Here is a 57671-nt window from a genome sequence, read left to right on the forward strand (position 1 = left end):
GAGCCGTAGCCCTCTACCTTCCAGCCCGCGTCGCCGTCTTGCTGGCGCCGCACCCCGTCGGTGGAGGCGGGTTATAGGGCCCCTCGCCGGACCTGTAAACACCTTTTTTGAAGTTTTTCGGAGATTTTTGCAGATTGTTTTTTTCACCCCCGAAACGGTCCGCACAAACACTGGTCTTTCCGGGGTTTTGCATTGAAATCCCTTAATCGAAGAACATCACACACCCCTTGTGAAACGGCCGTGAAACATCGGAAAACCGATGAAAACAATCGGATCGCCGCGGGAATCCGATATGGAGTCCAATGACTTCGGTGCGAATATGAAAAGAGTTACGTTCAAATCGACACAAGATTTTCGCTTTTTTACAGAAAGCATCAGGCGTATGAGAATCGCAACGCCGATTTGATGTGTCGGCCCGGGCAGAACGGTTTCGCGTGAAACACGATCCTCCGGGTCCCATGCGCATTTGCCACCCGATATATAAAGGTCCGAACCGTGATCGAGATTCCCCATATTGTCGCCCATCGCGGCGCATCCATCGAAGCCCCTGAAAACACCATTGCCGCCTTTCGGGTGGCTGGCGCGCGCAAGGCCAAGTGGATTGAATGCGACGTGACGCTGAGTGCCGATAACCAGTGCGTACTTATTCATGACGACACGCTTGAACGCACGACCAACGGCACAGGCCCGATCCACATGCAGCCGTTAAGCGTGCTGCGCGAGCTTGATGCCGGTTCATGGTTTTCAGACATATATAAAGGCGAGCGCATCCCGACACTGAGCGATACGCTTGAAACCCTGTTCTTTATGGATATGGGGGCCAATCTGGAAATCAAGCCATCGGGCTGTGATCCTGTCCGGCTGTGTCAGGAAGTTGCCAAGGAACTCGGCCGGGCAAAGAAGCTTCCGATCCTGCTTTCAAGTTTTGACGACATTGCCGTTGCCGAAATCAGACGGCTTCTGCCCGATATGCCGTGCGGCTGGCTTCTGGAAACGCTGCCCGACAATTGGAATGACGGATATACCCGGCTTGGTGCGAGTGCGCTTCATATCGATCACAAGGCACTTGATCCGGAAAAGGCCGCGGAAATCGTTGCGGCCAATGTTCCGCTGGTCTGCTATACCGTCAATGATCCGGCCCGTGCCAAAGAACTGTTTGGCTGGGGGGTGACATCGGTCATCACCGATGATCCCGCAAAGATGATTGCCGCAATCCCGCGTCATCCCAACCCGCAGGGCCGGAACAAATAAGCCGACAGGCACGATAATAATCACGCGGCGTGCGCCACCCGCCATTGCATTGCCACCGCAATGACTGCCGCGCATAAATGATAACGAGGAAACGAAAACAATGACGATCACACCACCCGGCGCCCCACCGGGTATGCCCCCCAATCATCCGGAAGGGTTGCCGCCAAATGTTCCGCCGGTTCCCCTGTACCCGCATAATCGTGTTCGGCGTCATTTAAGCGAACTGTTCCGGTTGGCGCTACCGGTTGTGATTGCGCGGCTTGGCATGCTGATCATGTCGGTTGTCGATACGATCATTGTTGGCAATTACGACAGTGCCAGTCTGGCCTATCTGAACATTGCCCACGCACCCTTTACATCATTGATGGTTACCGGCATCGGACTTCTGACCGGGGTAATGATCCTGACATCGCATTCGGTCGGGCGAAACAATCTGCGCGAGGCCGGGCAGATATGGCGGGCTTGCATGCCCTATGCCGTTCTGATCGGCATTGCTTTCATGATCCTTACCTGGAAATCCGACTGGTTGTTTATGGTCACCGGCCAACCAGACGAGATCACCGAGCATGCCAGTACGCTGGCAATGATCCTGTCTATCGGAATGCCCGGTGCGTTGATCTACATTACTTGCAGCTTTTTCCTTGAAGGATTGCAACGGCCATTGCCGGGCATGATCATGATGATTGGTGCCAATGTCGTCAATCTGGTGCTTGATTACGGGCTGGTTTATGGCGCGTTCGGCCTTCCCGAAATGGGGGCCGAGGGTGCGGCGTGGACATCGACCGTCATCCGCTGGATCATGGCAATCAGCCTGCTGGGATATATCCTTTTGATGCGCAGCCATTCCGATTATGGCATTCGTGACGGCTTTTCGAGCTGGTGGCGTCATTCACGCGATGCCCGTCATATGGGATATGCCGCCGGAGCGAGCCAGGGCATGGAAACCAGCGCCTTTGCTGCCATGCAGCTTTTTGCCGGTCGGCTCGGGGTTGTTGCTGCGGCAAGTTACGGTATCACCATGACGATGCTGGCTTTGATGTTCATGGTGGCCCTTGGCCTGGCATCAGCAACGTCGGTTCGTGTCGGCATTGCCTATGGCAGACGTGACCGCCCCGATATGGCATTGGCCGGATGGATCGGACTTTTGACGACCATGACCGTGATGCTGCTTCTGAGCACGCCGCTATACTTCTTTCCGGGGCTGGTGGCACATCTGTTCAGTCAGGATGCCACTGTTATTGCCACGACTGCAGGTGTTCTGATCCTGATGCCGATCATTTTCCCGACCGATGGCGGGCAGAATGCCGCCATCAGCGCCCTGCGTGGCGCCGGGGATAAATGGGTCCCGACGATCCTGCATCTGGTGTCATATATATGTGTGATGATCCCGGCTGGTTATTATCTGACCTTTGTTGCCGGACTTGGCGTTGCCGGGTTGTTCTGGGGCATTGTGATTGCAAGTCTTGTCGCGGTTAGCGGCCTTGCGATCCGGTTTGCGATTGTATCGGGCCGTCCGATACGGGCCTATCAGCAATAAACAGGCACATCATTACCAAAACAAAAGGTCCGCGCGGTTATCCGGCGGACCTTTTGTTTTGGTCTTCTGGATGAATACAGCGCTACGAACGCACGGCATCGAGTTTAAGCTGCGGCATCAGCAGATCGCAAAATGGCACGACAAGTGTATCGAGTGCGGAAGCCGCGCGTGCTGCGTCGATACGGATGATATGCTGTTCGATATCGCGCTGGGTCGCAAGATCGCCCAAGGGCGAGAGTTCCGGCAGGGCTTCGACAAGGGTTGCGTAAAATGCGATGTGATCCTCGCGCGCGGTTCCCGCCGCAAGATTGCCGAGATGGTTATAAAGCGCCATCGCAAGGAACCAGCGGCAATAGGGCATCAAGCCTTGCAGGATTTCATCACGTTGCTGCGGCTGAACATATTGCTGCAAATCGGGATCAAGCCAGACCGCATTTTGCACCCCGGCAATAAACGCATTGCGAAGAGCTGGATTGGCATCATTGAAAAAAACCGCCGTCAGCCAACCAGAAAGATCATCAAGCGCAGCGCGCCGCGTGTCCGGAGTTGCCTTGCGATCAAAATCAAGGGCCGGCATCGGAGGCAGACCCGGCATCGCAAGAGTGGCCACCGCCGGATCGATCAGCGCATTGGCAAGCCAAGCCTGATGCCAGATTTGCATCGGTCTGAAATAGGGTTCCTTTTCCGATCCACCGGCTTCGATCCAGCTTTCGAGCAAATGAGCCCGTCCAAGCGATATGCCAATACGAAGCGCGTCTTCAAAGCCCATCCCGCCACGCAGAAATGGATCACCCAGCATATCTTCAAGCAAGGGCAAGGCGGCAAGCACATGATCGGAACGAAGTCCTGCGCCCACCGGCTGATAAAAACCGGATGTATCCCGATGACCGATCAGGCTACGCGCATGCCTGCCAAATGCCCCCCAGAAAGTCAGCCGAACCGGTTCGGCACGCTTGCGCCAGAGCGGGCGGGTCATGTGCCAGCTTTCGGTTTCGATCAGGGACATCGTCATCGAAGCAGCCAGCCGGGCAAGAGGTTTTGCAATGGCGTCATCAAGTTTATCCACAGAACCGACATGGGCAACAGACAGCCGCCAGCCGGGCTGTTCATGTGGATGACGATCAAGCCATAAATGGGCGAACCCGTTTGAACCACCCCGCTCAGCCGCAGGTGCAATCAGATCAAAGAACAGGGCAAGCGATGCCGGTATTTCAGGCATATCGTGATTGCCAAGCGGATCACCAACCTGCCAGGTCCGGATCATCACGTCTTCCGCATCCGGGCGATCCCGGAAGAATGGCGGCAGGAAGCCTGCATACTGATCGTTTGCGGATGTATCGGTCATGGATCGCCTCGCAGTGTCACGGCGTGCCTGGCATCACCGCATTTTCATCAGGGTATATATGCCCGTGCTGATACCTAACGAATTGCGACCGGTCAATTGGCACGGCTTTTCAATCACGCCCATCAGGCCCGCGTCAGGCCCGCATGACCAAGACTTGCTTCACGATAAACAGAAGGCGGCATTCCTACCAAACGACGGAAATCACGACTGAAATGGGCATTGTCGGTGAAGCCGCACCAAAAGCCGATCTCGCCCACGGTCAGGCTTGTACCATTCAGCAGTCGGCAAGCCTCCCGGACCCGGACGAGACGAAGCAGATCGGAAAACCGGCTGTTGGCCTGTTGCAATCGACGTTGCAAGGTTCGGCCTGATGTATCCAGCACAGTGGCGACATCATCAATCGTCCAACTGCGCCCGATATCATGTTCCAGCACCGCGCACAGCTTTTGCACGACAGGTCGACTGTTCCCGACAGTTGGGGCCGTTCCGGGCATATTGGCCATGAACGGATAGCCTGATGAGATGGCAACATAGCTTTGCCAACTGATGCGGAAGCGTAAAGCGCGTCCGGCAAAATCGAGTTTCTTGACCAGCTTCCCGTTCCGGATCACCGGAATTGCCGGGCCGTGGCTTGGCAGGATCGCACTGCTGACATTTTCCACACCAACCGCTTCGAGCAAACCAACCATGAACCCGTGCAGCAGAAGGTTTTCAACCCTTGCCGGGGGCTGCCCGCGCACAGCGCCGCGATGCAATGTCAATGATTTGCCGGTCGCCTGATAGTCCGTCCGGCTACGGGCGTGGGAATATCCTTCGAGACGATGCCAGCGATCGGCGATCAGTTCGGGTGTCGTTCCCTGACGCAGCATGGTCAGAACCGGCTGCTGTTCTTTAAGGGCAAGATGACGCCCGAGACGAACCAGCACGGCAGGACCGTTGGTTTCTTCGAGCGAAAGCAGGATGCTGCGCAGGCGCGAACTGGTGATGACGGTGCCATCGGATACCAGATCATAGCCCTTCGGCAACCAGGCAAGTTGCCGGATTAGCGCAACATGCAAACCGAACGATACGAATTCCTGCATTACCCGTCACATTTGGAAATTACTATTTGGCGCGATCATACAAACATATGACATGGCTGTCAGCTTACCGCATAAAATGTCATGAAGCTGTTACATTGATCGCTTTTGAACCCTGAGGTCATAATCTCGAATGGTTCCATTGCATTCCGTTGCACAGATCGGGATGAGTGTGCCAGTCTGTCGGTATTCTCTTTGCAACTGAAAGCCATATCGTGATCAAGGTTCTGTTTGTCTGTACCGGAAATATCTGTCGTTCACCCACCGCCGACGGCGTTTTCAGGACCATGGTCAGCAAGGCGGGGCTTGGTTCACATATCGAAGTCGATAGCTGTGGCCTGTCGGGATATCATGTTGGCGAACAGGCGGATTCAAGATCACGGGAGATGGCCGCAAGCCGTGGATATGATTTATCCCCAATAAGATCCCGCAAAATCAGTCCGGCTGATTACAGCGATTTTGACTATATTCTGGCGATGGATGACGGGCATCTAGCCGATATGCAACGGCAATCACCAGTCCAGCATCACCAGAAATTTTCACTGTTTCTTGATCATCATCCGGATCGCAAAGGCCAAAGCGTTCCTGATCCCTACTATGGCGGAACAAACGGCTTTGTTTCGGTTTTTGATATGATCGAGGAAACATCAAAAGCCCTTTTGGCCCATATTCGGGAAAAGCACGGAATCTGATTAATGGCATTACATCCGGTAACGCAGAAGATTGCCGAACTTACCGGTAGCAAGGTTGTCGCATCCCGCCCGCTTCATGGGGGTTGTGTCGCCGATGTCAGTCAGATGGAACTGCAAGATGGCCGAAAAGTGGTGGTCAAGCAGGGGGGCGAGGCCAACCTTGCGATTGAAGGGGCCATGCTGGCCTATTTCGGTTCGCATTCCCCCATCCCCTGCCCCGCAGTTTTACATGCCGATCCCACGTTGCTGATCATGGATTTCATCGAAAATGATGGCCACGTGAACGGCCAGGTCCAGCGTGATCTGGCTAATCTGCTGGCCGAACAGCATAAGGTTACACAAAAACAATTCGGGTTGTCGTTCAACACCCTGATTGGCGGCCTTGATCAGCCCAATCATCCGACAAATAGCTGGGTCGAGTTTTTTCGCGATCACCGACTGCTTTATATGGCAGATCAGGCGACCAGGTACGGGCGGTTACCCGCCCCTCTTTTTTCCCGGATCGAAACGCTTGCGGCAAAACTTGGTGATCTTCTGCCGCCAGGTGATGCCCCGTCCTTGTTGCATGGCGATTTGTGGGGCGGGAATATTCTGTGTCACAAAGGCAAAATTGCAGGACTTGTTGATCCGGCGATTTATTATGGAGACCGCGAGATTGAACTTGCCTTCGGTACATTGTTTGGTGATCTGACACCTGCATTCTTTGACCGGTATGGGGAAATTTCCCCGATCGAGCCGGGATTCTTTGAAGAACGCCGCGATCTTTACAATCTTTATCCACTTTTGGTGCATGTTCGTCTTTTTGGTGGATCCTATGTCGGGTCTGTGGATCGCATTTTGACACGTTTTGGGGTATGAGGCCTCAAACCCGTATTCAAACACAAAAAGAAACGAAGCTTATGAGAACCGGAATACTAGTTGTCGCAACAGTTTTTGCCACCGCGATCAGCATTGCTGCTGTTGCACATGAAGGTGCAAAAGGTGTCGTAAAGGAACGGATGGATGGCATGGAAGTCATCGGCAAGCAGGTCAAGATGATGGTACCGATGTTAAAGGGGGAAGTCCCCTATGACCCGGCGAAGGTCGAACTGGCTGCCATGAAAATCAGCAGCCATGCAGGGTCGGCCTTTACCGAACTGTTCCCGACCGGTAGCACCACCGCGCCATCCGAGGCGTCGCCTGAAATCTGGGAGAAATGGGACGCGTTTTCCCGACTGTCAGATGAACTTGCCATAAATGCCGACATGCTGAAAACGATTGCCGCCAAAGATGCCGCATCGGGCAGCAGAGACACCGGCCAGTTTGACGATGCATTTCGTAACGTTCTGCAAACTTGCAAATCCTGCCATCAGCAGTTCCGTGCCGACTAGGCAGACGGGAAGCCTGAATATTAGGCCGCCCCGGAAGGCGGCCTAATATTCATTAAAATCGAAAAACTTAGCGGCCGATCATCGCAAAAAACTCGCGCCGTGTGATCGGATCATCGCGAAATGCACCAAGCATCCGGCTGGTCACCATCGACACACCGGTCTTGTGAATGCCGCGCGTGCTCATGCATTGATGGTTCGCATCAATCACAACCGCAACACCAAGCGGATCAAGTTCTTCCTGAATGGTGTTGGCGACCTGCGCCGTCATTTTTTCCTGAATCTGCAAACGCTTGGCATAAACCTCGACCACGCGGGCAAGCTTGGAAATACCCACAACACGGCGGCGCGGCAGGTACGCAACATGGGCCACACCGATAATTGGCACCATGTGATGTTCACAATAGGATTCGACCCGGATATCGCGCAACACGACCATTTCGTCGTAACCGTCGGTTTCCTCGAAAGTGCGGCGCAGAATGTCCGCCGGGTCCTGTTGATAGCCTGCAAAGAACTCGCCGTAAGATCGCACGACACGGTCTGGTGTTCCGCGCAGACCTTCGCGGTCGGGATCGTCACCTGCCCAACGAAGCAGTGTACGAACGGCTTCTTCTGCTTCTTCACGCGACGGGCGTTTAGCGACGCTGGTTTCGCTGCACATATGGTTTCCTCTTTATAACTCTGTCCTGTGGGTCATGTGCTCCCGACCCTGAATTCTGTCAGTTCATTTAATTAACGGTGCGTTGGCTATGCGGACTGTCGAGCGAAAATGCCGGAATTTCAATATCAAACCGGTTTCCATCCATATCAGTCATTTCATAGGTACCAACCATAAAACCGCTTGGCGTCGCCAGTGGCGCGCCGCTTGTGTAATTGAAACTTTCGCCGCTGGCCAGAACCGGCTGTTCGCCGACCACCCCCGATCCCCGTACTTCCTGTGTCGAACCACGGGAATCGGTAATGCGCCAGTAACGGTTTAAAAGCTGTACGGTTTTAGGGCCCTGATTTTCGATGACAACCCTATAGGCCCAGACATAGCGATGACTGTCCGGGTCCGATTGTTCATCAAGGAACACCGGTTGCACGGATACTTTAATGTCGCGGGTCACGGATGAGTACATGCAAAACTCCAGGCCAATCTTTATGCGGTCCTTCTGCCAAGGGCGTTGCGCTGTTAAGGCGTTGCTCGGCTTTTATTTAGACAGTCCGGGTTCCAAGTGCCAGATGTCTGTCATCAAATTAAAATCCCCATCACATTCGATCCGCAAAAGAAAAGGCGACCCGCGCAGAGTACGGACCGCCTGATTTAGGCATTCTGCCGAATCTGCTGTGTCTTATACGCGCAATGCCGCAGTCAGATCTTCCTTGAGATCGTCGATGTCCTCAAGCCCGACCGAAAGACGCAGCATGCCCTCGGTGATCCCCATCGTGATCTTGTCTTCAGCCGGAACACGCTGATGAGTCGTGGTCCACGGGTGGGTTGCAAGACTTTTGGCATCACCAAGATTGTTCGAAATATCAATAAGCTGCAGGTTATCAAGCAACGAAAAAGCAGCCGATTTGCCGCCAGCGAGCTCAATCGCGATCAATCCACCGCCACGTCCGGACATCTGTTTCATGGCCAACTCGTGCTGCGGATGGCTTTCGAGCCCTGGATAGATAACGCGCGATACCTGCGGCTGTTCCGAAAGGAACCCGGCAAGAGCTGTTGCGTTGCGGATATGCTGATCGACACGCAGACCAAGTGTCTCGAGCCCTTTCAGGAGAACCCATGCGTTGAACGGGCTCATGCTGGGGCCAGTGTGACGCAGGAAAGTCGTCAGGTGATTATCGTGCCATTCCTTGTCATTAAACAGGATCGCACCACCCAGACAGCGCCCCTGACCATCGATATGCTTGGTCGCGGAATAGACAACAATGTCCGCGCCCAGTTCCATCGGCTTTTGCAGGATCGGCGTCGCAAATACGTTGTCGACAACCACCTTCGCCCCGGCCTTATGCGCCAGATCAGCGACAAAGGCGATATCGATGACTTCAAGGGTCGGGTTCGACGGGGTTTCGATAAAAACCGCATCAGCCGGTTTGGACAGTGCCTTTTCCCATGCAGCATGATCGGTACCGTCAACCAGTTCGGTTTCAACACCAAAACGCGGCAATAGGGTTGTCAGGATAAATTCGCAGGATCCGAAAAGTGCGCGTGATCCGACGACACGACCACCAGCCTTGGTGCAGGCAATAAGCGCATTCCAGACGGCCGACATGCCCGATGCCGTCCCACGGCAATAAGACGCGCCTTCAAGCAGCGCCAGACGTTCTTCGAACATCGCCACGGTGGGGTTGGCAAAGCGGGAATAAACAAAACGTTCCGGGCCGGTGCCATCAAAGGATGCTTCGGCCTCGGCGGCTGTATCGTAGACATAGCCGGAATTCATAAAGATGGCTTCGGAGGTTTCATTAAAACCGCTGCGCGCCGTACCGCCCCGAACAGAACGGGTGGCGGCACGCCACTTATCAGAAGCCTTTTTATCGGTCGTCATCGTATCGCTCCTATATGCCCGGTCATATTGGCATTTGCCGGACACAAAAAAACCCTGACCGGCACGATGGGTCAGGGCCGAAGCCACGGTTACCCTCTTTAGCGATTTTTTACGTGGCCGCAAGCCGGTCGACAAATCCCACGATGGACGTGACGATACGATCTGCTTTACCCGGCGTCAAGCATCGCGCTTTCGCCTGCTTTGACCAGATACCCTTTGGCTCCTCCGTGCATATGCTCTCTGAACCTTCACGCAATGTTGAAAGCAGTTCATGAGCACTCCGCGTTTTTTCCCTCTAATGTTCGACCAAGACATGTAATCCTTTGGAAACGGCTTCTGATGCGAATGCCGTAAAGATAATAGAATCAATGGCCAAGACACAAACAATGACGGCAGACCAGCATTCCCACGATACCGCCGATAAAAGTCAGGCAAAAACGACCCGAACTTCGTCGTGGCGTAAACTGTTGCCGGTTTTGATCCTGATTGCCGGGCTGGTACTGGCGTGGGCAAGTGGTGTTATCGATTATCTATCGTTTGAAACCCTGCGTGAGAATCGCGAAACCCTTCAGGCTTTCGTCGCTGAGAATCCTGTTTTGAGTGTTGTCGTCTTTATGGCGTCCTATGCCATTGCCGTTGCCCTGTCACTTCCGGTCGGGTCGTTGCTGACCATTGTTGGCGGTTTCCTTTTTGGCGCGTGGTTCGGGACGACCTATGTCGTCATCGCCGCCACCATTGGCGCAACGGTGGTTTATCTGGCAGCACGTTACGCATTTTATGATTTGATGCATGCGAAGGCGGGCAACGCCATCCGCAAAATGGAAGCCGGTTTTGCCGAGAACGCCTTCAGCTACCTGATGGTTCTGCGTCTTGTGCCTCTGTTTCCCTTCTGGCTGGTCAATCTCGTTCCGGCTTTGCTAGGCGTGAAGTTTCGTTCCTTTGTTATGGGAACTGCGATTGGCATTATTCCGGGGACATTCGTTTATGTTTCCATCGGGGATGGCCTTGGGGCCCTGTTTGATCAGGGAAAGACACCTGATCTTGGTGTTATCTTTGAACCCAGGATTTTGACCCCGATCATCGGCCTTGCCATTCTGGCACTTGTTCCGGTGATCTATAAGAAATTCCGTAACCGCAATGGCGGGACCAACACCTGATGAATGAAGTGATCAAAACCGACATCTGTGTGATCGGCGCCGGTTCCGGCGGGCTTTCCGTTGCCGCAGGGGCGGTGCAAATGGGCGCAGGAGTTGTCCTGATTGAAAAGGGCAAAATGGGTGGTGACTGCCTGAATACCGGTTGTGTCCCGTCAAAGGCCCTGCTGGCCGCAAGCCATGCCGCAAGTAACGCACGGGCGGCATCGCAGTTTGGCATCACTACCGGCCCGGTTTTGGCCAACTTCGCGTATGTCATGGATCATGTGCATTCGGTCATCGCCGATATTGCACCCCATGATTCGGTTGAACGGTTTGAAAAGCTTGGCTGTACTGTCATTCAGGCAGCAGCCCGGTTCACCGGCCTCGGGGAAGTGATCGCCGATGGCAAACGCGTGCAGGCAAAACGGTTTGTCATTGCCACCGGCTCGCGGGCTGCGGTGCCACCGATTGACGGCATTGCCGATGTTCCGTTCTTTACCAACGAAACCATCTTTGAAAACCGTACCTGCCCGGATCACCTGATCATCATTGGCGGAGGCCCGATCGGCCTTGAAATGGCACAGGCATATCGCGAACTTGGTGCAAAGGTTACCGTGATCGAAATGTTCACGATCCTTCCGAAAGACGATCCCGATCTGGTTGCCGTCATCCGCGACGAGATCGAGACGGCGGGCATAAGCCTTTATGAAAAGGTCAAAACCAAGCGGATCGAACCCCATGATGACCAGATTCGCGTCATGATCGAACGCGATGGCACAGAAATCACGATTGAAGGCAGTCACCTTCTGGTTGCCACCGGACGCAAGCCAACGGTCGACAATCTTGGGCTGGATGAAGCTGACGTCACGTACAGCCCACGCGGGATCGAGGTAGACAACCGCCTGCGCACAAGCAACCGGAAGATATTTGCCATTGGCGATGTTACTGGCGGCCTGCAATTTACCCATATGGCCGGTTATGACGCCGGTATTGTTATCCGCAATGCATTGTTCCGGTTGCCTGCCAAAATTGATCACAGCGCGGTTCCCTGGGTGACATATACCAGCCCGGAACTGGCACAAGTCGGCCTGAACGAAACGGCTGCGCGCGAAAAGTTCGGCGATGCAATCCGGGTCGTGACCTGGGACTATGCCGAAAATGACCGCGCGAGGGCCGAAGCCCGAACCAAGGGCTTTATCAAGATCGTCACGACCCCAAAGGGAAAAATCCTTGGCGCGGGCATTGTCGGCCATCAGGCCGGGGAACTGATCGGACTGTGGTCACTGGCGATATCACAGAAAATGAAGATCGGTGCCATCGCCGGAATGATTGCCCCCTATCCAACACTTGGCGAAATATCCAAACGCGTTGCCGGGGCATGGTATACGCCCAGCCTGTTTAGCGACAGAACCCGAAAGATTGTCCGTTTCCTTCTGAAGCTTGGCTAAAAGCAGCGGCACCGGAGCAAGCTTCTGAAACGCTGTACATTTTTCCCGGTCTCTGGCTAACATTCGTTATGGAACGCCCGCATCTCAAACTGCCCCCATGGGCCAAATCGCTGTCGGCACGTTTGCTGGTGCTGACTGTCGGCTTTGTCATGCTGGCAGAGATTTTCGTCTTTGCACCCTCGGTCGCGCGCTATCGGGTTGACTGGCTCAAGGCCCATCTTGATTCCGGCTATCTTGCCGCCCTGGCGCTGGAAGCGACTCCTGATCAGATGATTCCTGACGATCTGGAGAAGGAATTGCTTTCCAATGCGGGGATAGAGGCCGTTATTTTACGCCGCGATGACCGCAAGCTATTGCTTCAACGCGACGATATGCCCGCCAAAGTGGATTACGACGTCGATCTGACGACCTTTTCCATCCCGATGGCTCTGTACGATGGTCTTTCAACCCTGACTCAACCACATGACCGGATGTTACGCGTCGTCGGCATGCCCTCCATGGCGCCGGATTTCGAAATAGAAATACTGGTTCATGAGGGGGGATTGGCCCATGACATGCGCAATTTCGGCTGGCGGGTGATGGGACTGTCACTGGTGATTTCGTTTTTCACCGCCGGTCTGGTTTACTTTGCACTGAACCGGCTTCTGGTCCGGCCAATGCGGACATTGACCAGTGACATGATCCGTTTTCGCGAAAATCCGCAAGATCAGGGATCGGTCATCGTGCCGGATGACCGCGACGATGAAATTGGTATTGCAAGACACGAACTTGCCAACATGCAACATGATCTGCAGGCGATGTTAAATCAGCGCCGCCGTCTCGCAGCCCTTGGAACTGCGGCAACAAAGATCAGTCATGATCTTCGAAATGCACTGGCAACATCAATGCTGATGACCGAAAAACTGGCCCAAAGCGAGGACCAGGAAGTCCGCGCAGTTGTTCCACGCCTGTTATCGTCGATGGAGCGTGCGGTTTATATCAGTGAACAAACCCTATCCTTTGCCCGCGAGGCCCCGCCAACACTTGATATCGCGCGCTTCACACTGATCGAACTGATTGAGGAAATTCGCGATCAGATATTGCTACAAAATGGCGGCGAAAATCTTCTAACGCCAGAGAACCCTGATACGATCAAGGAACCGTGCAAGGCCAAGATCCAGATTGACCTGCCGGCCGAATTGATGATTGAAGCCGATTACGATCAGCTTTTCCGCGCTTTCAGCAACCTTATCCGCAACCCGCTGGATGCCGGTGCAACCAAAGTTACTATCAAACAGGCATCAATCGCAGCTGCGGATAATACGGACGCATTCGTAGAAATCCAGATCATTGATAACGGCCCCGGTCTGCCTGAAAAGGCGATCAAAAATCTGTTTGTTCCCTTCGCCGCCACTGGCAGAAAAGGCGGCACCGGTCTTGGTCTGGCCATTGCGCGCGAACTTATCCTTGCCCACAAGGGGGACCTTCGCCTTAGCGCCACCGGACCGGACGGTGCGATATTTTGCGTGACCTTGCCAGTCATGGCCTGAAGGCGAATGCGCAATAAATAGATTTTATCTATCGAGTTTAAATTAACATTCGATTTTACCGAAGGACCGTGATTTGGCATTCTTGGCTTAAGGCGATGCTGGACCGATATCCCGATCCCCGATCCGCTCCTGACCCAAGGTCTGGCATCGCCACCTTCCCCAGAATCATGGTCTTTCAAATTCCCGGCGCGCCGCATCGATTACCGGTCGCATAAAGCACCCTTCTGCGTGATCGTTGATCAATCCCATCGCCTGCATGAAGGCATAAACGGTGGTTGGACCGACAAATTTCCAACCGCGCTTTTTCAAATCTTTGGAAATCGCCACCGACGTATCGGACATAGATGCCGTTTGTGGTCGACCAACAGGCTGTCCCAGCGGCTCGAACCGCCAGAAATAGGCCGTAAGCGATCCTTCTGCTACCACCATTTCGCAGGCACGGTTGGCGTTATTGATGACAGCTTCGATTTTGCCGCGATGGCGAATGATACCGCTATCCTGCAATAACCGTTCAACATCAGATGTTGTGAATTTCGCGACGCGATTAAAATCGAAATCATAAAATGCCGCCCGGAAATTTTCCCGCTTGGCCAGAATGGTGCGCCAGCTGAGCCCTGACTGAAAGCCTTCCAGACAGATTTTTTCAAACAACCGTCGATCATCACCAACCGGAAAGCCCCATTCCCTATCGTGGTAAGCATCAAATTCCGGTGCTGCATCACACCATTTGCAACGTGTTTTACCGTCTGCGCTGATCGTTGTGGTCCCCATCTTCGCCCCCTTTAGTCATTCGTGAAAATGTCACGCCATCAGGAATTCCAAGCGCGCATCCGTTCTGGCAGGAGTGATTTCAATGATTTCGGCCTTAACAACCTTTTCCGCAACAAACGGGTCTGCGTTTACACGCGCCGTCAGTTCCTCATACGTTGTGTTATGGGCAAGAATTCCACCACCGAGATTTGGTTGAAGGCTTCCGACAACCAGAAACACACCATCGTCAAATCCCTGGCTGATCCATTGTTTATGGTCCTCCATGAATTGCGGTGCCTTTGCCCGGTTGTCCGAAAACGTCAGTAAAATAGTGAACATTGAGATTCTCCGAATGGCTTGCATAATGTCTTCCCGTTTCAGGTGCGGTTCGAACCAATCTGGGCATCCAGCCAATCGCACATTTGATTGACTTCCTGCCGCACGAATTTCTCATCACCAAACGCATTGGCAAGAGCCGCAACACCCTGGCTTCGGGCGAGCAAATGCATCGCCAGATCATCAGACCTTTCCGCACAGCCAAGTCGCTCGAACTGGCGACACAACCAGATGCGGAAAAGGGTAAAAAGTCCCGCAGCATCGCTTTGTGCAGCATGGCCAAGTTTTGCCAGTTCGGCAGAAAGTGTGCCGACCGGGCATCCGTAACGCCGGATTTTTTCCCCGTTGACGATCAGAATATGGATGAAGCTTCGGATACGGGCGGCCGGGTCTTCTCCTTCTGCCTCCCAATGATCGAGCATCTGTTCGGTATTTCTCAGACGCCGATTGATCACGGCATCAAGGATCTCGTCCTTGGTTTTGAAGTGATAATAGAAATTGCCGCGCGATATGCCGACCTTCCCCGCGATATCGGCAAAGGAGGTCGGCTCGAACCCCTGTTGATAAAACAGCTGATCGGCAGCCTCGACAATCCGGTCCCGCGTACCTTGTTCCACAGCCATTCCTGTTCGTCCCTATTGTGAGTACCTGAAACCCGATTAGGACAATTGACCTATTTTTATTAGGTCAATTGTCCTAAATTGTCAATTCGACAAATCACAGTGCGTTCGGCATCCCGCCAGCAGACCAGAACAGGAGGAAAATCCCACGTAAAGGAGGACGTTATAAAAGACTGGAAAATGGAAAACTCAGTCGCGCCAGAAGGCTGGGAAAAGCAGCACCAGAACGGTGAAAACTTCCAGACGCCCGATCAGCATACCGATCGACATCAGCCACTTCGCCCCGTCCGGCAACGTCGCGAAATTCCCCGACGGCCCTACAATCGGACCAAGTCCGGGGCCGACATTCGCGATAGCCGTGCCGGCACTTGAGACTGCCGTGATGAAATCAAGCCCCATTGCACCAAGGGCCGCAGCCAGAACCACAAAGCAGAACACGAACAGGAAAAAGAAGCTCAGCACCGATTCCGTGACGTCTTCGGAAAGCGGTTTGCGGTTATAGTAGGCAATGAAAACACCATGCGGGCGGAGCATGTGTGAGAGCTGGATTTTAGCGATTTCATAAAGAACCTGAAGGCGGAAGATTTTAACCCCGCAGGTCGTCGATCCGGCACAGCCCCCCACGAACATCACAAAGAAAAACACTGTCACAGCAAACGGTCCCCAAAGCCCGTAATCCGTGGTGGCGTAACCGGTGCCGGTCATCACCGATACAATGTTAAAGGACGTGTATCGAAGCGCATCCAGAAACGCGACATTATTTGTTTCCGAATGCCAGATGCTAAGCCCCAGAATGATGGAACCGGCAATTACCGCGAACCAGCGGACCTGCCCATCCACAAACAACGCAGACGCCTTCCCCCGCAAGGTTTGCAGATAAAGAATGAAGGGCAACGCACCGGCAGCCATACCCAGCGTGATAATTACATCGATAGCGGGGTTATCAAAGTGCCCGACCGACGCATCCTTGGTAGAAAAACCGCCTGTGGCAATTGTCGTCATTGCGTGCGCAATTGCATCAAATCCCGGCATACCCGCCCACCACAACAAGATGGCCCAGATAACGGTGAAACCCAGATAAAGGCTTGCGATCCCCACAGCGATCTGGGTGGCACGCGGAAATGCCTTGTCCGACTTATCGGAGTTTTCCATACGGAAAAGCTGCATCCCGCCGACACGCAGCATCGGCATGACCGCAATCGCCATAACAATAATCCCGATCCCGCCAAGCCACTGCAGCAGTGCCCGCCACAACAAAATCCCGGGCGGGGCCGTATCAAGCCCGACAATCACGGTTGAGCCCGTGGTCGAAATCCCCGACATAGCTTCAAAAAAAGCGTCGGTATAGCTCATATCGAGGTCGGAAAACGCAAATGGCAGTGCCGAAACTGCGGTCAGAACAAGCCAGCTTGCGGTTGTCAGAATAAAAGCCTGACGCGATGTGATTTTAAGATTGTCGGTCCGGTTCATCATCACCAATGCACCGCCAATGAAAAGCGATACAGCCGATGCCGCCGAAAATACCAGCCAATCCCGCTGCCCGTAATAAAGATCCACAAGAGCCGGGATAAACATCCCGACCGACAGGGTGCATAGCAGAATGCCGATAATAAAAAGGATTGGACGAAAATCGATCAATGAACAGCCCCGCACCATGTTTTACCCCCGGTCTTTGTGAACCGGGCATCACATGTGTTCGCAATTATCTCTGACATTCTGCCTTGCATAACCGAAAAACCGGTCGCGTTACATCTTCTTCCGTCAAACGAAGCGGAATTCTTGGCACATGCCCCGCCAATGTCCAGCTTTTAAACATATGGTTCCTGCGCCGATTATGATTTCATGCCTGCAATCATGCAGCTATGCGAATTGCGCCTATCAGCCTTGGCATAGCTTGTTTGCTGCCAATTCCGGGTTGGCATGACTTGCCAAGGCCGCTATATCGCTTGCAGAACAGAATTCAAAACCGAAAGATTCAGCGGAAATGTCCGAACTCGCCAAAACCTTTATTCTGACGATTACCTGCCCGGATACATTTGGGATCGTCGCCAGTGTCACCAGCTTCCTTGCCGAGGAAGGCGCGTTCGTCAACAAGCTGGAGCAGTTCGGCGATCCGCAAAGCAACCGCTTTTTCATGCGCGTGAAATTCGATGCGGGCCGCGCCTTACGCACGAAGGTCGAGTTTGCCGATAAATTCGCCAGCATTGCCGATAAATTCACAATGCAATGGGAACTTCACGACTTTCACCGGAAGCCAAAAGTGTTGCTGATGGTGTCAAAGTTTGGCCACTGCCTGAACGATCTGCTGCACCGGGTTGCTTCGAACAATGTGCATATCGAAATCCCGGCTATTGTTTCCAACCACGAAGACATGCGCGGCATCGTCGAATGGTACGGTATTCCGTATTACCATCTGCCGTTAAACAAGGAAACCAAGGCAAGTCAGGAGGCAAAACTTCTGGACATTATTGACGAGCACGACGCCGATCTGGTCGGTCTGGCGCGCTATATGCAGGTTCTGTCAACGGATCTGTGCCGTTCGCTCGAAGGACGCTGCATCAATATACACCATTCGTTCCTGCCCAGCTTCAAGGGTGCAAAACCCTATCATCAGGCACATTCACGCGGCGTAAAACTGATCGGGGCAACTGCCCATTATGTCACCGCAGACCTGGATGAGGGGCCGATCATTCATCAAGCCATCGAACATGTCGATCACACGATGACGGCCGAGGATATGGTTGAAATCGGGCGAGATATCGAATCTGTCGTTTTCTCGCGCGCGATCCAGATGCATTGCGAACATCGCGTTTTCCGTAACGGGAATAAAACGGTTGTCTTCCGCCGATAAGAGGCTGGCAAAAAATATCTGACACCAACAAACCACCCGTCGTAATGACTGGTGGTTTATTTTTTGATATGCATTACCACCTAAGAAAGTAATGAACGCAATCGACAAAATGGCCGATAGAAAACATGCGAGTTTTCGAATAAGTTATACTCAGGGACAGTAAAATTCTCTGGATAACAATAACTTGCAACAAATGACGTTGCCCTAGAGCTACCTTGGGGGCTTTCCGTGCCTGGAAAGAAAATCTATTTCGCTATCGTTTTGTGCATTTTGCTGGTTGTCGGCTTTCTGACCACGAGTTTCGTAAGTTTTTACGTCGCTCGGCAATCACTGGAACAGCAAATTGCTGAGAGCACACTACCGCTGACAAGCGACAATATCTATTCCGAGATCCAGCGTGATCTGCTGCAACCGATCTTTATTTCATCATTGATGGCACAGGATACTTTTGTCCGGGACTGGACGCTCGCCGGGGAAAATGATCCGGAACAAATCATCCGCTATCTCGGTGAAATCCAGATGCGATATGATACTGTCACGTCCTATTTCATCTCGGACAAGACCCGGAACTATTATCACCCGACCGGTGTGATCAAGCAGGTATCCGAAGATGATCCAGCCGATTTCTGGTATTTTAAGGCACGCGACGATCAAAAGCCCTATGAAATCAATGTCGATCATGACACCGCGGATCGATCACGTCTGGCGGTTTTCGTGAATTATCAGGTCCGCGACTATGACGGCAATGTCATCGGCATCACCGGTGTTGGCTTATCCGTCAATTCCGTTACCCGCCTGATCGAGACCTATCAGAAACGTTATGGCCGAACGATTTACTTCGTTGATCTGGAAGGGCAGATCACCCTGCACGGCAGCGGCTTCGGGACATCTGAAACACTGCACGACCGGGACGGAATTCGCGCCCATGCTACCCAGATTCTGACTTCTCCGGGATACTCCATTACTTACGAAGACCATGGTGAAACCTATTTCGTAAACAGTCGCCTTGTTCCGGAATTCGGCTGGTTGCTGCTGGTGGAACAGAAAGAACATATCGGTGACCAGAAGATCGAAACCACCTTCCTGATCAATATCGCTGTCTCGCTTCTGATTACCGCGATTGTCGGTATTGCGGCTTATCTGACGATCCGGAACTATCAAATCCGCCTGGAAGAACTGGCATCACGTGACAAGCTGACCGGTGCATGCAACCGGCAGGTCTTTGATCTTGTGTTTGAAGGTGTGGCCAAATCCTGCAAACGGCGTGCGGAACCTTTAGGCGTTGTTTGTATCGATCTTGACGAGTTCAAGGAAGTTAATGACACCTTTGGCCATCCTGGCGGCGACGCAACGCTTAAGGAAGTTGCCACCACCATTCGCCGTCATTCACGTGAATCCGATACTTTGTGCCGCTGGGGCGGTGACGAATTCATCCTGCTTCTGCCCGGCCTTAGTCGCCAGGAAGCAATGACGAAAGCACGGGAAATTTCCGACGCGATCCGCGAACATCCGGTACGCTTCGGGCGGGATAACATTCTGGTCACGGTTAGTGCAGGTATCACCGAATATCGAGACGGTGAAGAGTTTGAAACACTTATAACTCGTGTTGATAACGCGCTTTATACTGCCAAAAATGCCGGCCGCGACCATATTTCAGTCGCCTGACTGGCCTCGTCACACAAACGAAAACGGCCCCGAAATCGGGGCCGTTTTCATTTAAATCCGTTATATCGTTTAATCCGCGATATAGGCTTCTGCGATCTGGACCGCGTTCAACGCCGCACCTTTAAGCAACTGGTCACCGGCAACAAACAGTTCCAGACCATGATCACCAAAAATCAGGTTGGAACGGATACGGCCAACTTCGACGTCATACTGTTTCGTCGCATTGATCGGCATCGGATAAACATTGTTCGCCGGATCGTCTACCAGCTTCACACCCTTGGCATTGGCCAGCGCTTCACGTGCAGCCGCCGGGGTAACAACCTTTTCGGTCTCCACGACAATCGCTTCGGAATGGGTCCGCTCAGTCGGGATACGCACGGCCGTGCAGGATACTGGCAGGTCCGGTTCGCCAAATATCTTGCGAGTTTCCCAGGTGACTTTCATCTCCTCGCGGGTGTAACCGTTTTCCTGGAAGCTATCGATATGCGGGATGACGTTGAACGCCAGCGGATGAGCAAAAACCTCGGCAGGAACAGGTTTGCCTTCAAGACCCGCCGCCAAGCCTTCACGCAGTTCGTTCATACCTGGCTGACCGGCACCCGATGCTGCCTGATAGGTCGAAACGATGACCTTTTTCAGGCCGAATGCCTTATGCAACGGCCACAGCGCCACAGCTGCAATCGCAGTGGTGCAATTCGGGTTGGCAATCAGCTTGGCGGTCTTGGCAAGGTCACCATTGATTTCCGGCACGATCAACGGCACATCGTCATTCAGACGGAATGCCGAAGAGTTGTCGATCACCAGCGCGCCCTCGGCAATCTGCGGAGCAAATTCCTTGGCGAAATCACCGGAAACTGCAAGGAAGACAATGTCGCACTGTTTGGCTTCTTCAACCGAAAACAGTGCGATGGTCTTAGTGCCGTACTTAGTCTCCACGGTCTTGCCTGCCGAACGCTCGGACGCGAACAGGGTGAGTTCACCCACAGGGAAGTTGCGATCAAACATAACATTGATCAGCTCGACGCCAACCGCACCGGTTGCGCCGATCACACCGACATGGAGATTTTCGGCACTCATAATAATTGTCTAACCTCGTATAAAAATTGTTGTCGTTTTCGACTTACGCGATTGCCCGCGGGCCGCGCATTATAAGGATTTCTTTTGCGTTGGCAAATGTAGCTTGCTGCATCGCACGCTTGCACGGCAATCTTGGAACTCAAACGCGCCCCGAAACGAGTTGTTCCATGCATTTCCCTCGGGATTTTGCGCGAATTTTTGCCCTTTGGCAGGTTTCCGGCAAGCCGCCGCCCAGTTTAGTTAGAATCTGGGCCTTGTCGATGATAACCGCCACCCCCCAGCCATTCTACTTTAATACTCAATCGCGCCAGAACGCTGGCAATAGAAGCACCAGAAGCGTTTCAAACTCCAGCCGGCCAAGCACCATCGCAACATCAAGAATCCATTTCGCGGCATCGGGCAGCGACTGGAAATTGCCCGCAGGACCAATAATCGGGCCAAGACCCGGGCCCACATTGGCAAGTGCCGTTGCCGCCGCACTCATTGAGGTCACCAGATCAAGACCGGTCAAAGCCAGTGCGACACTGATCGCGATATAGCTGATCGTCAACAGGAAGACATAGACCGTTACCGCGTTATAGATATCAGACGTGATCTCATGTTTGTCGATCCGGCTTACAATCACCGCCGACGGACTACGAAGCCGCATGAAATGTGCTTTAAGCCCGGTAAACACCACATAAAGCCGGAACATCTTGAATCCGCCCGCGGTCGAGCCGGAACACCCGCCTATAAAGGTCGCAAAGAAGAACAGCATGATCGCGGCCGGGCCCCATTGCAGATAGTCGCCCGACGCGTAACCCGTCGTGGTAATCACCGAAACAAGGTTGAACGCTGCCATGGTCAGCGATCTGAAAAACCCATCATCGGAAATATGCATCAGACGCAGGGTCAAAAGGCCGGTGAAAACCGCAATGATCAGCAGGAAAATCCGGATTTGCTGATTATTTGCTATCGCGCGAATATCGCGTTTGCGAACCAGCACAGCATAAGCCGTAAACGGCAAAGCACCTGCGAACATGAAAATGATACCAACCCAGTGCAGCGCCAGACTGGAATCGAATTTGGCAAATGACAGATCGGACGTTGAATATCCACCGGTCGCCAAGGTCGACATGCCATGATTTATCGCATCAAACCAGGTCATGCCAAAAATCCGGTACAGAACCATACAGATGACACTAAGACCGACATAAATCACCACGATCTGCAGGCACATATCGCGAATGCGGGGGCTCAGCTTTTCTGAACGATCCGAACTTTCCATCTGGAAAAGCTGCATCCCGCCGACCCTCATCATCGGCAGCAGCGCAAGTGCTGTCACAATGATCCCGATCCCGCCCAGCCACTGCAGGATAGACCGCCACAACAGAAGTCCCGGCGGCATGTCATCAAGCCCCGAAAGAACCGTCGAGCCGGTCGTGGTCAACCCCGAAACAGTTTCAAAAACCGCATCGCAAAAGCTGATATCAAGGGACGAGAACCAAAGAGGAAGGGCACCGGTAAGACTGACTGCAACCCAGGAAAACACCGTCAGAACATAGCCCTGACGTGCATTAACACGCGGACCAATTTCCGACCGGCAGGCAAGGCAGGCCATGCCCCCAAGACCGATACTGGTCATTGACGCCTGTGCGAAGATCTTCCAGTCGGGATTACCATAATAAAGGTCGACAGCAGCCGGGATCATCATCGAAACACCGATGATAATGACCATTATGCCTACGACGAAAAAGATGGGCTGCAGTCGAAACAAGAACGATGTCCATGCCTAACTCGGGAAATCCGCTTGTACAGCCAATTGACAACGATTGCATCCTGTTATCGCAGACGTGTCGGGGCGAACGGAGTCAAAGCCGCACATTTCCCGGGATTTCAGGACATTATTTTGCCGTTGTTTTCGACTGTTCTTGCGCAAGCCATTCATGTCATTCTGTATCTTGATTGCATCACCTGTGTCCAATCACCAAACCATCGAGGTTGCTTTGAGACGCTATTTTCGTTTTATCCTTCTGCTCGCCATTCCCGTCGCATTTGCACTTGCGATCTATATGCAGGACAAAGCGGTTCATGCTGCTGACGATACCCCGTCAAATGGCGAACAAAAGGCGTTAGAGGCACAGGGCCGGGATGTTCTGGTTATTGATGGCGATACGATCATGATTGATGGTGTCGTTGCCGACATCGCCGGCATTGACGCCCCCGAACTTGGTCAGCAATGCCTGCACAATGGCAATTTTTGGGACTGCGGTATGTCATCAGCCATGCAGCTTCGCAAGTATTTCGCCATGGCTCCCTTTACCGTGCGCTGCTGGCCCGGCGATCAGGAACATTCCGGCAAAGAGGATGATTTCCCGATTGTCGAGTGCGGTATTGGTGAACGCGATGTGGCTGCTGCCATGGTCAGTGACGGTGAAGCCCTTCCGATCGAAGGATATTCCCATCGTTATGACGGTCTCTCGGAAGAAGCCGAAAATGCCGGGATCGGTATTCATGGCGGCGATATGATCCCGCCATCCGAATGGCGGGCTGGCAAACGGCTCGATGGTGAAAGCGGTCGCTGCCTTTTCGCGCCCGTTGGGAATGAGCACTATATCGGCACTCTGGACCACCGCTATGAGAACCTTATTGCGGATAAGGCAAAACTTCTGTGCAGCGACGAGCAAGCCCGCAAACAGAACCTTTCTTACGCACCGATAGAAAAATAAGCCAAACTGATCGAACGGTTTCAATGAGAAATCCGTCCTGTACCTAAACAGCGATCTGGCATCAAATTATTCTGGGAAAGCTTGGAGCGGGTGAAGGGAATCGAACCCTCGTATGCAGCTTGGGAAGCTGCCGTTCTACCATTGAACTACACCCGCGAAGCGGCGGTTTTATAGCCCGGTTTCGAGGTCGGTGCAAGCCCGTCCCCGATACCGGGTTCATTTATTTTGGTGACCTAGCCGCCCGTCGGAACCAGTCGCCAGACCGCACTGGCATGGTCATCCGACACCAGTATCGATCCATCAATATAATGCTTTACGTCCACCGGACGACCAACAACCTCCCCGTTGCTACGCAGGAAACCATCCAGGAAAGGATTGGTTGCCACAGGTTCACCATTGCGAAACTCTACCCGGACAACCTTGTAACCATCCGGGATCGTCCGGTTCCATGATCCGTGTAACGCCACAAGCGCATCACCATCATCAAAGGTCAGTCCCAACGCGGCATTGTGCGCGTTAAAGGTAAAGGCCGGAAAGGTGACTTCAGCCGGGGGAGTTTCATCGGCAAACTGCGGAGATAGCGTATCGTTTCCTGCATACCACGGATAACCGTAAAACAGCCCCTCGGCGGGTGCATGGTTTAACTCTTCGCGCGGAACATCATCGCCAAGGTTATCTCCGCCATTATCGGTAAACCACAAATCACCGGTGTCGGGATGAAAGGTCAGCCCGACCGAATTACGGATACCGCTGGCATAGATTTTCGGTGCCCCGCCACTGATCGGCATGGAAATGATCGTCCCTTCAAGCCCGCTGACCCTGCAGATATTGCACGGCGCGCCAACAGCAATGAACAGACGGCTTTGATCCGGCGAAAGTGCGACGTAACGCCAACCATGATGGCGCTTGTCAGGCAGGTTGGTAAACAGGATGCGCGGGCGCCCCAAAACACTTCCATCAAAATTTGAAAGGTCGTAGGACACAACCCGGTGCTGATCGGCTACAAACAAGGTACCGGGCTTATAGGCAATGCCATTGGCCATCTTGAAGTCATCAGCAATCAGATTGACTTCCTCACCCTTGCCATCCCCATCTGCATCACGCACGAAATAAAGATTGGGACCACGCGTTCCGACGAAAATACCCTTCAGTTCCGGGGCAACCGCGATAGAACGCGCATTATTTACCGGGGCAAACAATTCAAGCCGATAACCGCTTTCAGGCCGCAAAAGTGACATGGCTTTTTGCGTTTGCGCAGGTAGCTCTTGTGCGATGACAGGGGCCGATATGCCCGTAATCGCAAGGGCGCAGAACCCAAGCCAAAAACAGAAATGCCCGGCCCATCGGACCGTTAATGACGGTTGACGATAGCGGGCCGGGCAATTTTGATTTTGCATCGTGTCCTCCTTTGCGGTCCAACGGGCCTTGAGAAAGATACGCGCAGATCTTCAAGACCGATTAGCGAACGCGCTCGGATATCGGCGCGTTAACCGAGAGTTCCATATCCCACGGGAAATAAATCCAGGTATCCTGGGAAACTTCCGTCACAAAGCTGTCGACAATCTCGCGGCCAAGCGGCTTGGCATAGACGGTCGCGAAATGTGCCTTTGGCAGCTTTTCGCGTACGGCCTTCGCGGTTTTGCCGGTATCGACCAGATCATCAATGATCAGCATGTCCGTGCCATCACCTTCGATCCCTTTAAGCCATTCAAGATCGCCGCGCGTCTTGTCAGAGTAACTGCGAATGCAAACCGTATCAATCAGACGGATATCAAGTTCACGTGCAATAATGGCAGCCGGAACCAGCCCCCCACGGGTAATCGCGATAATGCCCTTATATGGACCTTTTTCCAGCAGACGCCACGCCAATGCACGTGCGTCGCGATGCATCTGTTCCCAGGAAACCGGGAAACCTTTGTTATAAGCGGCTTCGCTCACAAGCTTTCTCCTGCGCAAAAAACGGATCGCCAAACCGGTCCGCGCCCCTTCGCAGAATACGAGGATCACCGAACAGTCATGAAGCGTAGATCGTAAATTTAAGGCGCTTTCCTACGCCGAGTCACTGCCAAACACAAGGATCGGTTACAATGGTTACAGAAATTAGGGATTCAGACCAACCACAAGGGCAGAACCTAGTTACCTGCTGAGATGCTTTCTTTCTGCATACCGTCACGAAACAAGGCAACAACGAAAACCGGATAGGTCAAAAATGCCAACCCAAGAATTCCGAGCCAGTTGGCTGGTGCCAGGGCAAAGTAATGATATTCGATCCAGAACGCGCTAAAGACGACGATGCCCGTAACCACAACCGCATCAAGCAAAAGCAGCAATAACACAAATAGTATCCGCCGCAATTTTTGTCTGCTTTCCATATCAGTCAGGCTTGACGGAATAGTCCTAATGGTATTGACCACAGAAGAAAGCATGCGACACAAAAATTCACATAAACCGACATACTTTACCGATCTCTCCTGTTTAGGATGAACGGGCCACCACCGGCGCATTCCCCACATGACAAGAAGCCGGAAGCCAAAAACTGCGATAAGTGTCAGAAATTCGACTTTATCAATATCAAGGGTAAAATTATCAGCCAGCATCGGGTCTTTGGCACTGGTCTGATCAGAAAGATACCCCCAACCTTTCGTCAGCAGATTTTCCAATGCCATCGCATGGAGGTAAACCCCTGCAACACCGGCATCTATTGTTGGCGGCTGGATAACATCCTGAAAACCCTGCAGATTAAAGCCGTACATCACAACACGACCGGAAAACTGGCTTCGCCAGCTTCGAACCGGTTCGGGCTGACTTGAGGTTGCTTCTTCATCATAAGTTCTTGGTTGTGGTGCCTCAAACAGAACATGAGCCGACGAAATGGTATCGAAAGGGGCGCACAGAACCTCTGACCGTTCCTCAATACCCAGCACATAGCCAATATTTCTGCCAAGTTGGCGCATCTTCGACACATCCGTTTTCCTGTCAGACGGGCAACGATATGGATGGTGCAGTATTTTCACGTCATCATTTGAATCTTTGTCGCCTGTGCCCTGCGTCCACCCCTCATAGGTTGGTTGCTTCTCCGGCCAAACCAGCCACATTGGTCGTTTACGACTGTATTCGTACCATTCATCCGTAATGCCTGCCTCTTGTAACGGTCCGACACGGCCCGTTACATTTTCGCAGTTCCAGTTTTCGATATTGCGAATAACTGATTGATCAAATGCCTCGAGGTTTCGTTTTACTGATGCCAGTAAAGACTCCCGACGCAGACACAAATTTTCATAAAGCGTCAGCGCTGCAGATTTTCGATGGCTTTGGTCCGCATTACGGCTATCATCCTGATTGGGTTTTTCCGGATAAAGGCTGTATGTAATTCCCCGAACATCGGACTGGCTTTTAGCATCCCCCCATCCGGCAACAGGTGTCACATAATCGGAAAGTTCTGCCAAAACCTCGTGCCGTTCCCAGCTTTTCAGCTCCGCCGCGGTAATGAAAACGGGAATCCCCTCATCCCGATATTTTCTCAATACCCGAACCAGCCTGCTCAGGCTTTGATCAAGGACATAATTTTTTGGATAAGAGTCGGCTTTTTGCGTGCCTGTAGCACTTGATGGCGGTCCGCGACGGTCACGCAGGGTGAAATCTAGAAAGACCGCAAGCGGCTGTTCATAGAATATGCCCTCCAATACCCTTGCATGCAGACCATACGGGACCGGCCAGCTTGACTCCATATCGCGAAGTGCATCGTCATCGGCAATCACAACACCAATGGTGTCGGAATTCTCGGCGTCGTAAACAACGCTTGAGAATATGCGGTTAAACAGTGCATACGAATATTCATCGACCGGCTTTGAAAATTCCTCCGGCTCCATAAACATGAAAAAAGCAGCCCCCACGACAATCGACAGTATCCAGACGATATGTCGTCGGCTTGGCAGAAGATGCGGTTCCGCCCTGCTTTCACCTTTCGTGTTCATGGTGGATCAGTTTTCGCTCATGCCGCTGCATAAGGCGCGCTGCTGCGGGTAGCGAAGCGTACATCCCATCACCAGTTCATTTGCCCGCACCGAATTACCACTTTGCTTCACATGAGGATAAAGAAACTCGTAAGCCTCGATCGGCCAGTCGTAGTAGTCGGCAACGGCTTCGATCCTTGCCACAGCCTGCTTTGTTTGTCCTAACGAATCCTGAAGAGTTGCGCGCTTGATCTCAAACGGCAGCGGCAAATAATTCTCGCTCTCGACAAGGTCGATATTCTGAATGGCCTTTTTGGGCTCTCCCTGCTTTTCGCGAAGATTGGCAAAAGCCCAACGGACATAAGGGTGGGTTGAAGTTTCGCCACTGACGGCCATCCGGGCTTTTTGTTCAAGAACCTTATAGTCGGGGGTGACTTCTTCGTTCTGAAGGGCAGCCATGATGCTGTTTGCCACATCATACTTACCAAGCGTTTCCCGGTTTTTGCTTACCATCGCCAAAAAGGCATCGGCCTGAACCGGTTGCCGCCGCGCGGCGGCATACTCGCGCATATTATAGGCGAATATGGCCTCGGCTCGTTCTTTGGCTTCGCCATGCCGATCTGCCAAAGTTTCCTGCATAGATGTTAGCGCATTGCCAAATTCCGCAAGGAACTGATTGAACAGTGCATTGTCACTGTTCTTCCGGGTCGCGTCGAATTCTGCCTCCAATTGCTTTTCAAGCTGGTTGCGGGTGTCCTGGAACAGGTTGTCATACTGCTGTTCGTATCTGTCCAGTACCTGGAAAAAACTGTCCGCCTCGGACGGATTGTATCCGGCACGCGCCATCAGATCGACACCAAGGTGATCGGCATCGCGTTCATCTGCACGATCCCACACCGGCAACAAGAGATCACGTGTAAGGATATCGCTGCCATAAAGCTGGAATGCCTTGCGAGCCTGATTGTCGCCACCTGCTCGCGAAACGACAACGTCCATTGCAGTAACCATATAGGGACGCAATGTCCGCAACAGGGAGTCCGGACTATGCTGCAAAAGAACATGGCTATATTCATGCGCCAGAACGAATGCCAGCTGATCCTCGGATTGAAGATAGTTAAAAACCGAATGATGCAGGAAGATCATCTTTTCCGGTAGCGCCATCGCCCCAGCACTAGCATTCGCCAAAAGGTACACCTTCGTCGATGTAGCTGGCTGTGGTGCATTGGCAATTATCTTGTCGAGCACCAACTGCGCGTAGCTTTGCAGCTCTTCCAACGGAGCTATGCCTTTGGAATTTGCAAGAACTTCAAGTTTTGCCTTGCGGATTTCTTCTGCGCTAAATGATTTTTCCGGTGGGACCGAAACAGAGTCGATATATTTTCCCTCATCCGGGATCGAACTTAAAAAAGGAAGATCAATTCCCGCCTGATTGGTAACACATCCAGTCAACAGAAAAGATGCCGCAAGCAGCGAAACATATGATTTTTTCATTGTATTTCCAAAAGTGATCAGTTGTTGCAAATGACTTCGGTCCCGGCACCACGACCGAGATTTCCTGTCGCAGTTGCCTGACTGGCGTCGCATGTAATCCTGACTTTGCTGCTTTCCGCTTCGATCAATACCTGATCGCCAGCAACCCAGTAATCTTTGGAGTCGCCTTCAAAACGGATGTGATGCATGCGCCCCGCAACCGTCGATGTTCCGAAATATTGGACAATTTCCGGAAACTGATCACCCTTACGTTCACCAAGCACCGGGTCCTGCGCCCCCGGCCCGGCATACAACTCGACCTTGTATTTTGGATATTTGACTTCTGCCTTGGACAAAACAAAATCCGCGGCAGAAACAGGATTCTCTCCTGCATGTAAAAGCAGAACCGTTCCTAATAAAGCCAGATGCAAGATTACCCGCTGCAAGCTTCTTTCCCCCTCCGAAATCCCCTTGAAGTTGAGCATTCTTGCATAAACAAAACAAGAAACGGAACTACCCATAAGGCTAGCCCCAAGCTACTCTTTAGAGCCAAGCACCTGAATATCCTGTATCTTCTGATGCTCCCTTAGCCGGCCCTGCAGCAACACATCAAAATCCTGTTTCAGGTGATCAACCGGCAACGTCCAATCCCCCGGCGCTTCCTGCCGATAAATACGCATTGTCGGATACCATGGACTGTCGGTCCGCCCCACCATCCACCGCCAATCTGTCGTATAAAGCTGTAACATCCAGACCGGCACACCAAGCGCCCCGGCAAGATGGGCAGGCGCACTATCGATTGTAATGACCAGATCCATCGCCTTCATCAATGCAGCACTGTCACCGAAATCATGAATATGTTCACCCATGTCGGTAATCAGGGCATTGGCGCCAAGTCTGGCTATGTCGCCCCGCCGCTCATCGACCTGAAAACTGTAAAAACTTGCCCCTTTCTGCGCCATAAGCGGCATCAGCATTTCAAGCGGGCAGGATCGGTCACGCGGATTAAGCTTGCCTGCCCATATCAGCCCAACCTTAAGCACCGTTCCCCATGGCGGGCTTAATCGTGCCTGCTTGCCTTTCGGCGCGCTCAGATAGGGTTCGGCAGACACCCGATGCAGTTCCGCTTCGCTGATTTTCATGACATGCGGCAGGCTAAGGAGTGGGACATGCAGATCAAAGGGGGGCAATTTCGCCCCCTTTTCAACAATCGTTCCGACACCGGCAATCGTGCGCATCACCGGGATCAATTCCGATCTGCATTCAAGAATGATATGCGCGGCCCTCTTCCCTACCAATGGGACAAAACGGGCAAACTGGATCATATCGCCAAAGCCCTGCTCGGCACGCAGCAGCAGTCTTTTGCCGCGTAAATCGGCCTTTCCATCCCATTCCGGAACAGATTCAAGCGGGCGGATCGGATTATCGGCAAGCTTGCGGCGCGTTTCATATCCGGCCCAACCCGCTTCGTACTGGCCTGTTGCCAAAAGTGCCAGTGCCTTGTCCCAGTTTGCATCGACATAATCGGGATCAATGGCCAAAGCCGCATCAAAATATTTGATAGCCTGCTCGAACCGATTGGTATCGCGATAAACCAAGCCAGCATTGAACGGATGCGATTTGATCGATGCATCAAGTTCCAGCGCCTTGTCATGAGCCGCCGCCGCCTCATCGAACCGCATCATTTCACGCAGGCAGTTACCCATATTTGACCAAAGCCCCGCATTGTCGGGGCGCAGTTCCGCCGCCCTGCGATAGGCGACAAGTGCGGCATCAAGCCGTTTACTGCGCCTAAGCGCGACACCAAGGTTATTCCAGACATCGGGCTGATCAGCGTTTTGCCTGAGAACCGCACCATAAAGCGAAATTGCTTCTTCAATCCTGCCAGACTGATGGGCATCAAGTGCACGGGTGAACATTTCCGATTTGCCCGAGCGTCCGGCGATTGCGGGTGCGCCGGGGGATTGATTAGCCACTTTTTTGACTGCGTCGTTTTTTGTCTGTGGCAATTCTGGAGTTTCAGGCTTGGGAACAGCAAAGCCCGGCATACTATCCGCCGAAGCTTGTTGCGCAAGACTTTTTGCAGAACCACTGGCTATCGCTTTTTTGGTTTTTTTGGCCGCACGCGGCTTGTTCATGGTTCTGGACTTCGCCATTCGGGTCCCCCGTCCCGTAAAACTGCAATCGCCGGATCATACAATGTCAAAAAGGCAGACGACCATTCCCATATGTACTCGCCCGTTGGCCGGTTGTCATCGCCAGACGATTCGCGCCGCAAAAATCACCGGACATGCGAATAGCATTATTTTCTAAAAACAAGAACAATACCGGATGATTTTATCGCATTTAGTGAGTTTCGGACAATTTCAAACAAGTCGATTTTAATTATTTCGGTTATGTCGCGCTTTGAAGTAGCTTTTTACGAGGGACTGAAGAAAGGCGTTAAAAGACTACCCAGTCCCTGTGGTGTTACACAGGGAACCAAAACAATAAATGACCGTCGGTTTGGCAAATTTCCGGGGCCGTAATTCGGAACGCCAAAAAGACGGCACCAACCTGTTCGAGCAAGCTGCGACGCTTTGAAATGATCGCGGTCATCGATCAGGTAACGAGGGAACAAACATCATCAGGCTTCAAAGGACGGGAGACCTTAAATGGCCGAAACCAAACGATCCGGCGGCTCTGTCGGACGCAAAGTCATTCTGGTTGTGGTTGCCTTGCTGATTGTCGGCTTTGGCGCAATGATGACGATCCAGACGGTTTCGCAACGCAACGCGATGATCGAAATCATGTATAATGAGTCGGTCGAAAAAACCGAAATGCTATCGACCGCCGTGCAACCGGGCTTTATTGCCATGGACGGCAACTCGGTCGAAAAAGAATTCCGCAAGATCACTGACAAGGAAGGCTCGCAGCTGGCAACCCTGATTGCTGCCAATCCGGATGGAGAACCGATTGCGACCTACCAATCGGAAAACCTTCCCGAACACGATCTGGCTGCACTTGCCGAGCCCTATCTGGAACGGCTTGAAAACAAGGAAGTCGTCAGCTTCATCTCCGGCGACGCCGTCATTGTTGCCGCGCCAATCACCAAATATTCCAAGCGGCGGGACGAAGATCAGTATCGTGGCATGCTGCTGACTGCATGGAGCCTTGAACGCGTCAATGCCGAGGTAAAACAGGCCGTCATCATCCAGCTGGCTCTTGCCGCTGCAATTCTTGTCGTCCTGCTGGGCAGCACCTGGTTTGTCCTGCGCAATCAGATTATTACCCCACTTGTTAAAATCAATGGCGCCATGGCGGCGCTTGCGGATGGCAATCGTGACATTCACATCCCGGGCGTTCATCGCACCGATGAAATCGGCCAGATGGCCGCCTCGGTCGAAGTTTTCAAGGAAAACGCAAACCGCGTTGCACAACTGGATCGCGAACGTGAACAGGAACGCGAACGTGCCGAGGCCAAACGCCGTGAAGCCATGAATGGCCTGGCCGGACGTTTTGAACAAACCGTGATGGGTGTTGTCGACGGTGTATCCGGGGCATCAAGCGAAATGCAACAGGTCGCACAGACCATGGTTGCCGCCGTCCATCAGAACGAAGCCGGTTCACAGGCTGTTGTGGCCGCTGTCGAACAGGCCAATCACAGCGTCGAAACGGTGGCCAGTGCCGCCGAACAGCTTTCCGTTTCGATCCGTGACATCAGCGCACGCGTGAATGACACATCGAACATCACCGCCAATGCCAGCACCGAGGCCAACCGGGTCAATGAAATGGTTCAGGGGCTTGATGTTTCGGCACAGAAAGTTGGTGAAGTCGTGCAGATCATTCAGGCCATCGCGGAACAGACCAACCTTCTGGCACTGAACGCCACGATCGAGGCCGCACGCGCCGGTGATGCGGGCAAAGGCTTCGCCGTGGTCGCCAACGAGGTCAAAAACCTTGCCAATCAGACCGCACGTGCAACGGAGGATATTTCGGCCCAGATTTCAGGCATTCAGGGATCGACACAGGAAGCTGTCGGTGCGATTGACGGGATCACCAGCATCATCGCAAATCTGAACGAAATCGCATCCGAAGTTGCGGCAGCCGTTCAGGAACAGGGGCAGGCAACTTCTGAAATCTCGAACTCCGTCCAGCAGGCGGTACAGAGCACGCAGGAAGTCACCAGCCACATTCATGAAATGCAGTCTGCAGCCCGCCAGACCGGTGATGCAGCGCGTCAGGTGCTTGATGCGTCCGAAAAACTTGGTGCCCAATCAGGAACGCTGCGCAGCGAAGTCGGCAACTTTCTTGATGAAGTCCGCACCAGCTGATTGCGAACTTGCCAAAATCAAGAACGCCGCCCGGTCTGACCGAGGCGGCGTTTTTTTAGAATGTCGGGTTTAATCGCACCTAGAGCAAAGGTTCCCGATCATCGGATTCGGCATCAAGCCGCATCATGATCGTTTCATTCAGGTCCTCATATCCATGCTGGCGATAAACCGGCTGCATGTCATGCGTCGCCAGCATCCAACGTTTGACCCGCGCAATATCGGGATGACCATGCAGGGCATCAAGCATCATGGATGCAATTCCGCGACGACGGTAATCGGGATCAACAAACACATCAGCGACATAAGCAATTGCGATGAAGTCGGTCACGACACGGGCAAAGCCAACCTGCCGTCCATCACAATAGGCGCCAACCGGCACCGACATTTCAACAGACCGATCAAACTCTCCACGCGACCTCCCTCGTGACCAATAGGAATTGGCAATGAAATCATAGCAGTATTCAAGATCAAGCCGGGCGCGGTCACAACTGATTTCAATGTCACTCATGGCCGATCTCTATTTCACGAACAGGGCAACAGCCAGTGCCGCAATCGCCACCCAAAGCAATACTGATTGTTTCGAGATACCGCCGGAACTGCGTTGCCCGTTAGACCGACCGCGCATCGCGGCAACGGTATCGGGATGCAGACGCAATCCCTGATCGGTAAAGACCGCTGATGCCTGTTCGGCGGCCTCAAGAACACGGGGCAACCGGCGCAACATTGTTCCGGCCTGACGGGTGGCTTCGGCGATCTTGGCTTCCGGGCCGAGGTTTTCGCGCATCCATTCCTCGATCAACGGACGCGACAATTCCCACATATTCTCGTTCGGGCTTAAAATGCGCGAAAGCCCTTCGGCAACGATCATGGTTTTCTGAAGCATCAGAAGCTGCGGCTGGGTTTCCATCCCGAAGGTTTCGGTAATCTGGAAAAGCTGCCCCAGCAAACGCCCGACCGAAATATCCGCGAGTTCCTTGCCAAGGATCGGCTCCCCGATAGAACGGCAAGCCTGCTGAAAGTTTTCAAGCGACTGGTTGCGAGGCACATATCCAGCTTCAAAATGAACCTCGGCGACACGTCGATAATCGCGCGTCAGGAAACCCAGAAGCATTTCTGCAAGGTAAAGCCGCGTCTGACGGTCAACACGTCCCATAATCCCGAAATCAACGATGCTGACCTTGCCGGTTTCGTCGACGAACAGGTTGCCCGGATGCATGTCGGCATGGAAGAAACCGTCACGGAAAACCTGTTGGAAAAATGCGCCGGCCGCCTTGGCCAAAAGGGCGGAGCGATCAACTCCCATCCGGTCCAGCGCCTCGACATTATCGATACGCACACCCTTGACCCGTTCCATGGTCATGACATGCTCGGCCGTGCGTTCCCAGTCGATCTGCGGCACGTAATAGGTTGGATCAGACTCGAAATTATCGCGGAATTCGGAGGCCGCCGAGGCTTCAAACCGCAAATCCATTTCAAGATGCACGCTGTCTTCCAGCGTCTTGATGGTTTCAACCGGCTTCAAACGGCGCAAGCGCGGTTGGGTCAGTTCGACAATTTCCGATACCCAGTAAAACAGATCCAGATCACGCGCAAATCGGGCCTTGATATCCGGACGCAGCACCTTGACCGCAACTTCGCGCCCATCGGAGGTGGTTGCAAAATGCACCTGCGCAATGGATGCGGCGGCAACTGGCGTATCGTCAAATTCGGAAAAAAGGGTTTCAAACGGCCCGTCAAGCTGTTCGGTAATGATCCGCTTGGCAATCTTGGCCGAGAATGGTGGCAGGCGATCCTGCAGGCTTGATAAATCGGCCGCGACATCATCCCCGATCAGATCGGCACGCGTCGCCAGTGTCTGACCAAGCTTGATGAAAGCAGGTCCCAATTCTTCAAGCGCGCGGGCCAGCCGCCGCCCCGGCCGCAAATCCGACCGTCTCGAAAACGGAGCGGTCAGGCGGGCAAAAAACGCCAGAACCTTGCCACCCGGAACAAGGGCAAGCGGGAATAGCGCATCGTAGCGCGCCAAAGTCCGCGCCATTCCAAGCAAGCGAAAGCTGTTGCGAACGAACCGTATCATTCAGTCGCCACCTTTACACCCGCCAACCGGAATGGATCGCGGCAATACCACCCGAAAGATTGCGATATTTCACCCGCTCGAACCCGGCATCACGGATCATGGATGCAAAAGTTTCCTGATCGGGAAACTGGCGAATACTTTCAGCAAGATACTGATAGGCTTCACGGTTTCCAGCGATAAAGCGGCCGATTTCCGGCAAAAGCTTGAACGAGTATGTGTCGTAAAGTTTATCAAACCCCGGCACCACCACCTTGGAAAATTCAAGACACTGGAACTTTCCACCCGGTCGCAGCACACGATAGGCTTCGGAAAGGGCCTCGGTAATCCGCGTCACGTTCCGAATGCCAAAGGCAATGGTATAGGCATCAACCGAATGATCGGGCAGCGGCAATTTCTGCGCATCGCCAACGGTCCAGTTGATGTTTTTCAGCAACCCGTGATCAACCGCGCGATCCCGGCCGACATGCAACATTTCATAATTGATGTCGCATACCGTGACAGAGCCACCGCCATTTTTCAGGAAACGAAACGCGATGTCCCCGGTACCACCGGCAACGTCAAGCAGCTTCATGCCCGGACGTGGCTTCAACTCGTTGATGAACGTATCTTTCCACAGGCGATGAATACCGCCGCTCATCAGATCGTTCATCAAGTCATATTTGGACGCGACAGTATCGAAAACCTCGCGCACCATGGATGCCTTCTGGCTTTCGGGAACGTCCCGGAAACCAAAATGGGTTGTCTTTTCGCCGTTTTCGCCCCCGGCTGGGCCTGTGTGCTTGCTCATGGCCGGGAAAATAGCGCAGCAACCGCCATCTCGCCAGTGGAAAGCCACGCAAATTCGTAAATATCCTGTTGGTCCACATCACTTTCTGCTAGGACCAAATGACTTGGACGGAAGTTTGAATTGGCTACAAGACAGGACACCCCGATGAGCTGCATGGTCAAAATCTGTGGAATCAACAGCGAAGACGCCGCAATGGCCGCGATGAGTGCCGGTGCAGATGCCTTGGGTTATGTCTTTTTCCCGCCAAGCCCGCGGCACATATCGCTTAACGGCGCCACCACGCTGACCGAGCGTGTACCTGACAGCATCCTTAAAGTCGGCCTGTTTGTTGAAGCCGGTGATGAAGCCCTTGAAAACGCGATCAAGGCCGGTCGCCTTGATATGATCCAGATGCATGGCAAGGAAAGTCCGGAACGGGTTGCGGAAGTAAAAGAAAAATTCGGTTTGCGCGTTATGAAAGCCGTTTCGGTAAGCACATCCGATGATATTGATGCTGCTGCGGCAAACTTCGATGGCGTCGCCGATTTCCTGCTTTTTGATGCCAAACCGCCCAAAGACAGCAATTTGCCCGGTGGCAATGCCGTTAGTTTTGACTGGAATCTTCTTACCGGGCGCAGCTTCAAAAGCAACTGGATGCTGGCCGGTGGACTTGATCCTGACAATGTCACCGACGCGGTCCGTATTTCCGGTGCCCCGTGGGTCGATGTATCGTCTGGTGTTGAAAAAACCAAAGGCGTGAAAGACGCGCGCAAAATTGCCGATTTCATCCGCGCGGCAAAGGGTTACTAACGCCCTCCGGCTCTATAACAGCATCTTCTTTAACCATTTCTGAAGCGATACCGGCAATCATCGAACGATTGTGGGCAGTCTTTCTGGCCCCGGTAGCGTATGGGGTCAAATGGAAAGAACGCTTCGATCAAAGGTTCAGAATTTGCTGCATGGGGTTGATCGCCAATCGCGGCTGTCATTGACCATACATCTGATCCTTGCTTCCCTGATCGTGATCAATGTTGTCTGTGTCATTCTCGACACCGTTCATGAACTGGCTGAACAGTTTTTCGTCCTGTTTCTGGTCATCGAACTGATCTGCACCACCATTTTCACCATCGAATACGGCTTGCGTGTCTGGTCCGCACCCGACAACCCGAAATTTTCCGGAAAATGGGGCCGGTTACGCTATATGCTGCGACCGATGGCAATAGTTGATCTGATCGCAATCCTGCCAGTCTTCTTGCTGTTTTTCACCTCGATTGATCTCCGGTTCATCCGCATTGTCCGCCTGCTTCGGCTTTTGAAATTCACCCGTTACTCCACCGGGCTTGAGCTGATGCTAATGGTGTTTCGTCAGCAGATGGGTATCTTTGGTGCCGCAAGCGCAGCGTTGGCCTGCATGCTGGTTTTCAGTGCAGGCGCCATCTATCTTGCGGAACACGAAGCCCAACCTGACGCATTTGGCAACCTGCCCAGCGCCCTTTACTGGAGCGTCATCACCCTTGCCACCGTCGGTTATGGGGATGTCGTGCCGATCACAGCATTGGGCAAAGTCATCGCAAGTCTGATCTCACTGACGGGTATCGGCATAGTCGCGGTGCCCGCCGGTATTCTGGCATCGGCCTTTTCCAGTGAACTGCGCCGCCGCGAAGATGCATATCGCCAACAAGCCGCTCATCAGCTTTCGGGAAAACGCCTGACCGAGGCCGTGCGAAGAAGGTTGCGATCCCATCAGGACGAACTTGGCATCAGTGATGAGCAAGCCCTGTCAATCATTTCCGATATCCGCGACATTCATCACGATCACGAAGACGATCTTTTGTCCTGCCCACATTGCCACAAACCGCTGCGTTTTGAGGTTTCCGAACCGGGCGAATGATCATCTGATCAAAATGCTTGACGCCCGCCTGATCGCTGATCATAGTTTGACGCATGAAAACACACGGCATGAACCCGATCCTTATTTCCAATCGTTGGTGGTGGTCCGCATAAGCGGGCGGCCAATTATCATGCCCTGAAACAACCGGCCGCCTGATCTTCGCAGGCGGCTTTGTGTTTTCAGACCTTCTCCCTACTTGCTGAAAAGTCACATTGCTCCTGCGGCAGCGCCCCGCAAACGGAGTATTTGACGTGACCAGCCCGACTTCTGAAATCAGTAGCGAATATCGATATACCACCGATGGCGGCATCGCCGTCATTCGCCGCCAGACAGAAATCACCTATGAAAATGCCACTGAAAGCCTGATTGATGCCCTTGATCGGACCAAGGGTGTTTTGCTGTCTTCAAGCTACGAGTTTCCGGGTCGTTATTCGCGCTGGGACATGGGCTTTGCCAAACCACCGCTGGAAATTACCGGACGCGAACGCGGCTTCGCAATCCGTGCACTCAATGATCGCGGTCGGGTGCTTTTGCCCATGATTGAACATGCCCTTACAGGTCATGCCCATATCGAAGGCCTGAACAAAGGCGATGACGGGCTTTACGGCTATGTCGGCAAAGCGGCTGCATGGTTCCCCGAAGAAGAACGCAGTCAACAGCCCAGCCTGTTTTCTGTTGTCCGGGCCATTCGCGACCTGTTTGCCCACAAGGGCGAGGAGCCTCTCGGCCTATACGGTGCCTTTGGCTACGACATCGCTCTTCATTTTGAACAGATATCACTAACTCAGGACCGCAGCAGCGATCATAAAGACGTCCATATTTACCTGCCCGACCAAATGATCACGGTCGACCACGCATCCAAGGTCGCCACCCTTTTTGAATATGAATTCATTGCGCCAGATGGCCACAGCACCGTCGGGCTCGACCGCATTGCCCAAGATCACCCGCCATCACATGGTGCAAACGGCATCGTCGAAAACGACATGAAAGACGGCGAATACGCCGTCGTCGTCGATGAAACCAAGCCACGATTCGCCCGCGGAGAGCTGTTTGAAGTCGTGCCAAGCCGTGTGTTCCGGACCGAATGCAAAACGGCCCCATCGGAAATCTTCCGCCGCCTTAAACGCCGCAATCCCGCACCCTATGGTTTCCTGATCAATCTGGGGGACGGTGAACACCTGATCGGCGCATCGCCGGAAATGTATGTCCGCGTTACCGGTCAGCGTATTGAAACCTGCCCGATTTCGGGGACCATCGCGCGCGGTCGCGACGCGATTGAGGATGCGGAAAATATCCGTACCCTTCTGAATTCGGCCAAGGAAGAATCCGAACTGACAATGTGCACCGATGTTGATCGCAACGACAAGGCACGCGTCTGCAAACCCGGCAGCATCCGTATTCTTGGCCGTCGCCAGATCGAAATGTATTCCCGCCTGATCCATACGGTCGATCACGTCGAAGGCCGCCTTCGCGAAGGCTTTGATGCACTTGATGCTTTCCTGACGCATTGCTGGGCGGTTACCGTAACCGGTGCCCCCAAACGGGCCGCCATGAAGCATATTGAAACCGTCGAACGCAGTCCGCGTGCATGGTATGGCGGGGCCATTGGCGCGGTTCTCTGCAATGGCGATCTGAATACCGGCCTTACATTGCGCACCGTGCGCCTCAAACAGGGTGTCGCCGAAGTTCGCGCGGGTGCAACATTGCTGTTTGATAGTGAATCTGCTGCCGAAGAAGCCGAAACCGTCTTGAAGGCATCGGCCATGATTGATGCCGTCACCCGAGATGCCAAGGACGAAGCCGCAATTGATCCGACCATTTCGGGCGTTGGTAAACGCGTACTCCTGATCGACCATGAAGACAGCTTTGTCCAAAACCTTGCCAGCTATATCCGCGCAACCGGTGCCGAAACCCTGACCCTGCGCCCCGGTTTCCCCGATGAGGCGTTTGACGATTTCAAACCCGATCTGGTGTTCCTGTCCCCGGGACCGGGACGGCCCGATGATTACGGGCTTCGCCAAAGCATTGAGCGTGCCCTTGCCGCTGGGCTTCCGGTCTTTGGTGTTTGCCTTGGTTTACAGGGAATTGTCGAATTTTTCGGGGGATCACTTGGTCAACTCGACACACCGATGCATGGCAAACCGTCTAAGGTGAAACTGGACCCGTCTGATCCGCTGTTTGAAGGCCTGCCCGATGAAATCGTCGTCGGTCGCTATCATTCGCTATTTGCCGATCTGGCAAGCCTGCCGACTGATCTTAAAGTCACCGCGCGCAGCAATGACGGTGTGGTGATGGGTATACGCCATCAAAGCCTGCCGATCAGCGCGGTACAGTTCCATCCCGAAAGCCTGCTGACCCTGCAGGGTGATGTCGGGATGCGAATGATTGCCAACCTGCTGCGCAATCCGCTCGGAATTTTCCCTGAAAAGGCCGAAATTTCCGACGCTAATAAAGGGGATGAGCGAGATGAAACGGCGATAATGGTTGCCTGAAACGACATAGTGAACCCGATTGCCTGACCCATGCCCCCTGCCATCGACCTCCCCCTGTCGATGAAACCGGGTCAGGAAACCGCAACGGCCGCGCTCCTCCCTCGCGGCCGTTGCTTCATTTTCATGCCTTAATCGTCGTCATCCAGCGTTCCGTCTATCACGCTGTAATCCGGCGGCGGGGCTTGACGGAACTTTTCAGGATCGGCTTTGCGTTTGTCACGCGTGCGCGAAATCCAGCCGCCATAAAAGGCTTCTGGTTTTGGCTCGGTAGGCGCACCGGCACGGACCGGGCGCGGGGCAAAACGGCCAAGGCTGATCAGCCGGTCATACATGACGATATTGGCGGCGATCGCGACATTCACGCAGAAGCTCATCGGAATTTTGATGATGAAATCGCACTGATCCTGCATTTCCTGTGACAGGTTGCCACGTTCCGGACCAAGGATATAAGCCGCGCGCGACGGATGCTTGAAGCTTGGTAGTTCAATTGCATCCGGTGTCAGCTCAACACCAACCATCCGGCACCCATCAGGCAGAAACAGATGATCGTGATCGGGGAAGTGATAGTAGGGCATCTGCTCGGATGCACGTGATGTGTCGGCCACATTGGCCCGTTCATCACGGAAATCCGCATCAACAGTAAAGGCAAAGCTGGCACCAAACGCATGAGCGGAACGAAACAGCGTGCCCACGTTAAAAGGCTTGCTGGCCCCCTCGATCCCGATCCCGAAATATCCGCGCATATTGTCCTCCGTGCTGCACGCCGATGGTGCGCTCACACACACTCCAATGAAAAAACTGGCTCGGCTATACCCCTCAAAGGCGAACATGGCAAGTCAGCGGGCCGCAACTCTGCTCCAGCAGAGGAAGCAATCCGGGTCTCGTGGAACAAAAAACACCCCGGACCGTTTTATGATCAAGCAACCGGAAAAGTCGCATGCCTTCGGCATGCAGATAAAATTTCCGGACCAAACGAGCAAACACCCCGAAAGAAACAGGAGAATACCTGATGAATTGGGACCAAATCGAAGGCCGCTGGAAACAGATGCGTGGTCACGTCAAACGCGAGTGGGGCCGTCTCACCGACGATGACCTTGATCAGATTGAAGGCCAGCAGGAAAAACTTGTTGGGCTGGTTCAGGAAGCCTACGGCGTTAAACGCGAAGAGGCCGACCGGCAGGTCCGCAACTGGTTTGACCGCCTCTAGAACGTTCGCGTCCCGAAATTACCACACATTACAATGCCCGCCGGATTATTACCCTCTTGATCCTGGCGGGCTTTGTGTTTTCTATGCACACAATCAATCTCGGTACCAGATTTGGAAAATCATGCCTGTCAAATCCCCCTGTATTGGCGTTTGCGTTCTTGACCCCGCCGCTGGCTACTGCACCGGATGCTTTCGTACGGGCGACGAAATTGGTGCATGGATGGGCATGAGCGACGGCAGTAAAAAACGCGTGCTGGAAACCATCCGCAAACGTCGTCTTTCCGTCACGACCGCACCGCTCATCAAGACCGGAAATGGCAACCTGTAATCCAGCCAGACCAAACATTGCGGACGGCGACAACCAACCCCAAATAAAAGCCCTGTTCATCAAGGGGACACACCGCATGTCGGACATTGCACAGCACAACGGAAATGCCGCGGCAGAACTCCGGCGTATGACACGACGTGCCGCACATGCAGTCATGGCCACAACCGCCTGCGATCACAAACAGGTTGGCGATGGATGGCCGGTAACATCAATGGTCGTTCCTGCCGCCCATATTGATGGCAGCCCCATCCTGCTGATTTCCGATCTGGCGGATCATACCCGTCATTTGCAAAGTGATCCGCGAATGTCCCTGCTGTTTACTGACGGTAATATCGATCCCGGACAAAGCGAGAGGATCAATTCGGATAACGCCAGACTGACGATCTTTGGCCGAACAGTTGCCGATCACACACTCGAAACCCGGCAGCGCTATCTGCAATACCATCCCGATGCCGCCCAATATGCCGATTTCGCCGATTTCGGCTTTTATCATGTCACGGTCGAAGCCGTTTACTGGGTCGGCGGTTTTGGCAAACAGCGACGACTGAAAGGCGACCAGTTCATTGTCGAGGGTTGTCAGTCGCTGATCACGGGCCATGACGACGTGATCGAACATATGAATACCGACCATGCCGATGCCATAGCCGACATTGTCGAACATTTCACCGGTCAGAACAGAAATGACTCGTGGAAAATGGTGGCGATTGACTGTGATGGAATGGATTTGGAATGCAATTCTGCCGATTCCCGCCCTTTGCGCGTCGATTTCACCAAAACAATTCGCAGCCCGGGCGATGCGCGCGATATTCTGGTCGAAATGTGTAAAAAAGCGCGCGGTCAAATGACCTGATTTGGGCAACGAAGATTTAATTGTCACTTTCGAAAGGTGACTTTTCGCAAACGCAAAAACGTCTACGTTTTCCTTGGTATTGAGCCAAAGGACAGGTTGCTTTTAAGACACCTTTGTAACAATATGTCGCGACGCAACCGGCTATCCCACATGCCGATTGTGTAGAATTGACTATTAACCCCCAGACTCAATTCCCACCAGGAGAGATCCGTGCTGCAATCAGGACCCGTTGTCAGCCGTGTAGGCCTTGAAACCCATGGCCTCAAAAATCTTGGCGCCGTTCACTGGAATTTGGACGCTGCCGGCCTCTACGAACATGCAATCCGTCGTCAGGAAGGCAAAATTGCCAAGGGTGGCGCATTTGTTGCGCTGACCGGTGAACATACCGGCCGTTCCCCGCAGGACCGTTTCATCGTCGAAGAGGAAGGCACCAAGAACGACATCGACTGGGGCGACGTTAACCGCCCGGTCAGCCCGGAAGTATTCGAGCGCCTGTACCAGAAAGTGCGCGCTTACTTCCAGGGTACCGAACTGTTTGTTCAGGACTGCTATGCCGGTTCAGATCCGCGTTTCCGCCTGCCGGTTCGCGTGATCAACGAAAATGCTTGGCACAACCTGTTCGCTCGCAACATGTTCATCCAGCCCGCAAAGGAAGAATTGCGCGATTTTTCTCCGGAATTCACCGTTCTGCATGCCCCGGGCCTGCAGGCTGATCCGGAAGTCGATGGTACCCGTTCCGAAGTATTCGTCGTTGTTTCCTTCGAGCGCAAAATGGTCATTATCGGCGGCACCTGGTATGCTGGCGAAATGAAGAAATCGATCTTCTCCGTTCTTAACCATATTCTACCGGCCAAGGGCGTTATGCCGATGCATTGTTCGGCCAATATGGGCAAGGACGGCGACACGGCGATCTTCTTTGGCCTGTCGGGCACCGGTAAAACCACCCTGTCGGCCGACGCATCCCGTACGCTCATTGGTGACGATGAACATGGCTGGGGCGAAGACGGCGTCTTCAACTTCGAAGGCGGCTGTTACGCCAAGGTAATCAAGCTTTCGAAAGAAGCCGAACCGGAAATCTATGCCACAACCGAAACCTTTGGAACGGTTCTGGAAAACGTTGTGATGAACAAGCAGTCGCGCGAGCTTGACCTCGACGATGCACGTCACACCGAAAACACACGTTCCAGCTATCCGATCGAATTCATCCCGAATGCATCGGAAAACGGTCGCGGTGGTCATCCGAAAAACATCATCATGCTCACCTGCGATGCGTTTGGCGTTCTGCCGCCGATCGCCAAACTGACCTCGGCACAGGCGATGTACCACTTCCTGTCGGGTTACACCGCAAAAGTTGCCGGTACCGAAAAAGGCGTCAAGGAACCGACCGCGGCGTTTTCCGCCTGCTTTGGTGCACCGTTCATGCCGCGTCATCCGTCGGTTTATGCCAAGCTGCTTGGCGAACTGATGGAAAAACATCAGGCCAATTGCTGGCTGGTCAATACCGGCTGGTCCGGTGGTGCCTATGGTGTCGGTTCGCGCATGAAAATCGCCTATACCCGCGGCCTTCTGAACGCGGCACTCAATGGCGAACTAGAAAATGCCGACTTCGCAACCGATCCGTATTTCGGTCTGGCCTATCCGACCGCTTGCGGCGATATCCCGGCAGAAGTTCTGAACCCTCGCGACAGTTGGTCGGACAAGGCTGCCTATGACAAGGCCGCCGCAAACCTGACCAGCCTGTTCGAAAAGAACTTCACCAAGTTCGAAGAACATGTCGACAGCGATGTTCGCGATGCTGCAATCCGTAGCAATACCGAAGTCAAAGCCGCTGAATAAGGCGACAGGCAACCATCATTTCAGAAAGGCCGGTGCATGCACCGGCCTTTTTTGTTTGACTGCAATACCAGCGCGGATTGACCATGTCAGCCATATCTGTTCCGTGTATAGTTATCGCGAAATCCGGTCACAGCGGAATGGCTCAGGCGTCGTGATTAAGAAAAATGCTCGGGAAAAGATCAAACCGTGACACCTGCACTGGTCTGGCGACTGTTCCATAGTCTGGCAGCTATTCTGGTTTTACATGCTGCTCTCATCACCGGCAGTTCGCCCGTCGTAGCGGACAATACGATCCTGCAAGCACAGGCTCCGCGTCAGAATGTCACGATGATGTGCAACCCGTTTCCACCGTCAAAAATCGCCGACCGACCGGTGATGCCGGGATATGATGTCGAAATTCTTCGTGCGGCCTTTGCCGTCAGTCATATCGCTGTGAATACCCCGTTTTATCCTTGGAAGCGCGCTTATCTGTTAGCAGAACGAGGGGATGCCGACGGTTTATGTTCCTGCAGCTATGTTCCTGAACGCGAAACCGCTTTTCTGTATTCTAATGAGCTTGGTCGAGAACATATCGGCCTGTTTGCGATAAACGAAGCAGCGTTGGACGGGGTAAAAGACCTTACAGATGCCAAGCAACTCACCATCGGTGTTATTTCGGGCTACGCGCTTGAAAGTCGTGCACGCGGACTTGGACTTGACATCATTTCCGCCAATAGCGAACGTGCACTGCTGGGGCTTCTGCTCTCTCGTCGACTTGACGCAATCTATAATTTCAAGGCCCCGATGGATGATGTCATTCGTACCTATAATCAGGAATACGCACAAAACGTAAATCTGGCTTATCATGACCTAATAAACAGCCCATATTATTCGTGCATCTCGCGCAAGACTGACAATGCCGGGTTTCTGGTGGAACGCCTCAACCACGGGATTTCTGTGCTGCGCAAAAATGGCGTTTATGACGACATTCTTGAAAAATACGGAATTTCTGCCCCTGGAAAGGACGATATCGAACCAGAAAGAAGCAAGTAAGTGCGTTGCGTTTATTTGTTCCCTAACGCAGATATTCAAACAGCGACATATCAACGATTTGACCGGCCACCGAATAGGATGCCTCAAGCTGTACTGACAGGGTTTCAAGATTCACCATGGCCTCGGCCAGGTCGACTTCGGAAAGGTCGGTCACGATACCCTCGGCGGTCAGTTGGAAGTCGGTATGCATGTCAACAATCGCCTCAAGCTCATCCTGGGTCAAAGAGACCTGGGTCTGAAGATCCGCAATTCCCTCTACCGCGTCCTCAATCAAGGCCATTGCCTCGGTCAGGGCGGCTTCATCAATCGGATCGGATGATGCATAAGCTGTCAGATTCAACGCCCGCAATGCCTGCTCGAACGGTTCCTGATCGGCGGTAAGGCCATATTCGATGATGGTGCCATCCGCGACCTTGGCCGATGCAATATCACTATTGCCGGAATAATAGCTGGTATCGGCTGTACTGGGCGTTGTCATGGCCGGGTAATCAGCCACATCGACAGAAACCGGGGCCGTATTTGTGGCCGACCCGGCAAACAGGTAGCGATCTTCATATTGGGTATTAAGCAAAGATGCCATGGTGGAAAGTGCCGCCGACGCAGACTCGTTGATCCCTGCAACATCCGTGCTGCCAGTGCTAAGTGCGCCCGAGATATCGGCCAGCATGTCGCTTAACAAATCGACCATATCGTTCAGTGTCGAATAATACATTTCGACACGGCTCTGAATCTGCTCGGCCAGATCGGCGTAAGCCGACGATTCCGATATTTCAGCACTCAGCGTGCTGATCACATAGGAATTATCCGAAACGCCGGAATAGGAATCCGATTTCATTCCCGAGCTGGATTGCCTAGTCGCGTCGGCAAGTTGTGACTGAACACTTCGCATCTGGTTCAGCAGGTTCTGCTGCATGGCGGCTGTCGAAACTCTCATGTTCTTTACCCTTTACCGGACAGCTTCAAGCAAGGTGTCCATCAGCGATTGCGTGATTTCGAGGATCGCGGCAGCCGCTTCATAGGCACTTTCAAGATTGGCCATTGTCAGGGCCTCTTCGTCGGTATTGACGCCATACTGATTGGAAAAACTTTCAACCAGATCGCTATAGGACGTGCTGGCGACACTGGCTTTGGTTTCGGCACTTGAAGCCTGTTGGGCAACATCAGACAGTATTTCCGACGCGTAATCCGAAAGCGTCGTTTTGGTACTGCCAAGGTTCCCGGCCGCATCGAAACTGACATTCGTATCAAAAACATTCGCCAGCGCCTCGGCCACATCCGAGCTTCCCGACGAAATCACACTGTCGCCAACGGCCAAAGCAGCGTCATTCGATCCCGATCCGGTTGGCACCAGACTGGAATCTGCAAGCCACGCGGCATTCACCGAAATATCGTCGGCCCCGGTTCCTGTGAACATGTCGTTCAGACCGAAATAGTCGGAAAAGCCCTGCGCATCTGCCCCAACCTCGGCATCCATATTGACAATCGAAACACCGTAATCATCGTCGGAACTGGCAATCGTTAACGTGCCATCGGCATTTACCGTCGCCGTCATGTTGGCAGATGCATTGATCTGATCGACCAGATCCTGAACCGTCGTCACCGTCGTCAGATCAATATCAAGGATTTCAGTCGCGTTGCCATCCTCGTCCGTCGCCACCAACCGCACGGTACCCGTTCCCGAAAAGGCATCCGTCAATGCCGTTGTCTCGCTTGATGTCAGCTCGGTCGGGCCGGGATAGGATGTGCCGAGATTGGTGACGGCATTGATGCTGTCCATCAGGGTCACGGCCAGCGCATCAAGCTCGTCCTGAATGCCCGGCAGGGTTTCGTCGCGCAAATCGATCAGCCCACCCAGCTCACCACCGCTGATATCATCCGAGATCGACTTGCCGTTCACCGTAATGTCACCAAATACTGTATCGGCATTGACCGTACCGACGGCATTATATTCAAGTTCCTGCACTTGGCTTCCGACGACAAGCGTGCCACCGATATAGACCTGCGTCTGGTTTGACGAACTGGTGTAATAGGTCACGTCAACCAATTCGGACAGTTCCTGAATGGCAACCGCACGTGCATCTTCAAGTTCACTGGAAGCCAGTGTCGTTCCATCCGTTCCGGTCAATTGCTCGTTATAGGACTGAATTTCATTCAGAAGCGAATTGATCTGATCAATCGTATCCTCGATCGACTGATCGGCTGCCGCCCGCTGATCCTGCACACTGGCTGAAAGGCTGTTAAGCTCGCTTGCGATCTGTTCCGCGTCGGTCAGAACCAGCGACTTGGCCGACTGGCTGTCCGCACTAGCGGCAAGGGATGCAATTGATGTTTCAAGATCGGTAATCAGGGTCGATATCGCGTCATCATCGCCAACTGATCCGAAATTGCTTGAAACGATTTCAAGCGGGTCGGCAAACACGGATGCATATCCACTTTCCGACGCGGCTTCGTTGATCGCCTTGATCAGATAACTGTCAACGCTTGATCCCACCGAAGTGACCGAAACGCCCACAGCCGATCCACCGCTGACATTGCTGGCCAGACTGGTCGACTTGGTTGTGTATCCTTCGACCGACGCATTGGCGATGTTGTTCGAAGATACGGCAATCCCGGTCTGACTTGATTGCAATGCGCTGAATGCAGCAGATTGGGCAGCACGGATCGACATTTTTCTGACCTGTCAGTTGTCAAAAGTGCAGTTACATCTTCAAATTCAGAATGGCGCGTGTCGATTTGCCGTGCAGATCACCATCGCGGTCATATGAAGTTGCCTGATCACCTGCCGTTGCAGCCCAACCGGCACGAATACGTTTCAGGCAGGCATCACGCTTGGCCATAAGGCGGATATTATTGCGATCAAGCTTATTGCGAAGACTACGCACCAACTCAAAATTGATGATCTGGCCAGCAAGCGGATTTTCCGGATCAATCTGTTTCTGGGCACGCAGTTCGGACTTCAGTGCATCTTCCAGCAGAGTCTTTTCCGCCGTGATATCGGGCAAAAGGTCATACTGACCCTGTTCAAGGATCCGCCATTCGACATCGAGAAGTTCTTCGAGACGCGCAATGATCTGCGTGACGGCGTCGCTATCATTTGGAAGTGCCAAAGCCATTGCTGTCATAACCTCAATTCCCCTTGCATCACGACTTAGTTCACTGCCGAAATGAGCGTGTCATACATATCGCTGGTCGTTGAAACGACTTGTGCCGCCGCCGAATAGGCCTGCTGTGCGATGATCATTTTGGAAAACTGGCTGGTGGTATCGACCGTTGAACTTTCCAGCGAATAATCCGCAAGCGTCCCGGTCCCGCCGTCACCCGGGGTTTTCAGCACGTAGCTTCCCGATGTGTTGCTTTCCTTGTAAACGGTGTCGCTATAGGCAGTCAGACCATCCGCATTCGCAAAGTCCGCCAGTACGATCTGATAAACCGGTTCGCTTTCACCATTCTCATAGGTGACCGAAACAACCCCGTCGTCCGAGATCGATATCTCCGCGATCTCGCTGTAGTTTGAACCGTTCTGACCGACAGAATACAGCGTCATGTCGCCATCTTCCTCGTCCGAAGCAAACTGCTGCAAGCCGTCATCGTCGCCCGCCGTTCCGAGATCGGAAACAATCGTGCTGTCATTGGCACCCGTCGTCCAGCCGGTGATGGTCAATGTAGCGCTGTCCGTTACATCGGTGTTACCGGCATCCGTGATCGCCGACAGATTGCCGTCACCGTCAAAGGTAATAGTCAACGGTCCACCCGATGACGTACCGGTAACCGTTGTCCCGTCCGATGTCAGAACCGGATCAGAATAGGTCAGTTCCCATTCGTTCGCTGCGGTCTTCTCATAAGTGTAAGTCACCGTATGACTGGTTCCGAGACTATCAAAAACCTCGACATCGACGGAAAATACATCGCCAACGGCCGCATCTGCCGGAAGATTGGCGACCATCGAAACTTCAGTCGTGGCTTCGGCCGTACCGGTCAGGTCTTCAAGATTGATGGTGGTCAAAGCCGACGTACTTGTCGGGACAGTTCCACTTGCCGGATTGCCATCATCATCCAGGGCATAACCCATGAGGTAATAGCCCGAACTGTTGACCAGGTTTCCTTCGGAATCCGTATCGAAATCGCCGGCGCGCGTATAGTAGACGTCGCCATTGGCATCGGTCACGACAAAAAAACCATCACCCGAAATCGCCAGACTGGTCGCTGTATCATCTGCCTGAATCAGTCCTTGCGAGCTGATATTAGTCTGGGTCGATGTCGTCACACCGTTCGAATAGCCGGTCGTTGTCGAACCGGGGGTCGTTACCAGTGACGAGAAGGATGTCGAACTGTCCTTATAACCGACAGTCTCGCTGTTGCTGATATTGCCCGAAATCACACCAAGCGATGTTGATTGCGCATTCAGCCCCAGAACGGCGGAATTCAGTGCACTGCTTAAGCTCATGACCTTGATCCTTCACTTCAGGAAACTGTTTGCGTGCCCTGAACGCCCGAGATCGAAACATCGACCCCGTTGACATACAGCACGGCTTCATCGCCGGTCAGGTCGATTGCCGACACCACACCGGTCATCAGAGTTTCGGAATCAACGGAATTTCCATCCGCATCGGTCGCCTCGACCGAAAGGGTATAGGTGCCCGACGTCAGCGTGCTACCGCCACCAGTCGTCCCGTCCCAGGTGAAATTATTCGCCCCCTCGGCACCGGTCACTGTCGTCTCATAGACGACATTTCCATCTTCATCGGTGATTTCGATGCTGACATTCGATGCATCATCATCAAGAACGAAATACCATTCGACCTCGCCATCTTCGAGCGGCGCGGTGTCCCCGACTGCGACAATATCGGTACCAAGATAGGACTGCGCCGCACTGTTATCGATCACGCCCTGCAAGGTCAGAAGCGATTCCGAAAGATCGGACAGCAAAGCATTATTCTGTTCAGCCAGTTCGAGCTGCTCGAAGGTTGCCAGCTGCGTGGTCATCTCCGACACATCTTCGGGATCGGTCGGATCCTGATTCTGAAGTGTCGTCAGCATCAGCGTCATATAGGTTTCGTAGGTCGAGCTTTCGCTCGTACTCGACGAGGTCGATGTGCTTGACGATGACGTCGTCGAAGCCGTCAGGTTATCGTATGTCAGGCCGCTGAGGTAACTCATCACCGCCTCCATAAAGCGAACATTGATCGGGTCTATGTTCGTTTCACGCTGGACGACGGAAAAACTGGCGCAGCAAATTCATTTTTTTGAATAATAAATCCAAAAACAAAAAGGGAGTGCCCAAGCACTCCCTTGTGATCACACGCCGTTCAGTTGACGTCGATGTTATCGCGGTGGCGGCGGCGGTCCCGGACGATGCAACGCCAATTCAGCCCGATCTTTGGGCGACAAGCGGACCGCGACATTGGCCATATGATTCAGGATACGACCGATATCATCACCGATACCGTTTTTCATTCTGCCAAAGACGTCGCGAATCTCGGCGTCCGTTGCGTCGTCACGCAACAAAACCTCGCGCAGTTCCCTGAATTTTTTCAGATCGTCGCGGCGCTTCACCAAATCCTTTATCACGGGCGCGAACTCGGCATCAAAAACTGCCTGCCCGTCAGGACTGAGCTTTTCGCGCACATCGGCAAGCATACGAACACCTGGTGGTCGGTCATTATCTTGCCCCGGCATCGGTGGCGGAGCCCCCAGAAAACTGTGAAGGATCGTGCTGCCTGCGGCAATACTTCCGGCAATCGTCCCGATCAGGAACAGGTTCAGCGCAAGCGAGGCCCACAAAAACTTTCGGGTGGCATTCGGTTTGCGACGATCATCAAAAACCATCATTCCCGCCCCTTTTGCGTGTTATCGCCATTCAAACCAATTCCCATGCCTTGCGACGCCTCGTCAAAAACGTGATTTTCCAACGCCTGCACCATCGGCATTTCGGTTGCCTGGACGTCAGTGTGAATTGCCTGTTCCGACGTAAACACAACGCCGACAACAAAACCGAACATGACACACAGCACCATCCCGCAGGCTGATGCAAAGGTCGCGGAATAGCGCAGCAATGCCCGCGATGACTTGACCCGGATACCTGATTTTGCTCGTACCGGGTCTGTCGGTCCTGCCATACCGCTCACCGGATTTGGCGCTTTTTCGGATGGATATGCCCGTCGTTGTGGAGCGGGATCGTCCCCGTGCTCTGCCATTTGCGGCTCGGCACTATGTCCGGGACGTTCGTCGCTAAAGGAAAAGACATCGCTTTTGGCGTCGTGGCGCCGTGGTTCGGTTGCGATTTCTTCGGCCTCAATTGCCGCGAATATATCATCAATCGCGCGATGCTTGCCCATCGGCAACGGATCATCAGCCAGAAAATCTTCAACAGATTTCAGGGACCGGAGCAATTCTGCTGCTTCGTCATTCCGGGCAACGAAAATGTTGGCCTCATGGCGAAGCGGCTCGGGCCAGGACGATATGTCCCATCCATACTGATCCAGCAATTCTTCAAATTTCTCGATCTTCACAGCACACCGCTTTTTTCTAGGACGAACCTACCTGTTCGAACGCAACTGAAGTTAACGATCTATCCCATCGCTTTCAACTCTTCACGCAGTCGCTTGCGTGCCCTTTTTAATAATGATTCCATCGCATTGACGGAAACACCCATAATCGCGGCCGCTTCTTGGTTCGACAGCTCGCGGTCATAAAACAGATTGATGGCAATTTGTTGTTGCTCTGACAGCAGCTTGATCGCACTTCGAAGCCGTTTGAATTCCTGATGTTGTGCCAATTGTTCAACCGGTGACATCGCATCATCCGGCATGCTTTCAAGATCGCTGCCGTCCACGAATTGCGGTTTGCGTTTCAGGTCGATTACCCGGTTAACCGCAACCCGATACAGCCAGGTTTTGAAACTGGCACCCTCAGGACGCCATTTTTCCCGGTGCAGCCAGACCCGGACAAAAACATCCTGTGCCGCGTCCTCTGCATCGCCAGCGGTCAGCCCCATGCGCCGCGCGATCCCAATGATCCCACGATAGTATCGTTCAACAAGCACGCGATAGGCGCGCTTGTCGCTCCGAACCATCAGGGCCACAAGGTCCTGATCAGCAAGTTCCGACAGGGCAGCCGTCTGCTTTGCCGCCTCGGAGGCTTGCGATCCCGATGTCATTTCGCGACGGATGCCTACACTCAACTGCCCCTCACAACACCTGTTCCACGATATGACGGGTCCCGCGAACCTGTTGTGGCCCGACGGACTGCGGATTGACCGATTTGAAACTTTCCCACTGTTTTGCCAGTGCTTCGAGGTTCCGGTCCACTATTTCATAACGTTCCTCAAGCGGTGTTTTCCGCCCGTTTCGAGCCAGAAGTTTTATCATCCGTGCATAGAATGCATACAGATCACGGGATAATTCCGGTGCTGACTTCGGCGCGACAACTGCCTGCAATGCTCGCAATCGATTGACCGCAATTGCCTTTTCCTGACGTTCAAGATCGAAATGTTTTTCTTCACGGTATTGTTTGGCCGCCCGCAGATGCTGGCGCGTACGGGTGATGGCGATCACCATCATCGCAAGGGGTGACGTCGTGCGCAATGCATTGTTGTATTGTGCGCTGGCACCGGCAAAACGATAAGCCTGTTGTGCAGTCGCCTGTGAATTCTTAGTCATCTTCACCCCACAAGGCTTCAAGTTGTTCGCGCAGCAGCTGAAGCTGATACATCTTGGTTTCCAGCGCCGAGTAGCGTTCTGTCAGATCTTCGGCATAAGCCTCGGCAGCGGTTGTTACCTCGTCGATTTCATCCTCAAGATCGGATGTCTGTTCTTCGAGCCGATCGATCCGGGCGGAAATCAGGCCATCCGAACTGTTGGTATATTTGTCGAGCGCATTGACCATTTCATTGGCAAGTCCGCTGGAAATCGTGACATCGACACTTTCGGAACTGTCACCGCCGAAATACAGCTCGACACCTTCATAGACCGACCCTTGAGCCCCGATGACATTGTTGCCGCTGATGGTGAACAGACTGGAATCACCGCCGACACTGGCCGACGTGATATTGCCGTCGGCATCAACCGCAATATCGATGGTAAAGGTGCCGGTATAGGTACCATCGGCTTCTGACACCAGCAGGTTGTCCGAACCAGTATCGGTCGACAGTGAAAACAGATCGGCAACCTCGTCAAAATTCGAAACCAGCGCATCTTCAAGTGTCTCGGAATCAATAACCAGATAGTTGCTTTCATCAAAGGTGATGCCGATCGATGACAGGGACGCATATGTGTCGCTGTCATCGGTAAAGGACAGCGCGTCATAAACCGACGAAACAACAGAACTTAAAAGTGAATCGCCAAACAGGACCGCATCCTCGCTCGCTCCTTCACCGGCCTCATAGGCCTGGTTGGTGATGACGAAACTGCGCAGTTCATTATATGCGGTAACAAAAGCCTCGATCGCATCATAGACCGAGCTCGCATCCTCATCGATTTCAAGCGTGATTTCCGTGCCTGCTTCCTCGGCATACAGATAAAGCGTGACACCATCAATCACGTCATCAACCGTGTTGCTGCTGCGCGTTACCTCGACCCCATCGACAGAAAAGATCGCCTGATCGGCTGCTACCAGTTCGTTGGCATAACTACCATCGGCATTGATCAGACCCAGCGATGCTGCAATCGTGGTATCGGCTCCGTCTGTATCAAAGGTGATCTCCTGCCCGGTATCAATGGCCGATAGCACCAACATATATTCATCGTCGGATACCTGAAGCACACTGGCGCGTACACCGGTTGCACTGCTCTGGTCATTGATGGCATCCGCAATATCGTCAAGCGACATGTCACCGGATATCTCGATATCCGTCGCAGTATAATCATCCCCGGCCACAAGACTGAGGGTACCTGAAAGGCCTGCCGACGCCGACGCATCGGCATAGGTGTCGCCGCCCAATTTGTGAGCAGTCGCCATCTGTTTGATTTCAATCGTATAACTGCCAACAGCAGCCTCATCGTCTACCAGAACACCCAGCACATCAGATGCAGTGGTGTTGGCATCCGACGATGACAGATAGGCCGATTTACCGACCCAGACATCGTCGCGCAGGCTTTCAAGCTCGGCCGATGCCGTCAGCGCCTCGGCAGCATCTTCCAGCGCTTCCAGCAAGTCCTGCAGATCTTCAAACGCCGCAATTTCAAGTTCAAGCTCATCAACCTCTGCCTCGATGGTGTCGGCGACTTCCATCTTCACATTATAGGCGTCTTCAACCAGTTGGGCCGTATCAAGGTCGGTCAGCCCCGAAACATAGGACGAGGATACGTAGCTCGACGAAGTAGACGAATTGACGGTCGACATCCTGCCCTCCCTTTCATGCGACACGAAACAAAACAGGGCCACCCGGCGGCTCTAAAACCGGATGACCCCACGCCGAGTTAGCTCAGCAAACGCGAGAGCTTCTCGAGATTTTCGTTGGAAACCGACAGAGCCTGGATGGCAGAATCCATCTTCACACCAAGTTCCGTCTGTTCAGCACTCAGTTCCGCGATATCGGCATCCATATAGACGCTCATTGCGGCTTCAAGGTTTGTCTGTGCGGTTTCGATGTTGCCGGACGCATAATCAAACCGCGACATCAGCGCACCGACCGTTGCGCGGCCAGAAGAAACGGTCGTAACAGCCGCCTCGATTGCCGTCAGCTCGGTCGCTGCATTGGTCGAGGACGTCAAATCACCGGCCAGGCCAAGGCTTGCTGCGTCATAGGCCTGTGCAGACAGGTCAACGGCAATTGCAGCAACACTTGAATCGGCCGAAACGGTGAAGTTCTCGTTATAGGTGCCGTCCAGCAGTGAAGTATCGAAATAGGTCGTCGAGTTGACGATAGAATCAACCTGTGCAACCAGTTCCTGATATTCCGCGTCAAGATAGGCACGTTCCGTATCGGTCACCGAACCCGAAGATGCTTCGGATGCCAGTTCATACATACGTTCAAGAATATCGCCGATTTCCGAAAGACCGCCGTCAGCGGTTTCAAGAATGGCCGTTGCGACTTCGGCGTTATCACCAGCCTGTTCCCAGGCGGCATAGTCAACAGACATCGCAGTATAAACCGCGAGACCCGCAGCATCATCCGATGCAGAGTTGATCGACTTGCCGCTCGACATTGCCGTCAGAACAGAAGTCATCTCGTCAGTGGTCTTGTTCAGGTTCGACACTGCCAGTGTCGCCGACATATTGGTGTTAATGCTCGCCATTTTCTGGATCTCCTATATGGAAGAATGGAACTGACATACCTGCCAACCGACCAAAACGGGCCGGTATCCATATCCACGCAGACAAGCGGCAAAACTGGCGATGCATTTGGCGTTTTTTTTCCGCACTTGCCGAAACCTGCCCCAAAATGACTGTTTTCAGCGTTTCCCAAGCGAAATTATTTGCGTTTCCGACATTAAAAAAGGCCGCCGTTGTGGCGACCTTTGCAGTGACTATCGGGTTGAGTCTAATGGCGCTTGGGATCGTGAATATTGCGCCAGTAAAGCGTGATATCCTTTTCAGGTTTGCCAAAAAGATACCCTTGCGCATAGTCGAAACCGACCTTTGTCACCATTTCACGCATGGCATCGGTTTCGATCATTTCCGCCACGACCTCGACCTTCAGTTCATGACACAGATCAACCAGCGACTTCATGAACGCACGACCTTTGGATGATTTCAGGGACTGGCGGATTGATTCCCCGTCGATCTTGACATAATCGACATCGAGCGCACTCAGATACCGGAAATTCGATGCCCCGGTACCGAAATCATCCAGACAAATCTCAACCCCGAAATCCCGAAAACGTGTGATCCAGGTCGAAGCCGTATCGATGTCGGTAATTTCAGCCGTTTCGGTGATCTCGATCATCAGCTGCCCCATCGTATCGCGATTACGTTCAAAAAGAGCAATTACCGACCGGCAGAAATCGGGGTTTTCAATACTGTGCCCTGAAACGTTCACCGCAACGCGGGCATCAATACCCTCGTCCAGCTGATTGCGTATCCATTTCAGCGTCCGGCGCATCATAGCCAGATCCAACCTGTGGATCATATTGACCTGTTCGGCAAAAGTGATCAGACGATCCGTTGGAATCAGCTTGCCTTCGTCATCATAAAAACGTGCAAGAACCTCGAAATGGTGAATTTCCGCAGATGGCAATCGCACGATCGGCTGATAAACCGCATCGAATTTCAGCCGATCGACCCGCATTCCGAAATCGCGCATGGCCGAGAATGTATCATTTACCAGATTGGGGGCCTGTCCGATCAGGCGGGAGAATGTGAACCCGTGCTCCTGCCGGTCGCAGAACCGGCGGATGGAATAAAGCACCCCACGCGCCAGATCGCCCGGCGGGATCATCTCGGCGGTGAAATCGGTAACAGATGTCGAAATATCCACACCCTTGCCCGACGGATCGGCATCCCGTGCACAGTCGGCAATCCGGTTTTCAAGTTCGCCAACCGGCACGTCCGGCCTGTGTAACATGCCAAACTGGTTGCCATTCAGGCGA

Annotated in this window: 53 protein-coding genes, 1 tRNA gene and 1 riboswitch (1 of these 55 running past the window's edge); of the genes, 20 read left to right on the forward strand and 34 right to left on the reverse strand. The window is 53.2% G+C overall.

Features of this window, described 5'->3' with window-relative positions; translation table 11 throughout:
• Positions 1–495 precede the first annotated feature (495 nt).
• Together AUP42_RS13790 and AUP42_RS13795 are read left to right on the forward strand one after the other, a co-directional pair.
• Positions 496–1251: a glycerophosphodiester phosphodiesterase family protein gene (locus AUP42_RS13790; protein WP_062952200.1), complete on the forward strand. Its 756-nt coding sequence runs from the start codon at positions 496–498 to the stop codon at positions 1249–1251.
• 100 nt (positions 1252–1351) lie between these two features.
• Positions 1352–2788 carry an MATE family efflux transporter gene (locus AUP42_RS13795; protein ID WP_062952201.1) on the forward strand — a complete coding sequence of 479 codons (1437 nt, stop codon included), beginning with the start codon at positions 1352–1354 and terminating at the stop codon, positions 2786–2788.
• An 82-nt stretch (positions 2789–2870) separates the two neighbouring features.
• On the opposite strand, the gene AUP42_RS13800 is transcribed toward AUP42_RS13795, so the two are convergent.
• Positions 2871–4133 (reverse strand): hypothetical protein, encoded by a 1263-nt coding sequence (locus tag AUP42_RS13800; RefSeq protein ID WP_062952202.1) that lies wholly within the window; start codon positions 4131–4133, stop codon positions 2871–2873.
• A gap of 122 nt (positions 4134–4255) precedes the next feature.
• Positions 4256–5215 carry an AraC family transcriptional regulator gene (locus AUP42_RS13805; protein ID WP_062952203.1) on the reverse strand — a complete coding sequence of 320 codons (960 nt, stop codon included), beginning with the start codon at positions 5213–5215 and terminating at the stop codon, positions 4256–4258.
• Positions 5216–5382: 167 nt separating this feature from the next.
• Between AUP42_RS13805 and AUP42_RS13810 the strand changes: the two genes are divergently transcribed.
• The 3 genes from AUP42_RS13810 to AUP42_RS13820 are packed head-to-tail and all read left to right on the forward strand — an operon-like array spanning position 5383 to position 7274.
• Entirely contained in the window at positions 5383–5904 is a 522-nt protein-coding gene (locus AUP42_RS13810) for a low molecular weight protein-tyrosine-phosphatase (protein WP_231858294.1), read from the forward strand.
• A 3-nt stretch (positions 5905–5907) separates the two neighbouring features.
• On the forward strand, positions 5908–6762 hold the full coding sequence (locus AUP42_RS13815) for a fructosamine kinase family protein (RefSeq protein ID WP_062952204.1): 855 nt from the start codon (positions 5908–5910) through the stop codon (positions 6760–6762).
• 41 nt (positions 6763–6803) lie between these two features.
• Complete coding sequence (locus AUP42_RS13820) at positions 6804–7274, forward strand: c-type cytochrome (RefSeq protein WP_062952205.1); 471 nt, start codon at positions 6804–6806, stop codon at positions 7272–7274.
• Between the two features lie 67 nt (positions 7275–7341).
• On the opposite strand, the gene folE is transcribed toward AUP42_RS13820, so the two are convergent.
• The 3 genes from folE to metZ all read right to left on the reverse strand — a co-directional run bounded on the left by folE (position 7342) and on the right by metZ (position 9808).
• Positions 7342–7932 (reverse strand): GTP cyclohydrolase I FolE, encoded by a 591-nt coding sequence (gene folE, locus AUP42_RS13825; protein WP_062952206.1) that lies wholly within the window; start codon positions 7930–7932, stop codon positions 7342–7344.
• Between the two features lie 67 nt (positions 7933–7999).
• On the reverse strand, positions 8000–8392 hold the full coding sequence (gene apaG / locus AUP42_RS13830; protein WP_062952207.1) for a Co2+/Mg2+ efflux protein ApaG: 393 nt from the start codon (positions 8390–8392) through the stop codon (positions 8000–8002).
• A 213-nt stretch (positions 8393–8605) separates the two neighbouring features.
• Positions 8606–9808: an O-succinylhomoserine sulfhydrylase gene (gene metZ / locus AUP42_RS13835; RefSeq protein WP_062952261.1), complete on the reverse strand. Its 1203-nt coding sequence runs from the start codon at positions 9806–9808 to the stop codon at positions 8606–8608.
• A gap of 77 nt (positions 9809–9885) precedes the next feature.
• Positions 9886–9960, reverse strand: a riboswitch (SAM riboswitch).
• A 216-nt stretch (positions 9961–10176) separates the two neighbouring features.
• On the opposite strand from metZ, the gene AUP42_RS13840 reads away from it, so the two are divergent.
• The 3 genes from AUP42_RS13840 to AUP42_RS13850 all read left to right on the forward strand — a co-directional run bounded on the left by AUP42_RS13840 (position 10177) and on the right by AUP42_RS13850 (position 13921).
• Positions 10177–10965, forward strand: a complete 789-nt coding sequence (locus AUP42_RS13840) for a TVP38/TMEM64 family protein (RefSeq protein ID WP_062952208.1) — start codon at positions 10177–10179, stop codon at positions 10963–10965.
• Positions 10965–12392: a dihydrolipoyl dehydrogenase family protein gene (locus AUP42_RS13845; protein WP_062952209.1), complete on the forward strand. Its 1428-nt coding sequence runs from the start codon at positions 10965–10967 to the stop codon at positions 12390–12392. Before AUP42_RS13840 ends, AUP42_RS13845 begins: the two co-directional genes overlap by 1 nt.
• 68 nt (positions 12393–12460) lie before the next feature.
• Positions 12461–13921 (forward strand): sensor histidine kinase, encoded by a 1461-nt coding sequence (locus AUP42_RS13850; protein ID WP_062952210.1) that lies wholly within the window; start codon positions 12461–12463, stop codon positions 13919–13921.
• Positions 13922–14086: 165 nt separating this feature from the next.
• Here the strand turns inward: AUP42_RS13850 and AUP42_RS13855 are convergent, their stop codons facing one another.
• From AUP42_RS13855 to AUP42_RS13870, 4 genes are all read right to left on the reverse strand, one after another.
• On the reverse strand, positions 14087–14692 hold the full coding sequence (locus AUP42_RS13855; protein WP_062952211.1) for a DNA-3-methyladenine glycosylase I: 606 nt from the start codon (positions 14690–14692) through the stop codon (positions 14087–14089).
• 30 nt (positions 14693–14722) lie between these two features.
• A complete protein-coding gene (locus tag AUP42_RS13860) occupies positions 14723–15010 on the reverse strand; it encodes a YciI family protein (RefSeq protein ID WP_062952212.1) in 288 nt (95 codons plus the stop codon).
• A gap of 38 nt (positions 15011–15048) precedes the next feature.
• Positions 15049–15630 carry a TetR/AcrR family transcriptional regulator gene (locus AUP42_RS13865; protein WP_062952213.1) on the reverse strand — a complete coding sequence of 194 codons (582 nt, stop codon included), beginning with the start codon at positions 15628–15630 and terminating at the stop codon, positions 15049–15051.
• A gap of 186 nt (positions 15631–15816) precedes the next feature.
• The gene (locus tag AUP42_RS13870; RefSeq protein WP_082824782.1) at positions 15817–17265 is read right to left on the reverse strand and encodes a TrkH family potassium uptake protein; all 1449 of its coding nucleotides are present in this window, start codon (positions 17263–17265) and stop codon (positions 15817–15819) included.
• A gap of 346 nt (positions 17266–17611) precedes the next feature.
• On the opposite strand from AUP42_RS13870, the gene purU reads away from it, so the two are divergent.
• A complete protein-coding gene (purU, locus tag AUP42_RS13875; protein WP_062952214.1) occupies positions 17612–18478 on the forward strand; it encodes a formyltetrahydrofolate deformylase in 867 nt (288 codons plus the stop codon).
• A gap of 228 nt (positions 18479–18706) precedes the next feature.
• A complete protein-coding gene (locus AUP42_RS13880; protein WP_062952215.1) occupies positions 18707–20143 on the forward strand; it encodes a sensor domain-containing diguanylate cyclase in 1437 nt (478 codons plus the stop codon).
• A gap of 69 nt (positions 20144–20212) precedes the next feature.
• On the opposite strand, the gene AUP42_RS13885 is transcribed toward AUP42_RS13880, so the two are convergent.
• Together AUP42_RS13885 and AUP42_RS13890 are read right to left on the reverse strand one after the other, a co-directional pair.
• The gene (locus AUP42_RS13885; RefSeq protein ID WP_062952216.1) at positions 20213–21220 is read right to left on the reverse strand and encodes an aspartate-semialdehyde dehydrogenase; all 1008 of its coding nucleotides are present in this window, start codon (positions 21218–21220) and stop codon (positions 20213–20215) included.
• Positions 21221–21518: 298 nt separating this feature from the next.
• Positions 21519–22937, reverse strand: coding sequence for a TrkH family potassium uptake protein (locus AUP42_RS13890; protein WP_062952217.1), 1419 nt, complete (start codon positions 22935–22937; stop codon positions 21519–21521).
• A gap of 208 nt (positions 22938–23145) precedes the next feature.
• On the opposite strand from AUP42_RS13890, the gene AUP42_RS13895 reads away from it, so the two are divergent.
• Positions 23146–23928, forward strand: coding sequence for a thermonuclease family protein (locus AUP42_RS13895; RefSeq protein WP_062952218.1), 783 nt, complete (start codon positions 23146–23148; stop codon positions 23926–23928).
• An 82-nt stretch (positions 23929–24010) separates the two neighbouring features.
• Here AUP42_RS13895 and AUP42_RS13900 read toward each other — a convergent pair.
• The 7 genes from AUP42_RS13900 to AUP42_RS13930 all read right to left on the reverse strand — a co-directional run bounded on the left by AUP42_RS13900 (position 24011) and on the right by AUP42_RS13930 (position 31327).
• Positions 24011–24084, reverse strand: a tRNA-Gly gene (locus AUP42_RS13900).
• A gap of 77 nt (positions 24085–24161) precedes the next feature.
• Positions 24162–25166 carry a PQQ-dependent sugar dehydrogenase gene (locus AUP42_RS13905; RefSeq protein WP_231858295.1) on the reverse strand — a complete coding sequence of 335 codons (1005 nt, stop codon included), beginning with the start codon at positions 25164–25166 and terminating at the stop codon, positions 24162–24164.
• Between the two features lie 220 nt (positions 25167–25386).
• A complete protein-coding gene (gpt, locus tag AUP42_RS13910; protein WP_062952220.1) occupies positions 25387–25866 on the reverse strand; it encodes a xanthine phosphoribosyltransferase in 480 nt (159 codons plus the stop codon).
• 194 nt (positions 25867–26060) lie between these two features.
• The gene (locus AUP42_RS13915) at positions 26061–27902 is read right to left on the reverse strand and encodes a CHASE2 domain-containing protein (protein ID WP_062952221.1); all 1842 of its coding nucleotides are present in this window, start codon (positions 27900–27902) and stop codon (positions 26061–26063) included.
• Positions 27903–27908: 6 nt separating this feature from the next.
• Entirely contained in the window at positions 27909–29372 is a 1464-nt protein-coding gene (locus AUP42_RS13920) for a M48 family metalloprotease (RefSeq protein WP_197468290.1), read from the reverse strand.
• A 17-nt stretch (positions 29373–29389) separates the two neighbouring features.
• Positions 29390–29872: a hypothetical protein gene (locus AUP42_RS13925; protein WP_156484624.1), complete on the reverse strand. Its 483-nt coding sequence runs from the start codon at positions 29870–29872 to the stop codon at positions 29390–29392.
• 15 nt (positions 29873–29887) lie between these two features.
• Positions 29888–31327 carry a tetratricopeptide repeat protein gene (locus tag AUP42_RS13930; protein WP_231858296.1) on the reverse strand — a complete coding sequence of 480 codons (1440 nt, stop codon included), beginning with the start codon at positions 31325–31327 and terminating at the stop codon, positions 29888–29890.
• Between the two features lie 678 nt (positions 31328–32005).
• Here AUP42_RS13930 and AUP42_RS13935 point away from each other — a divergent pair.
• Entirely contained in the window at positions 32006–33664 is a 1659-nt protein-coding gene (locus AUP42_RS13935) for a methyl-accepting chemotaxis protein (protein WP_062952225.1), read from the forward strand.
• 79 nt (positions 33665–33743) lie between these two features.
• Here AUP42_RS13935 and AUP42_RS13940 read toward each other — a convergent pair whose 3' ends face one another.
• From AUP42_RS13940 to ubiE, 3 genes are read right to left on the reverse strand one after another with little or no spacing between them, the layout of a single operon-like run.
• Positions 33744–34172, reverse strand: coding sequence for a GNAT family N-acetyltransferase (locus AUP42_RS13940; RefSeq protein WP_062952226.1), 429 nt, complete (start codon positions 34170–34172; stop codon positions 33744–33746).
• 9 nt (positions 34173–34181) lie between these two features.
• Positions 34182–35741 carry a 2-polyprenylphenol 6-hydroxylase gene (gene ubiB / locus AUP42_RS13945; protein WP_062952227.1) on the reverse strand — a complete coding sequence of 520 codons (1560 nt, stop codon included), beginning with the start codon at positions 35739–35741 and terminating at the stop codon, positions 34182–34184.
• Between the two features lie 13 nt (positions 35742–35754).
• Entirely contained in the window at positions 35755–36528 is a 774-nt protein-coding gene (gene ubiE, locus AUP42_RS13950) for a bifunctional demethylmenaquinone methyltransferase/2-methoxy-6-polyprenyl-1,4-benzoquinol methylase UbiE (protein WP_062952228.1), read from the reverse strand.
• A 120-nt stretch (positions 36529–36648) separates the two neighbouring features.
• Here ubiE and AUP42_RS13955 point away from each other — a divergent pair, with 120 nt between their 5' ends.
• From AUP42_RS13955 to AUP42_RS13965, 3 genes are all read left to right on the forward strand, one after another.
• Positions 36649–37317, forward strand: a complete 669-nt coding sequence (locus tag AUP42_RS13955; protein WP_331710664.1) for a phosphoribosylanthranilate isomerase — start codon at positions 36649–36651, stop codon at positions 37315–37317.
• A gap of 109 nt (positions 37318–37426) precedes the next feature.
• On the forward strand, positions 37427–38398 hold the full coding sequence (locus tag AUP42_RS13960) for an ion transporter (protein ID WP_062952230.1): 972 nt from the start codon (positions 37427–37429) through the stop codon (positions 38396–38398).
• A gap of 251 nt (positions 38399–38649) precedes the next feature.
• Entirely contained in the window at positions 38650–40890 is a 2241-nt protein-coding gene (locus AUP42_RS13965) for an anthranilate synthase component I (protein WP_062952231.1), read from the forward strand.
• 128 nt (positions 40891–41018) lie between these two features.
• Here the strand turns inward: AUP42_RS13965 and AUP42_RS13970 are convergent, their stop codons facing one another.
• Positions 41019–41633 (reverse strand): RNA methyltransferase, encoded by a 615-nt coding sequence (locus tag AUP42_RS13970; protein WP_062952232.1) that lies wholly within the window; start codon positions 41631–41633, stop codon positions 41019–41021.
• 266 nt (positions 41634–41899) lie between these two features.
• On the opposite strand from AUP42_RS13970, the gene AUP42_RS13975 reads away from it, so the two are divergent.
• The 5 genes from AUP42_RS13975 (at position 41900) to AUP42_RS13995 (ending at position 46143) form a co-directional block, all read left to right on the forward strand.
• Positions 41900–42097 carry a CsbD family protein gene (locus AUP42_RS13975; protein ID WP_062952233.1) on the forward strand — a complete coding sequence of 66 codons (198 nt, stop codon included), beginning with the start codon at positions 41900–41902 and terminating at the stop codon, positions 42095–42097.
• 121 nt (positions 42098–42218) lie between these two features.
• On the forward strand, positions 42219–42425 hold the full coding sequence (locus AUP42_RS13980) for a DUF1289 domain-containing protein (RefSeq protein ID WP_062952234.1): 207 nt from the start codon (positions 42219–42221) through the stop codon (positions 42423–42425).
• A 76-nt stretch (positions 42426–42501) separates the two neighbouring features.
• The gene (locus AUP42_RS13985; protein ID WP_062952235.1) at positions 42502–43275 is read left to right on the forward strand and encodes a HugZ family protein; all 774 of its coding nucleotides are present in this window, start codon (positions 42502–42504) and stop codon (positions 43273–43275) included.
• Positions 43276–43485: 210 nt separating this feature from the next.
• Positions 43486–45111 carry a phosphoenolpyruvate carboxykinase gene (locus AUP42_RS13990; protein WP_062952236.1) on the forward strand — a complete coding sequence of 542 codons (1626 nt, stop codon included), beginning with the start codon at positions 43486–43488 and terminating at the stop codon, positions 45109–45111.
• 186 nt (positions 45112–45297) lie between these two features.
• Entirely contained in the window at positions 45298–46143 is an 846-nt protein-coding gene (locus tag AUP42_RS13995; protein ID WP_062952237.1) for a substrate-binding periplasmic protein, read from the forward strand.
• A gap of 22 nt (positions 46144–46165) precedes the next feature.
• Here the strand turns inward: AUP42_RS13995 and AUP42_RS14000 are convergent, their stop codons facing one another.
• The 12 genes from AUP42_RS14000 to AUP42_RS14055 form a co-directional block, all read right to left on the reverse strand.
• Positions 46166–47077 (reverse strand): flagellin, encoded by a 912-nt coding sequence (locus AUP42_RS14000; protein ID WP_082824780.1) that lies wholly within the window; start codon positions 47075–47077, stop codon positions 46166–46168.
• A 12-nt stretch (positions 47078–47089) separates the two neighbouring features.
• Positions 47090–48811, reverse strand: a complete 1722-nt coding sequence (gene flgK, locus AUP42_RS14005) for a flagellar hook-associated protein FlgK (RefSeq protein WP_062952239.1) — start codon at positions 48809–48811, stop codon at positions 47090–47092.
• A 31-nt stretch (positions 48812–48842) separates the two neighbouring features.
• The gene (locus AUP42_RS14010; RefSeq protein ID WP_062952240.1) at positions 48843–49265 is read right to left on the reverse strand and encodes a hypothetical protein; all 423 of its coding nucleotides are present in this window, start codon (positions 49263–49265) and stop codon (positions 48843–48845) included.
• Between the two features lie 26 nt (positions 49266–49291).
• Positions 49292–50587, reverse strand: a complete 1296-nt coding sequence (gene flgE / locus AUP42_RS14015; RefSeq protein WP_062952241.1) for a flagellar hook protein FlgE — start codon at positions 50585–50587, stop codon at positions 49292–49294.
• Positions 50588–50604: 17 nt separating this feature from the next.
• On the reverse strand, positions 50605–51300 hold the full coding sequence (locus AUP42_RS14020) for a flagellar hook assembly protein FlgD (RefSeq protein ID WP_062952242.1): 696 nt from the start codon (positions 51298–51300) through the stop codon (positions 50605–50607).
• 165 nt (positions 51301–51465) lie between these two features.
• Complete coding sequence (locus AUP42_RS14025) at positions 51466–51972, reverse strand: periplasmic heavy metal sensor (RefSeq protein ID WP_062952243.1); 507 nt, start codon at positions 51970–51972, stop codon at positions 51466–51468.
• Entirely contained in the window at positions 51969–52652 is a 684-nt protein-coding gene (locus AUP42_RS14030) for a hypothetical protein (RefSeq protein WP_062952244.1), read from the reverse strand. The genes AUP42_RS14025 and AUP42_RS14030 overlap by 4 nt, the downstream gene beginning before the upstream one ends.
• Before the next feature lie 59 nt (positions 52653–52711).
• Entirely contained in the window at positions 52712–53323 is a 612-nt protein-coding gene (locus tag AUP42_RS14035) for a sigma-70 family RNA polymerase sigma factor (RefSeq protein ID WP_156484625.1), read from the reverse strand.
• 7 nt (positions 53324–53330) lie between these two features.
• Positions 53331–53801 (reverse strand): flagellar protein FliS, encoded by a 471-nt coding sequence (locus AUP42_RS14040; protein WP_062952246.1) that lies wholly within the window; start codon positions 53799–53801, stop codon positions 53331–53333.
• A complete protein-coding gene (gene fliD / locus AUP42_RS14045) occupies positions 53794–55482 on the reverse strand; it encodes a flagellar filament capping protein FliD (protein ID WP_062952247.1) in 1689 nt (562 codons plus the stop codon). Before fliD ends, AUP42_RS14040 begins: the two co-directional genes overlap by 8 nt.
• Before the next feature lie 77 nt (positions 55483–55559).
• Positions 55560–56378, reverse strand: coding sequence for a flagellin (locus tag AUP42_RS14050; RefSeq protein ID WP_062952248.1), 819 nt, complete (start codon positions 56376–56378; stop codon positions 55560–55562).
• A gap of 245 nt (positions 56379–56623) precedes the next feature.
• Positions 56624–57671: the 3' portion of an EAL domain-containing protein gene (locus AUP42_RS14055; RefSeq protein WP_062952249.1), read on the reverse strand. 641 nt of this gene lie beyond the right edge of the window; the window shows 1048 of its 1689 coding nt (coding positions 642–1689); the start codon falls outside the window, past its right edge; the stop codon is at positions 56624–56626.

Origin of the sequence: Thalassospira lucentensis, assembly GCF_001613805.1 — a bacterium.
In the GTDB taxonomy this organism is placed as follows: domain Bacteria; phylum Pseudomonadota; class Alphaproteobacteria; order Rhodospirillales; family Thalassospiraceae; genus Thalassospira; species Thalassospira lucentensis_A.

What these genes read in the sequence shown, in the direction of transcription:
- AUP42_RS13845 (WP_062952209.1), top strand. Translation starts at nt 10,965, where the DNA reads ATGAATGAAGTGATCAAAACCGACATCTGTGTGATCGGCGCCGGTTCC.
- AUP42_RS13980 (WP_062952234.1), top strand. Translation starts at nt 42,219, where the DNA reads ATGCCTGTCAAATCCCCCTGTATTGGCGTTTGCGTTCTTGACCCCGCC.
- AUP42_RS13970 (WP_062952232.1), bottom strand. Translation starts at nt 41,633, where the DNA reads ATGCGCGGATATTTCGGGATCGGGATCGAGGGGGCCAGCAAGCCTTTT.
- flgK (WP_062952239.1), bottom strand. Translation starts at nt 48,811, where the DNA reads ATGTCGATCCGTGCTGCCCAATCTGCTGCATTCAGCGCATTGCAATCA.
- AUP42_RS13815 (WP_062952204.1), top strand. Translation starts at nt 5,908, where the DNA reads ATGGCATTACATCCGGTAACGCAGAAGATTGCCGAACTTACCGGTAGC.
- AUP42_RS14010 (WP_062952240.1), bottom strand. Translation starts at nt 49,265, where the DNA reads ATGACAGCAATGGCTTTGGCACTTCCAAATGATAGCGACGCCGTCACG.
- folE (WP_062952206.1), bottom strand. Translation starts at nt 7,932, where the DNA reads ATGTGCAGCGAAACCAGCGTCGCTAAACGCCCGTCGCGTGAAGAAGCA.
- AUP42_RS13840 (WP_062952208.1), top strand. Translation starts at nt 10,177, where the DNA reads ATGGCCAAGACACAAACAATGACGGCAGACCAGCATTCCCACGATACC.
- ubiB (WP_062952227.1), bottom strand. Translation starts at nt 35,741, where the DNA reads ATGATACGGTTCGTTCGCAACAGCTTTCGCTTGCTTGGAATGGCGCGG.
- flgE (WP_062952241.1), bottom strand. Translation starts at nt 50,587, where the DNA reads ATGAGCTTAAGCAGTGCACTGAATTCCGCCGTTCTGGGGCTGAATGCG.
- AUP42_RS13820 (WP_062952205.1), top strand. Translation starts at nt 6,804, where the DNA reads ATGAGAACCGGAATACTAGTTGTCGCAACAGTTTTTGCCACCGCGATC.
- fliD (WP_062952247.1), bottom strand. Translation starts at nt 55,482, where the DNA reads ATGTCGACCGTCAATTCGTCTACTTCGTCGAGCTACGTATCCTCGTCC.
- AUP42_RS13975 (WP_062952233.1), top strand. Translation starts at nt 41,900, where the DNA reads ATGAATTGGGACCAAATCGAAGGCCGCTGGAAACAGATGCGTGGTCAC.
- AUP42_RS13890 (WP_062952217.1), bottom strand. Translation starts at nt 22,937, where the DNA reads ATGGTCATTATCATCGGTGTTTCGATGATGATCCCGGCTGCTGTCGAC.
- AUP42_RS13915 (WP_062952221.1), bottom strand. Translation starts at nt 27,902, where the DNA reads ATGAACACGAAAGGTGAAAGCAGGGCGGAACCGCATCTTCTGCCAAGC.
- AUP42_RS13940 (WP_062952226.1), bottom strand. Translation starts at nt 34,172, where the DNA reads ATGAGTGACATTGAAATCAGTTGTGACCGCGCCCGGCTTGATCTTGAA.
- purU (WP_062952214.1), top strand. Translation starts at nt 17,612, where the DNA reads ATGTCCGAACTCGCCAAAACCTTTATTCTGACGATTACCTGCCCGGAT.
- AUP42_RS13985 (WP_062952235.1), top strand. Translation starts at nt 42,502, where the DNA reads ATGTCGGACATTGCACAGCACAACGGAAATGCCGCGGCAGAACTCCGG.
- apaG (WP_062952207.1), bottom strand. Translation starts at nt 8,392, where the DNA reads ATGTACTCATCCGTGACCCGCGACATTAAAGTATCCGTGCAACCGGTG.
- AUP42_RS13795 (WP_062952201.1), top strand. Translation starts at nt 1,352, where the DNA reads ATGACGATCACACCACCCGGCGCCCCACCGGGTATGCCCCCCAATCAT.
- AUP42_RS14025 (WP_062952243.1), bottom strand. Translation starts at nt 51,972, where the DNA reads ATGATGGTTTTTGATGATCGTCGCAAACCGAATGCCACCCGAAAGTTT.
- AUP42_RS14050 (WP_062952248.1), bottom strand. Translation starts at nt 56,378, where the DNA reads ATGGCGAGCATTAACACCAATATGTCGGCGACACTGGCAGTGTCGAAC.
- AUP42_RS14040 (WP_062952246.1), bottom strand. Translation starts at nt 53,801, where the DNA reads ATGACTAAGAATTCACAGGCGACTGCACAACAGGCTTATCGTTTTGCC.
- AUP42_RS13885 (WP_062952216.1), bottom strand. Translation starts at nt 21,220, where the DNA reads ATGAGTGCCGAAAATCTCCATGTCGGTGTGATCGGCGCAACCGGTGCG.
- ubiE (WP_062952228.1), bottom strand. Translation starts at nt 36,528, where the DNA reads ATGAGCAAGCACACAGGCCCAGCCGGGGGCGAAAACGGCGAAAAGACA.
- AUP42_RS13905 (WP_231858295.1), bottom strand. Translation starts at nt 25,166, where the DNA reads ATGTCACTTTTGCGGCCTGAAAGCGGTTATCGGCTTGAATTGTTTGCC.
- AUP42_RS14020 (WP_062952242.1), bottom strand. Translation starts at nt 51,300, where the DNA reads ATGAGTTACCTCAGCGGCCTGACATACGATAACCTGACGGCTTCGACG.
- metZ (WP_062952261.1), bottom strand. Translation starts at nt 9,808, where the DNA reads ATGACGACCGATAAAAAGGCTTCTGATAAGTGGCGTGCCGCCACCCGT.
- AUP42_RS13925 (WP_156484624.1), bottom strand. Translation starts at nt 29,872, where the DNA reads ATGGGTAGTTCCGTTTCTTGTTTTGTTTATGCAAGAATGCTCAACTTC.
- AUP42_RS13860 (WP_062952212.1), bottom strand. Translation starts at nt 15,010, where the DNA reads ATGTTCACTATTTTACTGACGTTTTCGGACAACCGGGCAAAGGCACCG.
- AUP42_RS13920 (WP_197468290.1), bottom strand. Translation starts at nt 29,372, where the DNA reads ATGAAAAAATCATATGTTTCGCTGCTTGCGGCATCTTTTCTGTTGACT.
- AUP42_RS13805 (WP_062952203.1), bottom strand. Translation starts at nt 5,215, where the DNA reads ATGCAGGAATTCGTATCGTTCGGTTTGCATGTTGCGCTAATCCGGCAA.
- AUP42_RS13800 (WP_062952202.1), bottom strand. Translation starts at nt 4,133, where the DNA reads ATGACCGATACATCCGCAAACGATCAGTATGCAGGCTTCCTGCCGCCA.
- AUP42_RS13865 (WP_062952213.1), bottom strand. Translation starts at nt 15,630, where the DNA reads ATGGCTGTGGAACAAGGTACGCGGGACCGGATTGTCGAGGCTGCCGAT.
- AUP42_RS13960 (WP_062952230.1), top strand. Translation starts at nt 37,427, where the DNA reads ATGGAAAGAACGCTTCGATCAAAGGTTCAGAATTTGCTGCATGGGGTT.
- AUP42_RS14000 (WP_082824780.1), bottom strand. Translation starts at nt 47,077, where the DNA reads ATGAGAGTTTCGACAGCCGCCATGCAGCAGAACCTGCTGAACCAGATG.
- AUP42_RS13850 (WP_062952210.1), top strand. Translation starts at nt 12,461, where the DNA reads ATGGAACGCCCGCATCTCAAACTGCCCCCATGGGCCAAATCGCTGTCG.
- AUP42_RS13895 (WP_062952218.1), top strand. Translation starts at nt 23,146, where the DNA reads ATGTCATTCTGTATCTTGATTGCATCACCTGTGTCCAATCACCAAACC.
- AUP42_RS13935 (WP_062952225.1), top strand. Translation starts at nt 32,006, where the DNA reads ATGGCCGAAACCAAACGATCCGGCGGCTCTGTCGGACGCAAAGTCATT.
- AUP42_RS13855 (WP_062952211.1), bottom strand. Translation starts at nt 14,692, where the DNA reads ATGGGGACCACAACGATCAGCGCAGACGGTAAAACACGTTGCAAATGG.